Consider the following 46,752-nt stretch of genomic DNA (forward strand, 5'->3'; position numbering starts at 1 on the left):
CAATTCGGACGCCTCCAAGTGCAAGGTTTTTCACGGGTTAGCCTTCGTTTTCCTTGCACCTAAATTCGACAAAAGAGGCGCCAAACCCTTGTTACTGTTGAATTTTTGATTTGTTCAGCAAGCCCTAATTATGGTTGTCGCGATGTTCGATCAGATTGCGGGTACGTCGGGAAAATACGGCGGTTCGTTTATGGGAACGTACCGTTATGTCAAAGATTTTGAGCTTCAGAAGCAGTTCTTCGAAATGGACTTTGAAGATAAGAGTACCAACGCCGCCGGTAAGCAACCCGCCTTTCCGGTACCTGACGATGACGAAGCGGCGCCGGTTGTCTTCGAATTGCAGAACGTCAGCTTTCGGTACAACTCCGAAGCCTGCGCGCTGCAAGACGTGTCGATGAAAATTCGCCGGGGCGAGATTGTGGCGCTCGTCGGCGGCAACGGAGCCGGCAAATCTACGCTGGTCAAAGTGCTGCTCGGCTTTTATAAGCCGACGGAAGGGCATGTTTTTTTCGAGGGCAAAAGCTATGAGGATATCGATTTGTCCAAGCTGGTGGAACGAATCGGCGTTACCTTCCAGGACTATGCCAAGTTTGAGTTCACCTTAAGGGAAAATATCGCCTTCGGCGATCTGGCCAGCCTACACGATGACGTAGCCTTGTACGCCGCCGCCGAGAAGGGCGGAGCAGCCAAATTGCTGAAGCGGCAGAGCAGCGGACTCGATACGCATTTGGGCCGGTGGTATCACAAGAATGCGATCCAGCTCTCGGGCGGAGAATGGCAAAGAATCGCGGTGTCGCGGGCGCATATCAGCAACAAAGATATTCTTATTATGGACGAGCCTGCCGCTATGCTCGACCCGATTGCGGAACTGGAGCAATTTCATCATATTAGAAACAGTATCCAGAATCGGACCGGCGTGCTCGTCTCGCATCGGATCGGCTTTGCCAGATTAGCGGATCAAGTCGCCGTTATGGATGGCGGCAAGCTCGTCGAATTCGGTACGCATGAAGAACTGATGGCGGAGCGCGGGATGTATTACAAGCTGTTCACGAGCCAGGCGCAATGGTATCGGAAAGAGGAGGAGGTCGTGTAATATGGCGGATACGGCTATGGAGAAGCGAAAACGCGCGCGGATCGGCACAACGGTTTATTCGAGCTTCAGGCTGGTAGTGGAAGCGGCCAGTTTCAAGGAGTTGCTGCTTACGAAACTGGGGCTTGCCGGGGGAATTATCGGCACGGTCGTCGCTGTATTTGAGAAGCATTTTTTTAATGAAGCGGCGAATGTCGTATCGGAGGGGATGATGGGAGCTTCGTTTCGCCATGCCGTCCAATGGCTAGCTCTTTGGCTCGGGATGACCTTGCTGAGCGACGCGCTGGGGCTGATCTCCGGCAGAAGCAACCCTATTCTGTGGAGTAAGATGCAATATTACATCCAGGAAAAGCTGATGCTCAAAATTTCCCGCATCCGGATCGATTATTTCGCCAACACGGAGACGTACCGGAAGTTTGAATGGGTCAAGAACGAATTAAACCGCAAACTGCCCCTGATTCTCAATGCGACGTTCGGAATCGCTTTCTCCACGATTCAACTGATAACGGCCGTGTGCATTATTGCGACGGACAGCTGGCTAATCGCCGTTATCGTGCTCGTCGGGTGCATCCCGTCCGTCCTGCTGAGGCAGGCCCAGTCGGAGGCGGTTTATTATCAGGAGCAGAATAATTCGCATGAGCTGCGCTATCAAACGTACATATCCTGGGTGATGTTCAAACGTCCCAGCATGAAGGAGATGCGGTTCGGCAATCTGTACGACTATGTGAAGGAGCGGTACGATGAATCGGTGACGGAGTTATACCGGAAGAGAATCGCTCTCATTCGCAAGTTTACGCTGTTTAACGGCGGAGCCCGTCTGGTCGGCCTCACAACCATCGGCATCGTCCTCGCCATGGTTTCCTATGACATCTACAACGGGAGAGCCGGGATCGGATCATTTGTATTGATTTACAGCACGGCAAGGGTCATACAGACCGCCTTCCAGGGGTTGTTCGACAACTTGGTGGTGATCGGCAGCGACGGCAGATTTATTGCGGATTATGAAGACATCATGAATTTCCGCGAATATGGGGAGGAAGGAGCACGGCCGCAAGTTTTGGTTAAAGGAGGAAGCCTTCCGGAGCCGCGCATAGACATTGCCGTACCGCAGCAGGTGGATATCGAATTTTGCGATGTCGATTTTAGTTATCCGGAAACCGGGAGGCAGGTTCTGAAGGATGTCTCCGTGACCATAAGACAGGGGGAGAAGATCGCTATTGTCGGGGAAAACGGATCGGGCAAAAGCACATTTATTTCCTTGCTGTGCGGACTGTACGAACCCGACCGCGGGAGCGTGCGCTTTAACGGTCTTGACGCCCATCGGCATCCGGATTTCGTCAAGCGGGCCATATCGTGCACCTTTCAAATGTTCGGGCGATATGCCGTTTCCGTGGCGGATAACATACGTGTCGGCGACGTATCCCGCGAGTACTCGGAAGATGAAGTGCGCGCGGCGGCTAAACTATCGGGTTGTTACGATTTTATCTCTCAGCTGAAGGAAGGCTTTGAGACGCATCTGAGCTATTATAAAGCGGGCAGCGTCGATTTATCCGGCGGCGAATGGCAAAAAATTGCGATCGCCAGAGCGCTATTGAAGGAGGACGCTCGGGTATTGATCCTCGACGAACCGACCGCGGCGCTGGACCCGGTGTCGGAGGCGAAGCTGTACGAGGATTTCAACAAAATCACCGGGGACAAAACGACGATTCTTATCTCCCATCGGCTGGGCGCCACGAGGCTTGCCGACAACATCTTGGTATTCGACGACGGACGCATCGTCGAGCAGGGCACCCATCAAGAGCTTATGGCGCTTAACGGAATGTACGCCCGGATGTATAGGGCCCAATCGCAATGGTACGTTGCGTAAGAAGTGAGCGGAAAGTTGTGCCTATGGCAAGGGGAATTCGTTTGCGGGAAACTAAAGTTTCATAAAAATGATGACGCGGCTGCCGATTTGTTTCGGCAGCCGCGCTGCGTTTACTATCGTCAAATCGAATTCGGATGTATTTGTTTCCCGGCCGGAGATAGTATAATGAGGCTTAAGGGGGAACGGCATGTGAGGATACATATAGAGACGTTAATGAAGTACGTTGTTTCGCATATGCGCGAGGGAGAACGGTTGATTCTGGGCATCGACGGGCTTAGCCGTTCGGGGAAGACGACACTCGCGTGCGGACTCGAGCAGGAGCTTCGACAGAGCGGGATTGCCACTTGCGTCCTTCATATGGACGATTACATTGTGGAGCGCGCCAAACGATACAATACCGATTGCGAGCCGTGGGAGGAATATTATCGGCTGCAGTGGGATGTCATAGGGCTGGAAGAGCGTTTATTTCGCCGGCTGAAAGGGACCGGCATACTTGAACTTATGCGCTACGATGCGGAGAAGGACTCTCATGAGATACAAAGGGCGGCGGTTTCGGAAGCCTGCGTCGTAATTATTGAAGGCGTCTTTTTGCAGCGAAAGGAGTGGCGAAAATACTTGGATGTCGTCGCTTATGTGGATTCCTCCCGAACGACAAGATTTCTGAGGGAGAGCGAGATCACCCGTCGGAAGAAGGACGTATTCGTTAATCGGTATTGGAAGGCGGAGGACTATTACATAACAACGGTCGCTCCGGCCCGGCTGGCCGAGCTGGTCCTGCATAACTGACAGCGAAAAAAATAGATGAGGGAACAGTTGACATTTTGATCAGGAACAGCTAAGATGGTTTTATCAAATAAATGAATGAGTTATTCATTCTCTGGCAAAAAGGAGGCTCTTACCATGAAAACAGATTCGAAGGATCAGCTCCGCGACGAACGGAGGGATCAAATCAAGAAGGCCGCGCTTAAAGTGTTCGCTACGCACGGTCTGATCGGAACGAAAATGAGCATGATCGCCAAAGAGGCGCAAATTAGCGACGGACTTTCGTACCGTTATTTTAAATCCAAGGATGAAATTTTAAGCGAGCTGGTGAAGGAAGCGATCGAAGGCTCGAACGAAACATTCGATGTCATTCGTACGATGCCCGGCACGCCTTTGGAAAAAGTCCGGTTACTGACTAGCGAGATTTTGCATGAGGACAATTATTATTTTATTTTAATGCAGCAGGTGCTGTCGTCAGAAGATTTGCCGGGCGAAGTGGCCGAACTGTTGAAGGGCTATGACGCGGGCGAAATGATTCGAGTGTTAACGGACGTCGTGGCCGCCGGGCAGGAAGCCGGTCAATTTATCGCCGGCGATGCGAGAGTGCTCACCATGTGGTATTTGACGTCGGTAGTCGGACTGATGAATGTGCGTACGGCGCAAATCGACGATTATCGGCTGCCTGACGCCGACTTCATGCTGCGCCTGATCGTTCAGCCTTAACAAGTGGAAAGCAGGGGGAACATTGAAAACTATACAGTCCAATAAAACGCTCATTTTGATCGGTCTGCTGCTCGGGCTTGTCTTCTCCGAGCTGGATCAGACCGCCGTATCTACGGCATTGCCGACCATCATCCGCGACCTGCACGGGCTCGCTCTATTCGGCTGGGTCGCCGGCATCTATATGCTGTCGATTACGATATTTATGCCGATTTTCGGCAAGCTGGCCGATCTTTACGGCCGCAAGCGGATCTATTTGATTTGCCTGGCTCTGTTTATGGCCGGCTCCATCCTGTGCGGGCTGTCTCATTCCATGGTCGCGCTGCTAATTGGCCGGTGCGTTCAAGGGATCGGCGCGGGCGGGCTGATGCCGCTGGCCATGATCATTATCGGCGACTCGTTTCCGCTCGAACAGCGGGCGAAGGTGCAGAGCATGATCGGACCGATGCTGATTCTTCCGCAGCTGCTCGGTCCGACGGTGGGCGGCTACTTTGTCAGTCACATGAGCTGGCATTGGATCTTCCTGATCAACATCCCGGTAGGTCTGCTTGCGGGGATATTCGTTGCCAAAGGCTTGCGCGAGTCCGTCAGTCCGGAGAAGAAAACGATCGACTGGGCCGGCGCCTGCACACTCGTTCTGGCGATCCTGTCGCTGCTGTTCGCTCCCGTGCTGATCGATGTCGCCGGATACACCTGGTCGTCTCCCGCCGTAATCGGTTTGCTCGTACTGGCCGCACTTCTGATCGCCGTCTTCATCCGTATCGAAGCGAGGGCGGCGGAGCCGATCATTCCGCTCCAATTGTTCCGCAACCGTTCTGTCGTCGTCTTGTCGCTGATCGTGTTCGTCACGATGCTGGGCGTTATGGGCGGAATGTCCGGCTTCCCGTTCTTTGCGCAAAATGTCATGGGCTTGTCGCCGACCGCCTCCGGCTACTTGACGCTCGCTTTTATGGCGGGGGCGATTCCGGCGAGCATCGTATGCGGCTTCCTGATTACCCGAATCGCTTACAAGCATTTGTTTGTCGTCTCCTTTATTTTGCCGGTGGCCGGTTATTTCCTGCTGTCTCGCGTCGATGTGGATACGACCGTGCTGTATGTGATCGCAGCCTTCTTTATTTTGGGATTAGGCATCGGCGTGCTGTTCGGCAGCGATAACCTGATCGTGCAGGAAACGGTAGCCAAGGAGCACACCGGGGTTGGCGTCGCCACCGTCCAGCTGTTTCAATCCCTCGGCGCTACGCTCGGGTTCAGCATTTTCGGCAGCCTGCTGTCCCGCAACATTCATAACGGCATCGCGGGCCTGTCCGCCCAATTTCCGGCGGGAGCCGCGGAGTCGATTATGAACGGGGGCATTCCGGCGGGAACGCCGGCCAGTCTGGTGCTGCAGATCAAGACGGTGTTCGCCGTGGCGTTTCAGCAGATGTTCTGGATCGGCGCCTTATTTGCCGCCGCTGCGTTCGTTATTTGCTGGTTTATGAAGCGGGAGGTGCTGACGCCGCAGCAGCCTGCGGAGGAACCGGCGGCGATTGCAAGCTGAAGCGCGACTGCGCAGCAGGAGAATCCGAATATTTCGTTACAATACAGATGGACCGGGACGCTTTGCCTTAAAGGCGAGCTCCGGTCTTTTTTCACTTGGCTCTGTTTTCTTTTATTGTTGATTATTAAGGTAGTTCTTGATTTGTTCTACGTGATGCTTATCATGGCCAATAAACATGTTTTGTAAAAAAGTTTCCAACGTATACGAACTATTTGGGAATTGTTTGGTGAATGCTGATTTAGAAACCATATTGAGCTTTGATATTAATTGGTTGCGTTGGGAAATGGCTTCCTTAAGTAAATCATGTGGTTCCATTTTTCTGCCGAAAGAAACGGATGCTTCGTTAAATGCCTGCACATCGTGATGTTCTTCAAGTTTAACTTTTTCATTGTTTATAATCTGATTAAGTGTCTTAATAAAGTTTTTGTCCCAACCCATAATATGACTGATAATGTCTTGAATCGACCATGTACCTACTATTAGTTTGCAAAGAACGTCATCAGGATAAAGGGATAAATTGGAAATGAAAACGGTCAATCTTTCTAATTCTTTAGAGACGAATATCAATAATATGACTTAACATAATGAAAAGGAAAGAGGGCAGTCGGCGTAAATTCAAGACTGTTAATGAGAATCGTTATCATCTATAATGGCATATGTGAAGAGCCATTTCCTGTCGGCGATCCGTTCGGCTTATGAAGCCGGAGAACCGGAATTGCCCGGGAAAGGAGGAAGCGGAATTCGATGGACCTTCACGACCATATGCAGCTATGGAACCACGTTTACATAAAAATAATGGATATTCGCCATACGACCCTGCAGCGCGGAGAAGAGCTGCGTTCCTACCGGCTGCCGGCGAGCGCCTTTCTCTTTGTTTTGCGCGGGAGCGCTCAGGTGAGCCGTGACGGTGATAAGAGTACGGCGAATCGATTCCACGTGCTGCATGCGGGCAAAGGCGTTTGTCTGGACATAGCGGCCGACGAGCTGTTCGAATATTGCACGATTATGTACAAAGCGGTGCTGGCGCTGCCGAGCCGTCGGGAGCTGGTGCAGCTGATGAACAGCGGCAGCCCGTTCCAGCTGCAGTACGGCTTTGCGCCGCGGCATCCGCTTTCCCTGCTCGATAAAGTGGAACGGATGGAGCAGGCGTGGCGGCAGACGGATATGCCGGATAAGCTGTATATCAAAGGCTTGTTTTATCAGTTCGTATCCGATGTTCTCCTGCAGCTCAGCCGCCAAGGCGCCGCGGTCGAGCAGCCCGACCCGGTGTCCCAAGCGATCCGCTATTTGCGCGAGCGCTACAAGGAGCCGATCACGCTGGACACGCTGGCGGATATGCTGGAATGCAGTCCGCGGCAGCTGCTGAGGCTGTTCAAGGAGCGGATGAACGCGAGCCCGATCGACTATTTGATCCGGATTCGGATGGAACGGGCGAAGGAGCGGCTGCTCGGCGCCGGCCTGACGGTCAAGGAAATCGCCGAGAGCGTAGGCTACGCGGACAGCTACTATTTCAGCCGCCTGTTCAAAAAGTTCGAAGGGATGTCTCCGGCCGCTTACAAGGCCAATGCCGCTATGGCGCGACCATGTCCGGATAATCCATCCCGCATGTCGATATATGCTATTGCCGCAGGCAGGCCGCGACGTTATATTGATGATGAATATGAGAATCATTATCAGTATGAAGGGAAGGTCGGCTTACCGATGTACAGAAAGTCCAAGACAGCTGTGCTGGCTACATTGTTATTTTGTCTTACCCTATTGTTCAGCGCCTGCGCAGGCGGGACGAGCGGCTTGACGCAGACGGGAGGAGCGGCGGCGGAATCCGAGGGCAAACCGGCGGCGGCGCCGAAAGCGGCGTCAAGCGCAGATAATGAAACCCCGCGCGTCGTTAAACATGCGATGGGAGAGACAACGCTGGTCGGAACGCCCAAGCGCGTCGTCATTTTGACGAACGAAGGTACCGAGGCTTTGCTTGCCCTGGGCGTCAAACCGGTCGGAGCGGTCAAGTCGTGGAGCGGCGACCCGTGGTATAACCATATTAAAGACGATATGAAGGACGTCGCGGTCGTCGGAGACGAGATGCAGCCGAATATGGAAGTTATTGCGACGCTGAAGCCGGATTTGATCATCGGCAACAAGGTCAGGCAGGAGAAAGTGTACGAGCAGCTCCAAAAGATCGCCCCTACCGTGTTCTCGGAGGATTTGGGCGGAGACTGGAAGGAAAACTTCAAGCTGTACATGGAGGCGGTCGACAAGAAGGAGGAAGGGGCCAAGCTGTTGGCCGATTTCGACAAGCGCGTGATCGAGGCCAAGGCGAAGCTTGGAGGCAAGACGGCCGCGAAAATATCGGTTGTGCGCTTCTCCGCCGCGCAGGTCCGCATCTACCAGAAGCAGACCTTCTCCGGCGCCTTGTTAAGCCAGTTAGGGTTCGCCCGTCCGGCGGCGCAGGATAAAGACGGCAATATCGAAGTGATGAGCAAAGAGAGAATCCCCGACATGGACGGGGACGTCATGTTCTACTTCGTCACCGAAACGCCTGGCAAGAACGATGCCGACAAAGTCGTACAGGATTGGATGAACGACCGCCTGTTCCAAAATTTGAACGTCGCCAAAAATCATCAAATCAAGCAGGTCGACGAAGCGATATGGAATTCGGCGGGCGGCTATGAAGCGGCGAACCTGCTGCTCGATCAGATTGTGGACTATTTCAGCAAAGCCAATTAAATGCATCGAATTGCAAGCCGCCGAAGCGATGGACGCCTTCGGCGGTTTTTTGTTGTTTAGGAAAAGACGCGCAGCCATATCCTGTGGAAATCCGGGGGCTCCCCCGAAAGGAAAGTCTACCCATAGAACGATCCCAGAGGAAGGGTTAGACGCCGATCCAGCTTAGGCTGGATGCGGACGGAATAAGCCTCAGAGCATCACGTCACTACCCTGGAAATTACTCTTGGTACCCCATTTCCATTGTCTGTGGTGCCGCGTCGGCGGCATGGATGGCTTTTGGGGGATTTGTTCCGCCGCTTCGGGCTTCAAGGCGGGTGGGTTCACAAGCCGTCCGCCTTTTTCGGGCTGCGCGTTCCGGCTGTGCGCGAATAATAAGAACTTATTAAGAATTAGGTCGGCTTTTTATTAAGGTGTTTCTCTTATCATAGATTTGCAGCAAACAATGAAAGGAGAAACGACATGAAGATCATTCGCAGTTTATGGCCGCTGTGCCTGATGGCGCTGATTCCATTATCGAATATTTTTTATATGCAGGTGAATACAAGCGAGAGAGGAGCGAGCAGTCTGGCCACCGATCTGGATGCGGCGATCCCGTTCGTCAAGGCGTTTATTATTCCTTATTTGGGATGGTATGTGTTTATTTTCGCCGTGATGTTCTATTTTTTGCTTAAGGAGAGAAAGCTATACTATCGGACTTTGTGGACCTTGCTTGCGGGCTTATTCGTATGCTACTTCGTCTATTACGTCTTTCAGACGGTAGCGCCGCGGCCTATCGTAACAGGCGATGACGGACTCGCCCGGCTCGTGCGGTTCGTGTACAGCCAGGACGGGCGGTATAACTGTTTTCCGAGCATTCACTGCTTCACCAGCTTTTTAATGATGCGCGCTCTGAATAGCGCGTCGTGGAGAACTATAGTAAATCAAACGGTAATTTATACAGCCGGGACGCTGATCATCCTCTCCACCTTATTGGTGAAGCAGCATGTCGTGATCGATGCGCTGTCCGCCATCCTTCTGGCGAATGCGGTCTTTGCGGCGATTTCCAGATGGAGCATGACGTGGCGAGAAGTCGTCGTCAAGGGAGGAGGAGCGTACCGTGGACGAGAGAACCTGGAGTAAGGCGTCATACGCGCCCTCGAATCCGATTCTCATTTTATCCGGCAATTACGGAGACGGTCACAGGCAAGCCGCGCAAGCGATTCTGGAAGCGGTCAAGGACGAGCTGCCGGGCGCAGAGCCGATGCTTGTCGATTATATGGAGCTGACGCATCCGTTCATTCATCCGCTGGGGCGATACTTGTTTCTGGAGAGCATGAAGAAGATGCCCAGAGCGTACGGCTACGTATACGGCAAAACCCGCTCGGCCCAATCCTTCTCGGGTCCGCTGAAGTGGTTTCAGCGCCGCGGCTCGGGAAGGCTGGCGAAGCTGCTGCAAACGGTGCGGCCGTCGATCGTCATTTCTACCTTTCCGCTTGCTGCCGGGGCGATGTCGGCGTTGAAGGCGGGTGGACAAACGGACGCGCATACGGCGACGGTCGTTACCGATCATACGGATCACAGCTATTGGGTGTATCCGCATACCGATACGTACATCGTAGGCTCCCGATACGTGAAGCGTCGTTTGCAAACATCATACGATATACCGGCGCGAACGGTTTGCGATACCGGCATCCCGATCCGCAAGGCGTTCGGCGGTCAATACGACCGCGAACAGCTGCGGCGGCGGCACGGCCTGGACCCCGCGCTGCCCGCACTGCTGTTTATGGGCGGCGGCGGCGGCTTGCTCGGCGGCAGCTCCCATCTGAAGGCGCTGGAGGAGCTGCCTTTCCCGGTTCAATATTGGGTCGTTTGCGGACGCAACGACGCTTTGAAGCGGCAGCTGGCGCAGGAGCTGCGCCATTCCAAGCATCGCGTTCATATCGAGGGCTTCGTTGAACATATCCATGAGCTGATGGGAGCCGCCGATATGATGATAACGAAGCCGGGAGGGCTTACGATTTCGGAAGGACTGGCCATGGAGCTGCCGATGCTGCTGTATAAGCCGCTGCCCGGTCAGGAGGAAGATAACGCCCGCTTTCTGCTGGGCTTCGGCGCAGCCGACGCGGCCGGACATCCGGCGGAGCTGGCCGCGAAAATATCGGATTACTTGCAGCATCCGGAGAAGCTGCGGCGGCTGCGGGCGAATGCGGCCAAGCTGCAGCGCAAAGCGGCGGCGCGCGAAGCGGTCCGCGTCATCATGCAGGCGCGGCTGTCAAGCGACGGCCTGCGCAGCCCGGCTGCAAGCGGCTTCAAGATAGCCCCGGGCGAAGCGTAGCATATGCCGTACGGACGAGAGGGGGGAATTTGCGTGGAGAAGGAAACGATATTGGTCGCAGACGACGAAAAGGAAATTCGCGAATTGATAGCGATCTATTTGAACAACGAGGGCTACCGCGCGATCCTAGCGACCAACGGGATGGAGGCGCTGGAGCTGCTGCAGCGGGAAAGCATCGATTTGATCATCCTCGACATTATGATGCCTAAGCTCGACGGGATTCAGGCCTGCTTGAAAATACGCGAGGACCGGAACGTGCCGATTATTATGCTGTCGGCGAAATCGCAGGATTTCGACAAAATTCTCGGCCTGGACACCGGCGCCGACGATTATATGACCAAACCGTTCAATCCGCTGGAGCTGGTTGCCCGGGTACGGTCTTTGCTGCGCCGGCACCATCGTTTGCGGCACGGCGACCCGTCCCGCGCGGGGGTTATCGAGATCGACGATTTGTCGATCAATACGGCTACCCACGAGGTGTTTGCCTCGGGCAAAGAGGTGAAGCTCACTCCCAAGGAGTTTGCCATTTTAGAGCTGTTCATGTCCAACCGCGGCATGATTTTCAGCGTGGAGCGAATTTATGAAAAAGTGTGGAACGATTCTTTTTATAATGCTGAGAACACGGTGATGGTTCATATTCGTAAAATACGGGAAAAAATCGAGGTCAATCCGCGAAAACCGCAATATATCAAAACCGTATGGGGAGTAGGGTACAAAATTGAAAACGAAAAAAAGAACGGTTAGCCCGCGGAGCCGCCTCATCCCTGAAGCGATTCGTTCGAGAGCGGGCGGCAGTCTGAGAATCCAGCTCATCTTAACCTTTATCGCCTGCCTCACGCTCGCCTTGCTCGCCACGATGATCAGCCTCATGATGTTCCAGAGGTGGGGAGCGGCGGCCGAAGTCGATTATTCGGAAGGCATGGGCAGGATCGACAATGGCGCCGCCATGCTCGCGTACGATTTGTCGCTGAGCGATCAGCCCGCCGTACAAGAGCAAAAAGCGCGGGAGCGGATGAAAAACAACGAGCCGGCGCAAACGTATATTGTCGATCAGAACGGCGCCGTATTGCTGAAATCCGGCAGCGCCGCGTTAAGCCGGCTGGATGTTCACGACGCGATCGGCCAAGCGATGGCGTTCAAGCGCTACAATAACGTGTACGTCGGCGCGAAGCCGGAGCCATTCACCGCTTTTTATCCGGTCGTTTATCAAGGAGTCAAAGCTTACGTCGTGGCGAGCGGCGTTCCGGAAGGAACGGTCGTATACCGCAATCCGCACCGTTTTTTACCCGTCATGATCGGCATTATCGCGTTTATCGGCACATTCTACTATTTGACGAGAAGGAAGATTAAATATATCGAGGAGCTGGCGTACGGTTTGGTGGAAATTTCCAACGGGGACTTGGATTGCCGGGTTCGTGTACAGGGGAAAAGCGGCGACGAGCTTGCTTCCCTCGCCGATCATATAAATCTGATGGCGGACAAGCTTCAGCGGAGAATCGAAGAGGAGCGGCGGATCGAGAAGACGAAAAACGAGCTGATTACGAACGTCTCCCACGACCTGCGCACCCCTCTGACCTCGATTATGGGGTATTTGAAATTAATCATGGACAACCCGCCTGAAGATGAGGAAACGCTGAAAAGCTATCAGAAGGTCGCATATGTCAAATCGGAGAAATTGAAGGCGTTAATCGATTCCTTGTTCGAATATACGAAGCTGGCCGGAGAAGAAGAGCAGCTCGATAAGACTGAGGTCAATATGACGGAGCTGGCGGCGCAGGTGCTGGAGGAATACGCGCCTCTCGGCGAAGAAAACGAGGTGAGCCTCGTTAAGCGGCTGCCGGAGCACGCGGTGCGGCTTCTGATCGATCCCGACAAGATGGTAAGAGTGCTGGAAAATCTGTTAACAAACGCCATTACTTACAGCAGCAAGCCGGGGATTGTTTGCGTACGGCTGGAGGAGCGGCCCGGCCGGGCGCTGCTTGCCGTAGAAAATACCGGGGAACCGATACCGGAGGAGGAGCTGGAGCGTTTGTTCGAACGGATGTATCGGACGGATTCGTCGAGGTCGGAGGAGACGGGCGGTTCGGGGCTGGGACTGGCGATTGCCAAAAGCATCGTCGAATTGCACGGAGGCCGAATTTGGGCGGAATGCGAAGGCGAGATCATCCGTTTCGTTATCGAGCTTCCGCTCGAAGCTTGAAGCGCCCGCAGGAAAATGTAGGCAAACGCTTCCAAGCATGATACATTGATAAAGGAGGGTTACCGGAAAAGAGCTTAGGGGCAGGAGGTAGCGGAAATGAAAACGATTAAGTTCAGAAATTGGCAGGACAACTTATACATGTTTAGTTACCGCCGCACGTATACGGCGCCCGTCGAATATTTTCATGCCCACGAAGGCTTGGAGCTATTGTACATTCATGAAGGAACCGGCAAATACATTATCGAGGATCAAGTATATTCGCTGCAGCCGCGCACGTTGATCGTCATTAAGCCGTTTCAGGTGCACTATATCCGCATGGACGTTCCTCCCGTATATATAAGGAGCCTGCTGAAGATTAAGCCGTCGGTCATCGAGCCGTTCCTCTCGTCGCTTCCGCAGCTGAGCGATTTCCTGGTTCAGCTGATGGAACAAAAAATGCCGATCCAGGTGTTCTGCCTGTCGGAGAAGCACGCCGCATTTCTGGAGCAGCAATGGCTGCAGCTGCACGAGCTGTTCACCGCGGGTCCGACTGCTCTCCGCAAGGAGGGAGTGAGGCTGTTCTTCTTTCACTTTTTGCTGTATTTTCAATCGCAAATTTACGTGCTTGACGGCCATCAGCCTCCCGGGCATGCCGTTTCCTCCCGCACGTCGAAGCATATGAATTCCATTTTGAAATGGATCGATCATCATTATAAACGGCCGTTTACCGTTCACGAGATGTCCGACGAGCTGCATTTTTCTCCGAATTATTTGTCCAAGCTGTTTAAGGATCAGACGGGCAAAACGATCACTGAATATACGAACGAGCGGAGGCTGGAGGAAGCGCGAATGCTTCTGCAGCTGCAGCCGCTGTCCGTCGAAGAAATCAGCAAGGAAACCGGGTTCAAATACCCGTCGTATTTTATTCAAATGTTCAAAAAAAGATACGGGCTGACCCCCCACAAATACCGGGAACAGATCGCCGAGCAAGCGCGAACGACGGCCCCTCAAAATGAAAACGCATTCATCCTTTGAATGGAATAGTGATATTTTTGTATAGCAATCTGTTATCTTCTTTCCCTTATGATAGGCATATGACATCGCTTTCTAACATAAAAAGGGGGAATTTAACTTGCTTACGATCAAACGCACTTTAATGTCTTCGGTTGTTGCGGGGGCATTGCTGTCGGCGACGGCATGCGGCGGGGGAGCCTCACAAGAAGCGGCGACCGCCAAGGTTCAGGACGCGGCCAAGCGGGAACCGGTTGAAATTACGTTCTACCGTCCGAATGTCGGGATGACGGAAGAACAGTTTATGGATCTTATGGGGAATGCGATCAAAGAAAAATTTCCTTATGTGACGCCGAAGCTTATTCCATATGTGAGTAAAACGAAGACGGAGGAAGTGATTTCTTCGGGCGCCGATTTGGATATCGTTATATTATCGCTGGGCTTTTATCCGCAATTTCAGAATTTGAATCTGTCGGTCGATCTGACGGACTATATCAAGAAAACCAATTACGATACGAGTCGTCTGGAAACGACGAATTTTGATTTTATCAAGCAGTTCGGCAACGGCAAGATCGAGTCGCTGCCGATTTTCACGACAGCCGAAGTGCTGATGTACAACAAGGACATCTTCGACAAATTCGGCGTGCCTTATCCTACGGAAAACATGACATGGGATGACTTGTACGAGCTCGCCAAGCAGGTTTCCCGGTCCGACGCGGGCGTGCAGTATTACGGCTTCTTAACCTCGGTCAGCCATATGCTGAACACGAACCAGCTGTCGCTGCCTTTCGTCGATGCCAAGACGATGCAGCCGGCGATCAATACCGAGAAATTTAAGCAGCTGGCCGAAAATTTCGCCCGCTTCTACAACATTCCGGGAGCGGAGCTTCCGAAGGAGAAGTACGGCAAGGAAGGGGAGTTGTTCACCAAAGACAAAACGCTGGCGATGTACGCGTACTTTAACAGCACGATGGTTGGGGCGGCCAAAGATATGAACATCGACGCTGTGCCGCTGCCGACCTTCAAGGAAGCCCCGGGAGTAGGATCGCAGATGTATTCGACCTATGCCAGCGTCTACACTAACAGCAAGCATAAGGACGTCGCCTTCGACATTTTGGCTTTCTTAACCTCGGACGAGATGCAAGAGAAGTTTGCCAAGGACGGCTTGGGCATGTCGATTGTTAAGGGAGCCAAGCCTCTGGAATCGTTCGGGTTGAATTTGCCGCAGCTGAAGGGCAAAAATATTAAAGCGTTCTATCCGCCCAAACCGGCTCCGATTTCTCCGAGAACGATTTACGACGATTTGTCGTCCAAATATGCGGTGACGGCGCTGCGGGAAGTGGCGCAGAAGGTGAGCGACGCCAACACGGCCTTCCGCAAGGCCGAGGAACAGGCGGCCAAAGAGATTCAAGCGGCCAAACAGCAGTAACGTATGGCATCGAACCGAACCGATGTTCAAACTCCGGCGAACATGATAGGATAGAACCAAAAAGGAGTTGACGACGCATGGTCATAGCAATGGACGATCTCGAGGCGGCCTGCCCTGAATGCAACCGGGAAGGGAAGGTAGAAGGAGAGACATGCCCGAAGTGCGACGGCAAAGGGGTCATTCTGACGGCCCTGGGGCAGACGCTGCTTCATTTCATTAAAAAACATAGCTGACGGCCGGCGCATCAAGCGGCGGCATTGCAGCTAACGGAAGAGCGGCGGGCAGCCTATGCGCCTGCCGCTTTTTTTTGACAGTATAAAATCTATAAATTTCCGGGATCGTAAATAAAGACAACCCTCCGTAATTTTCACTGTAACGATGATCAGAGAAAATAGGGTAAGATAAACTAGGTTATCTTTTAGAAATAGATAAAAAGAAGTGGGAGAGAAGGCTTACAATGAAAAAAGCAGTGAGTTTGGTTATGGTTACGGCCCTGGCGGCAGGCTCCTTGGCGGGCTGTGCCACCAAAAACGAAGGAGCGAAAGAATCGGGAAGCGGTGCAGGCAGCCAAGGCCCCTTGAAATTTTCCATCGCTTATCCGATCACAACCGGTGACGGCTATGCCCAACGATCCCCGGACTTGAATAAGGACAAATGGATTCAAAGGCTCAATAAGCTGACCAACACGGAATTGGACGTCCGCTTGATCCAACGGGAGAAGATGAGCATGATGTTCGCCGGCAACGACATTCCCGATGTGCTTGGAAGTCTGGATTTGCCGACAGGCAAAGATATGGCCGGCTCTGTAGAAGCCGGACAATTCATGCCGCTGGACGATCTGCTGAAGGAATACGCGCCGAATGTCCTGAAGAAAGTGCCTAAGGAGGCATGGGATGCGGTGTCGTATAAAGGCCAAATCTATGCGATCCCGAGCTATCTGACGAATCCGTCGCGCCGTGGCACGTATATTCGTACGGATTTGCTGGAAAAAACCGGGCTGCCAGTACCCAAGACGGTTGACGAATTTTTGGACGTTCTGCGGGCCTTCAAGAAGCTCGGCGTAGAGAATCCTTATCAAATGCGGGAAAATTTCAAATATGCCGACGTGATTCTGGGCGCCTTTGACGTGCTTCCTTATAAAGATCAGTTTGAGAAGCAGGGCGATCAAATCGTACCGAAGTTTTTTGACGTGGAAAATATGCAGAAGGCGCTGCAAACGTATAAGACCATGTACGACGAGGGCTTGATTCCGAAAGATTTTGCAACGATCTCCTCGACCGAATACAGCAAAAACATCAATGCCGGCAAATCGGGAATTTGGTCCGCCAATGTCGGAACGGGGCTGAAAGATTTCAGAACGAATCTGAAAGCGGTCGATCCCGCCGCCAAAGTGGATGTGATTCCTTCGCCGAAAGGTCCTGAAGGGAAGGGCGGATACTTCCTGTACTCTCCTATCGTCAGCGCCTATTACATTAGCAAAAACGTCGATAAAGATAAAGCGGCGGGAATTATGAAGTTTATCGATTGGATGACGACCGACGAGGCGGATAAATTTTTCAGTCTTGGCGTCGAAGGAGAGAACTATACGGTCGAAAACGGCAAAATCCAGTACAAAGCGCCGACGAACAAAGAGGAAACTCAGGAGGAATCTTTCCGCACGACATTGAGATTGGCTTCGGATTCCACCTATAATAAGCTGCAACTGAGCGTAAGCCAGGACGGCCAAGACATATTGACCGCATTCGATACGGTGCTGTCGAAGGAAGGGCTGCCGGGCATCGGTTTCAACCCCGATTTGAAGGCATTCTCCAAGTATCCTGACCTGACGCCGCTCGGAGACACCGGCCCGAAATTAATTATCGATCATATGGTCAAAATGATTTACGGAAAAGAGCCGATTTCGGATTGGCCTAAAGTAATTGAAGAGTATAAGTCGAAAGGCGGCAACGAAATCATCAAAGAGGCGACCGAAAGATATAACAATAAAGACGGCATCGCCCTGTTTAACAATCAATAACCTGTTAAGGCTTGGTTCAGCTCAGTTGAATCAAGCCTTTTGTTTTTTGCTCAGAGGTTCCCGATTCACGTTCCGGTTCCATTGTTGCGCACATATTGCTCCGGGGACACGCCGACAATGCTTTTAAAATCTTTAATAAAATGGCTCTGATCGTAATAACCGAGCTCCGCCGCAAATTGCGGCCAATTCCACGGCTGTCCTTCCTCCAGTTTATCGGCTACCTCCAGCAGCCTGAAGCGCTGAATAACCCATTTGGGACTAACGCCGACGTACTTGCCGAACATGCGCTGCAGCATTCTGACGGATAAATGGAACTGCCTTGCGATGTCCCGAGCGCCGGTAATGCTGCGGTCGTTTTTGATCGCTTCGATGATGCTTCTGATTTCGGCAACCGCCGGGTCATGCGCGGGCATACGGCCGCGAAGAAACGTTTCGGCGTGCGTCACCATGCCTGCCGCATCATTGCTGTCCAGCGACTTTACGGCATGTTCGTAGGCGACGGCATCGGCTCCGAACACGTCCTCGGCACGGACAGTTTGGCCTGTCCAGCGCTGAACCGGAATTCCGGTGAACGGGTAGAACGCACCCGGATGAAACTTGATGCCCAGAACGACCCCCGAATTTTGCAGCTTCCGCGTAAACTTTCGTTCGACGACTCCCGTAACCCACGCTCCGTCAGGCTCCACCGTCATATGGACCGAAGGATGGGGCAGCACCTCGGACATATACGGCTCTTGGCCCGTTAAATCCCATTTCACGATCCAGTATTGCTCGACATACGCCTCCAAATCCGGTGAGGGTATGTACAGGTCAAGAGTAAACTTGCTGCGTTGGACCGGCTCGTTCAGCACCCCGCGCGGTTTTTTTAGATTGGCTTCCACGGTCAGAACCTCCCGTCAAGAATGATGGCTGGACAGCTTTCTTGATCCATTGTATGGAAAAAGAAGGCTAAATACAAACGGATACCGATTTGGCTGTACTAGGCGAGGTCAATGTGGATCGAGGCTCGACCTTCCGGACGTTTTCCTATATAATAATGATAATCATTATCGATATTATTAGGGAAGGGGTATGCTGTCGGTTGAATAAGCTGGACCAACTTAGATTTGAATTGCAGGAGGCGGAGCGGCGGCAGCAGGGCGAGGGAGAGCTGCTCCCGGCCGAACGGGCGGCAGCGCTTAGTCTGATCCTCCTTCAACACGGCTGCGCTATTGTGCGGACCGGAGACGAGGCGATACGTCTGAACCCAAGCGAAGCCTATATTTGCGTGCATACGCCGGGGCAAGCGATAGCGTTCGGAAGTGATTCCGCTTCGGACAAGCCGCCGGCCGTCTATCTGTTTCACTTTGATATGTTCGCCCGGCACGAGAGCGGATGGCGACGGCTTGATCCCGCGTCGGAGGATACCGCATGGCTGGCGGGGCGGTATTCGCCCGATAACGACCCTTCAGCCGCTCGGCTCGCCGCGGAGACGGAAGCGTATTGGCGCTCTGCAGACCCGCTGGAGCGGATGGCGGCGCAGTCGGCGTTTCTGATGCTGCTCTGCCGGCTGCTCCAAAGCCGCAGAGAGGAGGGGGAGCGGCCGGAGGATGCGATAGCGCGGACGAAGGCCTATATCGACTCCCGCTGCCAGGAGCCGCTGAAGGTCGGGCAGCTCGCGCGCATGAGCGGATTTAACCCGCATTATTACTTGCATTTGTTCAAAAAGCAATATGGGACAAGCCCGATCGAATACATGACCGGCAAACGAATGGAGCGGGCCAAAGCGCTGCTGCTTGAACCGGGGGAGTCGATTCGCGAGGTAGCCCGCGCGGCGGGTTATAAGGACGAGTTTTATTTCAGCCGATTGTTCAAGCGGAAGACCGGCATGGCGCCGTCCGTGTATATAAGAAGCCGCCGGCATAAGATCGTCTCCTACAGCTACGCCGTTACCGGACAACTGCTGGCGCTGCAGATCATACCGTACGGAGCGCCCCGCGATTGGCAGCGGTCCGCGCATTATATGAGCCGCTACGGCCGGGATATTCCTCTTCATCTTCAGGCGGCGGATACCCCGCGATATTGGGAGGAGAATCGGAACGCGCTGAGGAATTCGCGGCCCGAGGCTATCGTCGCGGTCAATTGGCCCGATGTTGCCGACAGGGAGGAAATGGACGGCATTGCCCCCGCCTTGTACGTTCCCTGGCGGGAAGCGAGTTGGCGCGAGCATTTGCAGCTGACGGGAGAATTTCTGAACCGAAGCAAGGAAGCCGGGCAATGGCTGCGGCAGTACGAAGAGCTGACGGAACGCGCCGGCGTCCGAATTCGCCGGCGGCTGGGCGAGGAAACCGTTATGATGCTTTATTTCAACGGGCCCAAGGCGTATATATGCGGCAGGCATCGAACCGGATCGGTCTTATACGACGATCTGCACATCAAGCCTCCGGAGCCGGTCCGGCAGATCTTTGCTTATCAAGCGGCGGAGCCCGGCGATCTGCTCCTGTACGATCCCGACCATATGATATGTATCGTCAACCGCGCTACGACGGCGCCCGCCGACATGGCTTCATGGTCTGAAGCGGCTGCGTGGCGCGCGCTGAAGGCGGTTCGCAGCGGCTGCGTCTACCAGGTCGGGATGGACCCGTGGCTGGAGTACTCGGCTTCGGGCCACCAGCGTATCGTCGAGGAGGCGTTAAAGCTGTTTGCGCAGGATCGTCCATGAAAAAAACTGAGGATTGTCTATGGCTGGCGGAGAGGCGGCAATGTATACTACAAAAGTGTTGAGAATGGTTATCAATTAAAGGAGGATCTTATGAAATCCAGAACATCGAGAATAATGCTGTGCCTCGTCATTGCCGCCATGACGTTAGGCTCGGCTTGCGGCAATACAGGGCAAAACGCCGGCGGAACGGCAGAATCCAGCCAGACCAATGCAGCTTCGGGAGATGCGCAGAGCGGCTCGGCCGCGCCCGCCGGGGAACGTACCGTCACCGACGAGCTGGGTCATCAAGTGAAGCTGCCTGCGCATATCGACCGGGTGCTCGCTCCCTATTTGGAGGACCCGATAGCGGCGCTCGGCGTAAAGCCCGTCGCGCAATGGTCGAGCGGCAGCACCGTATTCGAATACTTGCAGCCATGGCTGAAGGATGTGCCGAAAACAAGCTCGACGCCGGCGGTCGAAGAAGTGCTCGCTTATCAGCCGGACCTTATTATTTTGAATACGGCCGCCAAGGCGGCGAACGGGATTTACGAGCAGTATGCGAAAATCGCGCCGACCTATGTGTTCCAGAACGGGCTCACGAAAGATTGGAAAGAGGTGCTGCTCACCGTAGGCGAACTGCTCGGTAGCAAAGATAAAGCCGAACAGGCCATCGCCGGCTACGAGCAAAAAGCGCGCGAAGCTAAGCGGCAGATAAGCCCTATTGTCGGAGACAAGAAAAGCGTGATCTTATGGATACAGGGCAAAAGCATCTACCTCGTCGACAGCGGACGCTTCAGCGGCGCGGTGCTGGCGAAGGATCTCGGCTTCCCGTTCCCCGAACAGGCTTTGGTGGAGACGGTCGGCAAGCCGCTGGCCGAGCTGTCGCTGGAGACGCTGCCGGATTTGAAGGCGGATTATATTTTCTATGTCAATCAGAATGCGAACGGCAACGAACAAACGAATCTTATTCTCGATAACGAAGTATGGAAGCGGCTGCCCGCCGTTCAGCAGGGCCACGCCTACGAGGTCGATTATGGCAATTGGATTAACGGAGGCATTCTTGCCAACGAGAAGACGATTGACGATGTGCTGAAGCTGTTGAAACGATAGGCGTTCCGTTGCAAGGACGCACGCAGGCGCAGCCGCAAGATCAGAGCGGATCACCCTCTGGTCTTTTTGGTTGTTTAGGAAATGATGCGCAGCAAATTCCTGTGGATATCCTGGGGCTCCTCCGAAAGGAATGTCTAACCATAGAACGAACCCAGAGGAATGGTTAGACGCCGATCCAGCTTAGGCTGGATGCGGACGGAATAAGCTTCAGAGCATCACGTCACTACCCTGGAAATTACTCTTGGTACCCCATTTCCATTGTCTGTGGTGCCGCGTAGCGGCATGGATGGCTTTTGGGGGATTTGTTCCGTTTAACCGGAAGCCGGAGAGAGGAGAACGGGCACGAATGCTGAAACAATTTTTCGCTTATTACAAGCCTTACAAAAAGTTATTTATCATCGATTTTTGCTGCGCCGTATTTTCGGCTTTGCTGGAGCTTGGATTTCCGCTGGCCGTCAACCAATTCGTCGACAAGCTGCTGCCGAGCGGCAACTGGCGGCTGATTTTATGGTCGTGTCTCGGCTTGCTTGCCGTCTATGCGCTGAACAGCGCGCTGCAGTATATCGTCACTTACTGGGGACATAAGCTGGGCATCAACATTGAAACCGATATGCGGCGCAAGCTGTTCGAGCATGTGCAGAAGCTGTCGTTCCGCTTCTTCGACAACAACAAGACGGGAACGCTGTTATCGCGGATGACCAGCAATTTGATGGAAATCGGGGAGATGGCGCATCACGGACCGGAGGACGTATTTATCGCGGTCATGACGCTGCTCGGCGCATTCGCGCTGATGCTGGCGATCAATTGGAAGCTGGCCCTGCTCACGGTCATTGTCATTCCGGGCTTGATCTTCCTGGCGATGCATTTTAACCGCAAAATGATTCAGGCGTTCCGGCGCATGTTCAGGGACATCGGAGAGTTTAACGCGCGGGTGGAGGATAGCATCGGGGGCATTCGCGTTGTGCAATCTTTCACGAACGAAGAACACGAAGCGAAATTGTTCGCTCACAATAACGAGCAGTACCGGCAAACGAAGTTTTTTTCCTATAAAGTTCAGGCGCAGAACGCGTCGGCCAGTTACTTTCTGACGCGGATGATCATTTTGTTCGTTCTTGTGTGCGGCACGTGGTTCGTCATCCGGGGGGAGCTGACGAGCGGGGAATTCGTCGGATTCCTGCTGCTGTCGAACGTGCTGCTCGGACCGATCAACAAGATCGGGGCCGTTATCGAGAGTTATCCGAAGGGCATTGCCGGATTCAAGAGCTACCTGGAGCTGCTGGAGACGGAGCCGGATATTGCCGAAGCGCCGGAGGCGGTCGATCCGGGTAAGCTGCGCGGCGACATCCGTTTTCACGACGTTACCTTCGGGTACGAGCAGGGGAGAAACGTCATCAGCCAGATGAGTTTGACTATTCATGCCGGGGAGACGGTGGCTCTGGTCGGTCCTTCCGGCGCGGGGAAAACGACGATGCTCAGCCTTTTGCCGCGTTTTTACGAGGTGAACGCAGGCAGCATTACGGTCGACGGCATCGATATCCGCAAGATGAAGCTGGCTGCCCTTCGCGGCCAAATCGGCATTGTTCAGCAGGACGTATTCCTGTTCTCCGGCACGATTCGCGATAATATCGCCTACGGCAAGCTGGACGCTGCGGAAGAGCAAATATGGGAAGCCGCCCGCAGAGCGCGGCTGGAGGAGTTTATACGGTCGCAGCCCGACGGCTTGATGACGGTGATCGGCGAGCGGGGCGTGAAGCTGTCCGGAGGCCAGAAGCAGCGGCTTTCCATTGCGAGAATGTTCCTTAAGAATCCTCCGATTCTCATTTTGGATGAGGCGACCTCCGCATTGGATTCGGAGACGGAGAAAGCGATCCAGCAGTCGCTGAACGAGCTGGCCGCAGGACGCACGACCTTGATCATCGCGCACCGGTTGGCGACGATCCAGAACGCGGACCGCATCATCGTGATGACGGAGCAGGGAATTCGGGAGCAGGGACGGCACGAAGAGCTGCTCGCCGCCCAAGGCGCTTACACTCAGCTGCATCAGGCCCAATTCGGGCTTAAGTGATTTTCCATTGAATTTCCAGGTATCGTTCATGTAAAATGGATAATGCTGCTGATTACGATTACAAAGGAGTTCTTATGCCCCAGATCGACATGCCTTCTGTCATTCTATTAATTTTTGCGGCGCTTGGCATATTGAGCAACAACAATTCGATTACCGTGGCCGTCGTCTTCCTCCTGCTGCTGCGGGTGTTGAACGTGCAGCAGGCTTTTCCGTGGATTGAAAAGTACGGCTTGACGGCCGGCATTATCGTCTTGACGATAGGGATTATGGCGCCGCTGGCGAGCGGCAAAATTACGTTTCAAACGTTGTACGAATCGGTATTCCACTGGAAATCGCTGCTTGCGGTGGCGATCGGCATGCTGGTCGCTTATTTGGGCGGGCGCGGCGCGATGCTGATGACGAATCAGCCGACGGTCGTAACGGGCATTCTGCTGGGCACCGTGCTCGGAGTCGCTTTCTTGAAGGGCGTTCCCGTAGGCCCGCTTATCGCAGCGGGAATTTTATCCTTATTTTTAGGCAAATGATGGCAGTATTTGCGGCGCGTACCCACCGATATGCCGGAAGGAGAACGAATATACTGTAAATAGCTTCGCGAAGTAAACATGCCGAATCGGCACAGCATAAGTGACCGTACGGGGGATGCTTTATTGGGGTGAATGTTTGCGCGGCCTCGCGCCAAGCGAATAGGGGAAAACCTCTCCCTAACCCGTCAACTAACCTCGGAGGCTTTTGGGAGGAATTGAACGTTGAAGTTGTTTGGCAAAGCTTTAATTGTATCCTGCGCGTTTATTTCGTGCGCGCTTTTTTCGGCCGTGCATGCTCAGGCCGCCCCGGAAGACGCAGTGAAGATTCAAGTCAATGACAAGCTGGTCGATTTTCCGGAAACGAAGCCGGTTTTGGACGCGAACTCTCAGCTGCAGGTTCCGTTCCGCCCCCTGATGGAAAACCTCGGCTATAAGGTCGAATGGGTGCAGGAGGGCAGAGAAGTCAAAGTAACGATGAGCAAAGGCGATCAGAACATGACGCTGAAAACCGGCGACGATTTCGTAGTCGTCAACGGCAAGCAAGTGAAGGTGAACTCGATGATCGGGATGGCGCAAGGCAGCGTATACGTTCCTCTGCGCTTCGTATCCGAGACGCTGGGAAGCGAGGTGCAATGGGATAACGATAATCAAATCGCCATTGTCGACGCGGACGGGAAGTATCATGCTCCGGCCTGGTACAAGCCCAAGCAGGACGATAAGCTGCTGAAGTACGCCCAAGCTTATATGGGCATTCCGTACGTATGGGGAGGCAGCTCGCCGGCCGGCTTTGACTGCTCGGGCTTCGTGAAGTTTGTTTTCTCGAATGTCCGCGGAATCGAACTGCCCCGAACGTCCAACGAAATGTATGATAGCACGGGCGTTGCCGTAGCGTCTCCGAAACCGGGCGATCTCGTATTTTTCGCTAACGGACGCCTGTCCCATGTCGGCATTTATATGGGCAACGGCCAGTTCATTTCGGCAACGACGTCGTACGGGGTTCATATCGACTCGCTGTACAGTTCGTACTGGGGAAGCAGGTACATAGGAGCTAAAAGCTTGTAACGTTGTGCAGTATAAGAGTCCCCATGCTTAATGGATTATTATCGAAAAAGGATATTATGGGAATTTATTACAAACAGGCTGTCAAGTTCAGCCTGTTTGTTTGGTTCTTGGCCCCAAAAACGTCGGCGCTTGCAGCCGGCGTCTTTTATTTATACAGGATATCGTCCTTCAAGGTCGCCACATGCTCCAGCACCTGTGAAATTTCTTTTTCCTGAACGCCGAAATGGGCGAGCGCGTCGTGCAGATGCCCGGCCACCGCATCAAAGTGCACAGGCTGCAAATTCATGCCTTCATGGGCTTTGGCCATCGATTTGCCCGAATATTGATTCGGCCCGCCGAGCGCGAAGCTGATAAATTTGGCCTGATGTCTGCGTTGTTTCTCCATATCGGTATGCTCAAAAAAATGTTTGATCGTATCGTCCGCAAGAATGCGTTTGTAAAATTCATCGACAACCTTCGAAATGCTGTCTTCTCCGCCTAATTGTTCGTACAGTGTCATGATAAACTCCTTCCGATGGATAGATTGCGTACAGTAATTTGTCCGTTTTTCTCCAAAATATTCATGGAACGCTTAAAAGGCAATGATAGCTCTCCGCATCCGCATAACATGCAAAATGAAAGGAAATGTTAGCTATGTTTAAGTCAATTTGGGAGGTGACGGCTACATGCCAATATCGTCGTTAGCGCTGCATGAATCGATGGAGCTTCATGAAGCGCTCAATTTCAAAACGCTTTGCCTGGCCAAGTCCAAACTGATGCAGGGCCTTGTATTCGACCGGGATCTGAAAGCTTTATTGCAAAAGGATGTGGAGCAGTCCATTCAAGCGATCGCCGAGCTGCAGGCGCTTTATGCGAAAGCCCCGTTTCAAGCCGCGATGCCCGCTAGTCGTCCGGACCCTATCATAAACTAAGGTGTGATCAGTATGAATAGCGATCATTTAGATCCGATTAACGCATTAAATATGCCGGAATTAGCGGATATGACCTTAGCTGCGGATTTTCTTATGCGGGCGAAGGAGGGCGTTCGCAATGCGGCCATCGCTTTGACGGAAACGGTCACTCCGGAAGCAAGGACGCTGCTGAAGACGCAGCTGAGCCAAAGTCTTGCGATGCACCGGGAAATTATGGAGCTGATGATAGACAAGAAATGGTTCCATCCGTACGAGCTGAGCGAGCAATACAAGCTAGATCAATTATCTGCCAAAAATACGGTTATGATCGGGCAAATGAATTTATTTCCGGGAGACACGTCCCGTAAAGGGATGTTCGACCGGACGCCGGACGAGCCGAGCGGAGGAAAGCTGTCATGAAAGCTGTCACTTATCAAGGAATTAAGCAGGTCGCGGTCAAGGAAGTGCCGGACCCGAAGATCGAAAAGCCGGACGATATGATCGTGAAGCTGACAACAACGGCCATATGCGGCTCGGACCTGCATCTGATCCACGGGATGATTCCGAATTTGCAGGAAAATTACGTGATCGGACATGAACCGATGGGCATCGTGGAGGAAGTGGGGCCCGAAGTTAGCAAGCTGAAAAAGGGAGACCGCGTCATCATCCCGTTCACGATCGCGTGCGGCGAATGCTTTTACTGCAAACATCAACTGGAAAGCCAATGCGACAATTCCAACGAAAACGGCGATATGGGGGCCTATTTCGGCTATTCCGGATCAACGGGAGGCTACGCCGGCGGGCAGGCCGAATATTTGCGCGTGCCGTTCGCCAATTTCACTCATTTCAAAATTCCCGAGAGCTGCGAAGAGCCGGATGAGAAGCTGTGTCTGATCGCCGATGCCATGACGACCGCCTTCTGGAGCGTCGATAACGCCGGAGTGAAAGAAGGCGATACGGTGATTGTGCTCGGCTGCGGCCCGATCGGGCTGCTGGCGCAAAAGTTTTGCTGGCTGAAGAAAGCGGGGCGCGTCATCGCGGTCGATTATGTCGATTACCGGCTGCAGCATGCCAAGCAAACGAATCAAGTGGAAACGATTCATTTCGAACAATATCCGAATGTCGGGCAGCATTTGAAGGAACTGACGAAGGGCGGGGCGGACGTCGTCATCGATGCGGTCGGTATGGACGGCAAGATGAGCGACCTTGAATTTTTAGCCAGCGGGCTGAAGCTGCAGGGCGGATCGATGGGGGCGTTAATCACCGCTTCGCAGGCGGTGCGCAAAGGGGGAACGATTCAAATCACCGGCGTATACGGCGGGCGGTACAACGGATTTCCGCTCGGCGATATTATGCAGCGCAATGTGAACATCCGCTCGGGACAAGCTCCCGTCATTCATTTGATGCCATATATGTATGACCTGATCGCCTCGGGCAAAGTCGATCCGGGCGATATTATTACGCACGTGCTGCCGCTGAGCGACGCCAAGCGGGGATATGAAGCGTTCGATACGAAGACGGACAACTGCATCAAAGTCGTTCTGAAGCCCTAACAACGAATTGCAGGCAGGAGGAATATTCGGATGAATTCAACGTACGCACTGCATGAAACGCTGGAGGTTCATGAGATTGCCGCATTCAAAACGGTTTGCCTGACCAAAGCCAAAACGATGCAGCTGCTCGTATCGGATGAGCAACTGAAGTCGATTTTGCAGGAGGAGGCCCAGCTCGCTTCCCGGCAGCTGGAGGAGCTGCGCGGCGTATTGTCGAAGGCTGCGGGGAGGGAGAAGACCGTATGAATACGATTTTGGAGCATCTGACCGGCATGCATACATTGACGGATCAAGTCATTGCGACCGATTTTCTGATCGGCGCCAAGAACGCCGTTCGTAGTTATGCGATGGCCGTGACCGAGTGCCCGACGCCGGAAATTCGCGATATGCTGGCGAGACAGCTCGATGAAGCGGTCGCAACGCATGAGAAGATCGCGAACTATATGGTGGAGCGGGGCTGGTATTTGCCTCATGACACAGACGGGCAGCTCGCGCTCGATTTGAACAATATGGAGACGGCCCTCAACATTCCGGGCTGACCGCCTAAGGATCAAGGATTAAAGATTAAGGACCGGCGGAAGCTCTCACTGATCGGGAGGGCTTTCGGCTTGCCATGTATGGCATAAGCAGGATGATATTGCTAATTCGGGGGCATCTTAATGTGGAGCAAACTTACTATCGCGAGAGGAGACCTGTCCATATGGAAACCGTGCAATCGGAGCGATATGCGAACATTGTCCCGATGGACGAGCTGGGAACGGCCGACAAACGGCTGCATCCGTTTCCCGTTCTGAACGAGCTGCGGCGCAAGTCCCCGGTCCGGTACGACGAGAGCCGGGCGTGCTGGGACGTATTCCGTTACGAAGACGCGCATCATATATTGAAAAATCCGGCCGAATTTTCGTCCAAGCGAAGGCTGGCGGGCAACGAAAACGATACTCTCTTAACGATGGACCCTCCGCGGCATTCGCAGATGAGAGCGTTGGTCAACAAGGCGTTCACGCCGCGGGTCATCTCCGAATTGGAGCCGCACATCGCTTCGATCGCCAACGAATGTCTGGATACGGTCATCGGCCGGGGCTCCATGGATGTCGTGCACGATCTGGCGGTGCCGGTGCCGGTTATCGTGATAGCGGAATTGCTGGGCGTCCGTCCGCAGGACCGCATGCTGTTCAAAGAATGGTCCGATATTCTTGTCATGGGCTCGGAAGAAAACAGCGAAGCATCGTTTAAGCAGCTAATGGCGACCAAGCAGCGGGCTTTGGAGGAATTGAACGTTTATTTAGGCAGCATCGTCGAGGAACGCAAGAAACAGCCTAAGGAAGATTTGATCTCCTTGCTGATTTCCGCCGAAATTGACGGTGAAAAGCTGAAAGATCACGAGATTCTCGGATTTTCGATCCTGCTGCTCGCGGCGGGCAACGAGACGACGACCAATCTGATCACAAATGCCGTGCGTTACTTGACGGAAGCACCTAAGGCGCAAGAGCAGCTGCGGGAGCATCCCGAGCTAATACCCGGATTTATCGAAGAAGTACTGCGCTATTATCCGCCGATTCAAGCGATCGGCCGCGTCGCCGCTGCGGATTGCACGATTGGCGGCCAGCCAATCAAAGCGGGGGATCAAGTGGTGTCCTGGGTAGCGTCGGCCAACCGCGACGAGTCGAAATTCCCCGATCCCGACACGTTCCTGATCGACCGAAAGCCCAACGCCCATCTTTCCTTCGGCTTCGGTATTCATTTCTGTCTGGGCGCGCCGCTGGCGCGGCTGGAAGGGCAGATTGCGATCCGTGCGATGCTGGAGCGGATGGCGGACATACGGTTCGCAGCGGGGACGCCGCTTGTTCCTATCCAAAGCCCGTTCGTCTTCGGCGTGAAGCAGTACCCGGTTACATTCGCGGCGCGATAAACCGCTTGATGGAAAGCGACTGACTCTCCTTGGCTTGTTCTTTGGCCGAGGGGAGTTTTTTACGTTACAACGGATGGATTTCGAGGGCAAGTTATTTTCGGATTCGGGGCGGCGGAGGCATAGAGCGGCCGCGTGCCGCCGCAATACGAACGGCTTTCCGGTACATTCCCGGAAAGCCGTTTCTTGTTTCCTGCACTATGAGCGCCGCTCACTGCGCTATGCCGCCGCTCAAGCGAATTCCCGCGGATGCCGCCGCTTCAGCTCCTCGATCCCGTAGGCGCGCCCGGTTGCTTCCAGCCGCTTCACGTAGTCCTTTAAGAAGCCTTTGGCATGGTAGGGACCGCCTTCCTTGATGACCGTCCACAGCGGATCGACGTCGAACGGCATCGATTGCATCATCGCGTCATGCCAATCATTTAACAGATAGACCGCTTCGCGGCAAACGTCGCGGCGTTCGGCGGCAAGATTATGCTGCTCGTAAGGGTCCGCGCTAAGCCGGAACAGCATTTCCTTATCGAATAAATGGAAGCCGTCATGATACGTTCTGACGTAGAGCCAGTCACCGAAGCGGACGCTGCGCTGGCAGACATGAGCGCATTGCGAGACGACGAGATAATCTCTGCCGCACGCTTCGCCCGACCGCAGAGCGGCGGCATAGCTCTGTCCGTCCCAGCTCGGTGACGACGGAGAGCCGAGCAATTCGGCCATCGTCGGAGCCAGGTCCAGATGATAATGAAACCCTTCGTCGACATGGTTCGACATGAGCCCGGGCCAGCGGATGATCATCGGGATGCGGCATGTGCCTTGATCCGCGGTCGCATGCTCGCCGTAGATGCCCAGCTCGCCCATGTTTTCACCGTGATCGGCGGTAATAATGACGATCAGGTCGTCCATGACCCCTTGAGCTTCAAGCTCGCTGAACAGCCGGCCGATATGCTCATCCATGTAACGGATGCCCATGTCGTATCCGTCGACCATTCGCCTTAAGCCGCTCCGGTCCGTAATTTCGCCGGGATGGCGGGGGTACTGCGGCAGCGCCCGGTTGTCGTACATATTGATTTCGCTGGCGCTGTGCGGCCCGATCTTTTGCTTATGCGCTTCGAGCACTTCATCGGTAATCCAGGAGGGCAGAGGATCGCTTTTGAACGGATTGGCGAAATCCTCCGGCGTGCGGTACGGCGTATGAGGGTCCCAATAATTGACGTACAGAAACCAATTGTCTTCTTGGGCGTTTCGGCGAATCCAGTCCAAGGCGACCGGCGTCACTTCCTCGGCGTATTCCATGCCGCCCTTGCCGGTATTATGCATTTCGTGAAATCCGGCGTAAAACGTCCATGAGGAGTGACGCTCCGCGAACGGGCTGATCAAGGCGGTTTTCATTCCTGCTTGACGGAACACGTTAGGCAGGCATTCCTTGCCGATTCGGTCCCGGAACGCACGCTCCTCGCCTTCATGCCGCACATCTCCGGCTGTTCCGCCGTGTCCGACAACGCCGTTGTGAATGCCGAAGCGGCCGGTCATCAGCGCGGTGCGCGACGGAAAGCAGGGAGCGTCGGAGGTGTAATAATTCGTAAACCGCACCCCTTCCTTGGCAATGGCATCGATGTTCGGGGAGGTGTTCCGGTGGTAGCCATAGCATCCCAGATGGTCCGGGCGTGTGGAGTCCAGATCGAGCAGCAAAATTCTTGTTTTGTTCGTTTTCATTGAGGCATTCTCCTTTGTATGAGAGATCGTTATCCTTTAATCGCGCCGGCCATGCCGTCGACAAAGTAGCGCTGCAGCAGCAGAAATACGATGATGATCGGCACCAGCGCAATCGTGCCGCCGGCGGCGATTCCCGTCCAATCGACGATATTTTCGCCCCGCAAAGCATATAGCCCGACGGCCAGCGTTCGCAGATCCGGGTTGCTCAGCGTCAGTACGAGAGGAAGCAGAAACGAGTTCCAGGTCCAGATGAATTGCATAATGACCGCGCTGCCGACGATCGGCTTGGACAGCGGGAGCATGATGTGGACGAAGGTGCGAAAGAAGCCGCAGCCGTCCATAATCGCCGCCTCTTCCAGTTCCTTCGGCACTTGGCGGAAAAAACCGGCGAATAACAGCACGAAGACGAGATGGCCGCCACCCGATTCGGCCAAAATAATGCCGCCAAGCGAGTTCATCAGTCCCAAATGCTTGATGAGCTCAAAGACAGGAATAATGGAAAACTCCAGCGGAACGAACATGCTGGCGGCCAATACCGTGATGATCAGCCGCTTTCCCTTGAAGGCGTACCGGCCTAGCGCGTAGCCGCAGGTAGCAGTAATGCACAGGACGATAACGATAACCGCAATTGTAACGATAACGGAGTTCATAAAATAGCGGTCGAAATGCCCCGCGTCCCAAGCCCGAGCGAAGTTCGCTCCGTTCAAGGAGTCGGGAATCAGGCTGAGTCCTTTGGCAAAAAACTCGTCCTGGCTTTTGAACGAAGCCGAGATCATCCATAGAAACGGATAAATCCATACAAAAGCAACCGCAGCGAGCAAAATATGAGTGAGCAGACCCGGAAGCGACTTGACTGTACTGCGGAACGTCGTGAGCTGATGCATCGTTACGCGCCTCCTCTGCCGGAAGATTTCATTCTGCCGTTGATCCAGGCTTGAATAACGGCGATCAGTACGATCGTGAAAGCGAAGAAGATGCCGGCGGCCGACGCATATCCCATTCGGGGCAGTCCCATTTCACTGGAAAAGGCGTAACGGTAAATATACGTGGAGACGACGTCCGTAGCGTAGAAGGGGCCGCCTTCCGTCATCGTTTTGATCAGATCGAACACTTTAAGCGAGCCGGCGATATTGAGCAGCAGGATGACCAGACCGATCGGCATAATCTGCGGCAGCGTAATGTGCACGAAGGTGCGGAAATGGGTAGCGCCGTCGACTCGGGCCGCTTCGTACAGCTCCCGCGGGACCGTCTGCAGCCCGGCCAGCCAGTAAATCATGTTCATGCCGAGATTTTTCCATACATAAATCATAATGACCGTGAACATAGCCCAATTCGCGTCGCCCAGCCAGTTGACCGGAGCGTCGAGAATGCCGAGGGAGGTCAGCATAAAGTTGACGGCTCCGTCGGAGCTCCAAATGTAGACCATAATGATGCCGACGATCGATGCGGTGGTCACCACGGGAATGAAATAGAGCGTCCGGTATACCGCCGCGCCCCGCAGCTTCGGATTGTTCAGCACAAGAGCGATCAACAAAGCCAGCACGAGAAGGAGCGGAACGGAGCCCAGCATAAATTTGAAGCTGTTGGCGTAGGCTTTCCAAAAGTAAAGATCATGAATAATATCCTTGAAATTTTGCAGGCCGACATATTGAATATCGGAGCTGATCCCCGACCAGTCATGCAGAGCGTAATACCAATTGATGACGATCGGCCATCCTTGAAACATCGCGTAAAAAAGCAAATTCGGCGCGATAAACAGCCAGCACCATCTCTGAATAACGCGCTGCCGGCTGCTGCGGGCGCGGGGATCGGTCCCCGTATGCTGCGGCGTTGAAACGACTTTCTCCATATCAGCCCTCCTGACTTGGCGCCGTTACTTTAACGCCTTGTAATCCTCCGAGGTATAGTTTTTCATCGGGTCCCAATTAGGAAATTCGAAATCCGAGGCGGATACTTTGGCGCCCTTGCCTTTGGCCGCCTCGATCGCGCTGTTCCATGCTGTCCCGAGCTGCTTGGAGTATTGCGCGAGCGCATCCTTCTCGTCCTTGATCGCCCCCGAGACGACGGCCGATAAAATTTCTCCCGCATCCGGGTGAACATCCTTAAATTCCGCGAACACCGAGGCGGTCTCCGGATTGCGGACGCTCGGATCGGGGATGGTCCGGCCATACGATTGCACGATGTCGTAATAGGCCTTGAGCTGGGCCGCTTTGGCGTACTTCTCGTTGATGCCCTTCACGACGGAGAAGGAATCGCCGGATTCGACCCGTTTCGGCTGGAAGAAGTCGCCTCCGTAAAATTCCTTCAAATACAGGATCGCTTCCTTCGGATGCTTGGATTGGGCCGACAGTCCGATCCACGCCCCGTTATTCGTCAGCGGCAGCGAGCCTTTGCGTCCGGATTCGGGCAGCGGAGGAGCCATGACGCCGTACTCGAGCTTCGGATTGTCCTTATTCCATACGCCTACGTTCCAGGCGCCTTGAATGATGAAGCCCGCCTGATCTTGGGCGAATAGGGCGCGCGCTTCGGGAGCGGAGATGCTCATCGTCTTGGGATGGAAGCTTCCGTCCTTGGCCAGTCCCTTGAACAGGTTAAATAAATCGAGCACGGGTTGGGAGTCGTATGTCGCTTGCTTGGTGGCCAAGCTGACCGGGGCGTTGCCGTTCAGTCCGCTGCCGCCGAGAGACGACCATTCTCTAAGCGTCGACAGCCAGCGGTTGCTCTGCTTGCCGCCTTCGATAATACCGTAATATTTACCTTTGCCCGCCGCCGTAATCTTCTGTGCGTATTCGCGGAATTCGGCGTAGGTTGCCGGCGGTTTCTCCGGGTCGAGGCCCGCTTCCTTGAACAGTTTTTTATTGTAAAAAACAAGCGTGCTCGGGAGCGAAAGCGCCTCGGGAATCGAATAGATTTTGCCGTCGACCATGGTGGTTCCGTTCTGAAAGGTGCCGTCGATAAACATGTTTTTGAAGGAGTCGTCGATGTACGGATCAAGCGGCTGGTACCATTGATCTTTGACTAGAGTGGATAGCTTCATCCCGGTCGGGACGGGGAATAAGTCGGGAGCGTCGTTCGTTTTCACGGCGGTGAGCACCGTATTTTTGAATTGATCGACCGTCAGCTGGGTATATTCGATCTTGATGTTCGGATATTTTTCCATAAACTGTTTGTGGAACTCGTCCCGCAGCGGCTTGACGCTGTCGCTCCAGTCCATCACGCGCAGGACGACGGGAGCGCCATCGCCGCCTTGAGTATCCGCGGACGATTTGCTTTGGGCGCTATCGCCCGGAGGGGAAGCGGCGGGGGAGCAGGCGTTCAACGGAATTAAGCTGACGACGGCAAGCAATGAAGTGATGATGCGCAAGTAAGGCTTCATACATAGACCTCCTCTTAATTTGCACTTTTTTGCAATCGCTTTCAAATTGGTCTGACAAGGTAAATTATAGATAGTTGCTCCAGCAACGTCTATGTATAATATACAGATCAGATGTATAAAACTATCGTTCAATTTGAAAAGATGTAGGCGAATTACAGCAGTTATGAGATAATCGTCTGTATAATATTACGCAACATAGGAGGGAGCCTTCGCGCTATGCTGACCATTCATTCCGCATTTTTCGATAATATGATACCGAACTGGCGCAACCAATTGGAGGCGGTCAAGTTCCACATTTTGGTTTTGATTACTCACGGAAAAGTGTTATATACGCTGAACGGAGAATCCCGGATCGTGCAGGCGGGGGAATTGCTGCTCATTCCGAAGGGAACGAGCCGGGTGGCGGAAAATGCAAGCGAAGAACCGCATCAGAAATATACGGTGCTGTTTCATTATTTTTATCACAATGTGCTGGAAGAGAGTGAAATTCCGTATTTGACGAACGGTCAAATTCTCCATTTGAAAATCCGCAATTTCGAATACGTCAAGCAGCGTTTCATGCTATTGTACCGGGAAGACATGGAAAAAAAGCCTTTCTCCGAGCTGATCCGCCTGGGCACTCTGCAGGAGCTGCTGGCTTTGGCGGGAAGAGAGGCCGAGGTGCTCGACATTTCGCCGATCAAGCTGAAGCTGGCCAAAACGATCCAGCAATACATTCTCGAAAATTACCGCACGCCGCTCCACATCGAGCAGCTGGCGGAGCTGATCCATCGTTCGCCGAACTACACGATTTCCCTGTTCAAGGAAGTGAACGGACAATCCCCGATTCAATATATGCATCAGCTGAGAATGATGGAGGCGCGCAATTTGCTGGCCAATTCGGGCATGAGCGTAACGGAAATTTCGCAATATTTGGGGTACTACGATACGTCCTATTTTTTCAAAATGTTCAAAAAGTTTACGTCGATGTCGCCGACGGCGTTTATTACGCGCGAAGAGATGGGGTAAGCGAAGAGCGGGGGACGAGACGCAGACGCTCAAACCCTCGACCCGCTTGCTTCGTTTGCGTTTTCACCGGACTTTTTAGTGAGATGATGAAAAACGCCGACTGCGCATGCGAAAGCATCTTCCGATCGCTCTTGTTCCCGGATTTCTTGAATAGGTAAGCCCGTGAAACGGGTGAAATCCGAGAACAAAGGCGAACGCTAACGGCTTCTCCAGATTGCTCCCGCTTGCTTCGCTGACGTTTTCACCGGTTTCACCACCCTTTAAGGCATCACTGGGTTGTCTCCGGAGCGGGGCAGCCGCACCTGTACCAGCGTTCCCCGCCCTTCCGGCCGGTTGCGCCCGATTCGCATCGAGAAGCGCTCGCCGTAAGCGAGCTCGTACCGGCGGTATACGCTCAAGATGCCGGTATGCCGGGAGAAGTAGGGATCGGAGGGTTCGCCCCCTGCGGCGGCGAGGTTCTCCATCCGCTGCAGCACGTCCTCCGGCATGCCGCTGCCGTTATCGGCTACGGTAAACACCCAGTGATCCCCATCCGGCTGCACCGAGATGCGGAGGCGGAAATCGTCATCGTCGGCAAGCGGACTCCAGCCGTACTTCAGCGAATTTTCCACAAACGGCTGAATGCTCAGCTTCATCACCGGGGCGTCGAGCAGCTCGGGAGCGATGGCGAAATCAGCCTGGACCCGCCTTCCGTAGCGGTACGAATGGATGTGCAAGAAATCGCTGGTGTACTCAAGCTCCTCTTCAAGACGGGCAAGCCCCCGGTCTTTGCGCACATTGTAGCGCATCATCCGCGAAACGCATTGCAGCATGTCGCTGACCGCTTCTCCGTCATTATGGAGCGAATACGATTCGATCGTCTCCAGCGTGTTGAACAAAAAATGCGGGTTGATCTGCGCCTGGAGCTGCAGCAGCTCCTTCTCCTTCTCGCTCAGCTTCGAGCGAAGCACTTCCTTCCTCAATATCTCCAGATCGTCCAGCATCCGATTGTAGGTGTTAATGAGAAAGCCGATTTCATCCTGCGCGGAATGCTCAATCGGCACGGAAGTGCCGCGACCCAGCATTTGCATTCCCGATTTTAAGCGGTACAGCGGCTTCAGCACGGCTCCCATCACGGGAAAGGCGATCAGCAGCGCCAGCATCAGGCTGATGGCTGCGACGATGTAAGTGATCGTCTGGGCTTGCTCGATCCCTTTGCTAACCTCGTCCAGCTGCGAAATTCCAACCAGCGTCCAGCCTCCGAGCGGTATCGGATGGGACATTACTTGATAGCGGTTCCCTTCGAGCGTCGCTAGGAACGGCTCGGGCGAACGCGAATGGTCCTTCAGCTGTCCGGAAAGCCCCTCCGGCAGAGTGCCCGCCTCTCCGAAGTTGACGAGCTCGCCGGTTTCTCTATTGTACATGACCATCCGTCCGTCCTGTCCGAGCTTCGTATGATCCATCATCTTCTGCAGCCAGGCGGCGTCGATCTCAATGAGCAGCCAGGAGCCGACGGACTTTTGCTGAAGATCGATGACCGGTTTGACGAAAGTGACGACCTGCTGTCCGGCCGACGGGGTAACGGCGTAGTTCATCGGGTGAGGCGCAAGCAGCCCCTCCTTGGTCATGCCGAAAACTTGGCTGAACACCGGATCTTTCTGAAACGGATATTCGTATTGAATATGAACCTTTTGCGATTCGGAGTAGACTTTGCCCAAGGAATCCAAGTACAGCACGCTGAGAATTTCTTTTTTTGATTGAATGAGGAGCTGCAGCAGGGGACGGAAGCTGATCGAATAGCCGGACTGGTCGGGAACGCTGTCTTTGGGCACCGACAGAAATTTCTGAAACTCGGAATTAATGACGACCGTGTTCAGCGTTTCGTTCATTCCGATGAAATAATTGTTAATTTCGTTAGCCATATACTCGATCAGCTGGGACGAGATAGCGGCCGTATAATTGGTGCTGGAGCGTACGATGAGATACTGGGAGATGAAGCTGACCGTCAGCGTAGGGACGAGAGATAAGAGGATTAACAGCACGAAAAGCTTGCCTCTGAGCGATAAAGCGCGAAATTTGCGGACCATTGTCTTGAAGCGTTGTAGCATTGCCGCACCACCCTTGTAGGTTGTAAAAGTTTAAGCTCGCCATCCGGCGCGTAAGTATGGTTAACTTAAAATAGAACCGTAAACCTTTATTTCGCTGCGATGCAACCGATTTCCTAGCAGGAGGCTGAGAAGTTTGAAAATTTGTGTCATCGATGATGAAATCGCTGTCAGGTCGGGGGTTATTGTTAAATTAAACCGTTTGAACAAGCCTATCGAGGTGTTTGACGCCGGATTCGGCGAGGCGGCGCTGGAGAACGTGCGCAGAATCCGGCCCGATATCGTGATTACGGACATTATGATGCCGGGGCTGACCGGTTTGGAGCTGCTTCAGCAGCTGAAAGAGGAGCTGCCTGCCGTCCGCGTGTTTCTGCTGACCGGCTACAGCGAGTTCGAATACGCCCGCAGAGCGATTCAGCTCGGGGCGATGGGATATTTGCTCAAGCCGGCGAACCGGAAGGAGCTGCTGAAGCTGGTCTCGGACGCAGAACGGGAGGAAAGCGGCAGGCTGGCGGCCGACTTGCGCCGTTATGCTGCCCAGCTCAGGGAGCGGGAGATGCATCTGGAGCCGGCGGAGCTGCTAATGCCGTTCAGCTGGTATGACGAGACGGTGCCGAAACGAATCCGCCTTGCGGCCGATCCGGCCGGTATGGCGCTTGAGGCGGAGCGGGAAGCGGTGATCTTCTCCTTCAAATACAAGCTTCATGTGGATGGAGCGGTCGTGCGCGCCGATTGGAAGGAGCACGGCTGCTTTGCCCGGGGGGATGAGTTCATACCGGCGTTTATCCGCGAGGCGGAACGCTGGGAGGCGAAGCAATTTTTCGCGCCGGACGGTGCTTCGAGGCAGCGGGGCGGCGAAGCCCGGCTGAAGCAATCGTCGGCTATGCGGCAGTCGATCGTCCAGGCGGTGAAGGAGATGGACGTTTCGGAGCTGGAGCAGAGGGTGGATGCGTTTTTGCGCCACGCGGAGCAGCTGGAGCTGAAGCAGCTGCGCAAGGAATGCGCATATTTGATGGCTATGCTCGACGAGGCGATGACGGCGGGGCATAATATTACGATCGTCGAGGAGGACAAGCTCGATTACTGGTTTTCTTGGGTCGTCCGCCATCCGAGCTGGCGGGAGTTGAAGCGCAGCGTGGAGCGATTCGTCGTCGGAGGCGTCAAAGCGTTGGCGGAGCTCGATTCGAATCAGCAGCCGACCGACCTTGTGGACAAAGCGATGCAGCTTGTTCACCGGCATAAGGGCGCCGATATCAATCTGGAGTCGGTGGCGGCAGCGCTGTCGGTTCATTCCGTGACCTTAAGCCGCATCTTCAAGCAGCATACGGGCGAGAACTTCGTCCGTTATGTCGTCCGGCATAAAATGAAACAGGCCGAGCGGCAGCTCGTCGAAAGCGATAAGAAGGTGGGAGAAATCGCCGAGGAGGCGGGCTATGCGGACTATCGTTACTTCAGCCAGCTGTTCAAGCAGGCTTACGGCCTCAGCCCGTCGGAATACCGCAAACGGCATATTCGCCCGGATCGTTAAAAAGTTCATACGTGACGTTAATTTATTCGGCTATGTTCCCCGCGAGGCTTTCACTATACTTGATTTGTAACACATTCAATCGCTTAACAAGGGGGAGTCTACAATGAAGAAAGCGTTTTCGATCGGTCTGCTGTCGATGCTGGCCATGAGCGCCGTCTTATCCGGCTGCAGCGATTCGAGCGGCAGCTCGCAGGGGGAGAGCGGGAGCGGCGGCGCGAACGGAGACAAAAAGCCGGTGACGATTACGTTCTGGCACCGCTGGCCGGAATCGCAGCCGGTGTTCGAGAAAGCGATTCAAGAGTTCCAGGAAAAGTATCCGTACATTAAAGTAGAGATGCCGTCGATCGCTTCCGCACAGTATGCGGCGCAGCTGCAGGCGGCGGTAGCGAGCAACGATCTGCCGGATATTTTCGCCAATCAGAACGCGGTGCCGACGGATCAGCTGTATCAGCTCGATCTCATCCACGATCTGGACGATTTGTTCCCGCAGAAGAAGAAGGACGAATTTTACGAAGGCACCTGGACGGAAGGCTTCACGACGATGAACGGCAAGGTGTACGCGATGCCTCACTTCACGCCCCGGAGGTTCGCTCATGTCATGTACTACAATCTCGATGTGCTGAAAAACGCCGGGCTGTCGGAGAAGGATGTGCCGAAGTCTTGGGACGAGCTGATTGCCGTCGGGAAGAAGATTAGAGAGAAAAACAGCGATGTGTACCCGCTCATTCTCGGCGTCAAAACCGATTGGCTGATGGGCGGCTTTATCGGGCAGATGGCATCGGCGATCAATCCCGACGTATTGCCCAACGACGGCGCCTATGCCGGCTTTAATTACAAGAAAGGGGAGTACGAGCACAACTCGGCCGGCATCGTGCAGACGATGAAGTTCATCAAGCAATTGCAGGACGACAAGCTGCTGCATCCGAACAGCCTCGTCATCGATTACCGCGAGGCGTCCGCCTTGTTTGCCGGGGGCAAGGCGGCGTTCGTCATCGACGGCACGTTCCTGACGTCCGAGCTGCAGCAGAACAATAATTTCAACAACTTCGGCGTAGCCCCGCTGCCGACCAAAGACGGCAAGCCGCAGTACTACGCGTTCCAGGGCGAGACGAAGGCCTCGGTGCATGTCAGCAAAAATACGAAGCATTACGACGAGGTGAAGCTGTTCCTGCAGTTTTATATGGACCGCATTTATCCGCTGGAGCTGGAGATGGGCGTCGAAGGCTCGCCGATCATCGCGCAAAATCAGAATACGAAGATGACGAATCCGCAGTTCCAGCAGGCGCAAAAAATTCAGGACCAGATGTTTATATTGTCGCCTCATCAATATATCCGCAATTTGGCTGCGATCAAGGTCAACACCGAGCTGAATGGCAAGAAGCCGAAGGAAAATCTCGGGAAAATTCTTGAAGGCTATATGGCCGGTCAAATTAAAGATTTGGAAGGGACGTTGGGCAAGCTCAGCTCCGACTATAACAAGGCGCTTCAAGATTCGATCAACAAAGTGGCCGGCGGCGGCGCCAAAATCGGCTTAAACGATTATAAATTCCCGAACTGGACGCCTTTTGAGCCGTATACCAAAAGCAAGTACGAAGAGCTGGGGAAATGACGGGCTTCTACCATCTAATGCGCAAAGGAGTTGGACGCGTTGAGCGCACAAACGACCGTACTGGCTAGGCAAGCCGCCCGCTCCGCAGCGGTCAGAAGAGAGCGGGCCCGCTATAAATGGGCATACTTGTTTATTTTGCCGCAGCTGCTGTTTTTCATGATTTTTACGATTTATCCGATCATTATGAGCTACGTGTACGCTTTCTACGACTGGAGCGGGTTCGGCCCGCTCTCCAATTTCGTCGGCTGGGATAATCTGACCAAGCTGCTGCACGACGATCAATTTTGGAACGCCTTCGGCAACAGCCTGATCTATATGGGAGCCAAAACCGTGATCTTAATGCCGACGACGCTGATCATGGCGCTGATTTTGAATCAGGCGTTTTTCAAGGGCAAAGTGTTTTACCGGACGATCTACTTCCTGCCCGTCGTGACGACGACGTCGATCGTCGGCATTATTATGAAATTCATCTTCGGCAACGACAAGGCGTTGATCAACGAGCTGCTGATTGCGCTCGGCATATTGTCCGAGCCTGTTCCGTGGTTAGGCCAGTCGCATACGGCGATGGCGGTGCTGATTCTGGTAGGCTCCTGGAAGTTTTTCGGGATGATGATGGTGTACTGGCTTGCCGGCTTGCAGTCGCTTCCGGGCGACGTCTATGAAGCGGCCAAGGTGGACGGGGCCGATTACTGGCAGACGCTGCGCAGCATTACGATCCCGCTGCTGATGCCGGTAGCGACCGTCATTCTGCTTCTGACCGTCGTCAACAGCATGCATGTGTTCGACCTGGTCAAAACGCTGACGAACGGCGGACCGTTCTTTGCCACGGAAACGGTCGATTTGTTCATCTACAACTATGCCTTCAGCACGAGCGGATTTCCGCAAATCGGCTACGCTTCCGCAGCCGGGATCGTCTTCGGCTTGGCCATCTTCATCATTACGCTGGCGCTCGGATGGCTTGCCAAGCTGTCGAAGGACGGGCAGGACGCCCGCAGCACCAAGCATGCGAAAGGAGGGACGCCCGTATGAGCGGACGCCGTTCGTTAACCGGCCTTCTTCACCTGCTGCTGCTCGTGCTTGGGGCCGTATGGATTTACCCGTTCATCTGGATGCTGTTCTCGTCGCTCAAAACGAACACGGAGTATATTAACGCGGGCTTCAAGCTGCTTCCGGAGGCGGCGCAATGGGACAATTATGCAAGAGCTTGGAAAGTCGGCCATTTCTCCACCTATTTTGCCAACTCGGTCATTATTACCTGCACGACGGTCGTCATCGTAATCGTCATGTGCGCGCTGACCGGCTATGCGCTCGGGCGGGTCGCTTTTCCCGGACGTAAGCTGTTCGTTCTGGCGATTACCGCCACGATGTTTATCCCCAAAGGATATACCATCATCCCGATTTATCAGATCATCAAGAGTCTGGGGCTGCTCAATACGCTGCCCGGCATCATATTGGCCGAATCGTCGGGGGCGCATGTGCTGTTCATTCTGCTTTATATGACGTATTTCCATAACCTGCCCAAGGAGCTGGAGGAGGCGGCGGAAATGGACGGCTGCGGATTTATCCGCACCTTCGTTCGGGTCATGCTGCCGCTCGCGAAGCCGATTATCGCCACTACGGCGATTATGCAGTTCATCTGGACGTGGAATTCGTTCTTCGTGCCGCTGATCTTCAGCATCAACAAGCCGGATTTGCGTACGCTTGCGGTCGGCATGTATTCCTTCGTCGGCGAGCATACCGTCGATTGGTCGGGCATGGCGGCCGGCGCTTCGATTTCGCTGATCCCGGTCATCGTCGTGTTTATCGTGTTCCAGCGGTTTTTTATCGAAGGCATCTCGGGCTCGGTCAAAGGCTGAAGCTTCAGGAGCGCAGCGGCATAGGAGTCCAGGCCAGTTATATCGCATTAGGATAAGGAGGAGAAAGCAATGGCAAAACAACCGCATCTGATTATATTCAATCCGGATCAATGGCGCAGCGACGTGATGGGGCATATGGGCAACCCGGCGGCCGTGACGCCTCATCTGGACCGGATGGCGCAGACCGACGGGGTGTCGTTCCGCAACGCCTTTTGCCAAAATACGGTGTGCACGCCGAGCCGATGCTCGTTTATGAGCGGCTGGTACCCGCATGTCAGAGGACACCGCACGATGTACCACATGATGCAGCCCGACGAACCGGTGCTGCTTCGGACGCTCAAGAATGCCGGGTATTACGTATGGTGGGGCGGCAAAAACGATCTGGTCCCCGCCGAGAACGGATACGACGACTACTGCGACGTGAAATACAAGCCGCCCGTTCAGCCGCGCAGAGAGACGAACCTGCATGCCCATGACGTATGGCGCGGAGCGCCGGAGGGGGACAATTACTTCTCCTTTTATGCGGGACGGCTGGAGAAGGCCGAGGACGAGGAGAACTATTATGACGGGGATTGGGCGAATGTGCTCGGAGCGATTGAGCTGATTCGCAACGCGCCGGACGACCGGCCGCTGTGCATTTACTTGCCGCTGTTGTATCCGCATCCACCGTACGGTGTCGAGGAGCCGTACTTCAGCATGATCGACCGTGCCAAGCTGCCTCCGCGAATTCCGGCCCCGGCCGATTGGGACGGCAAGCCGAGCCTGCTGCGGGGCATCTGGGAAAAGCAGAAGCTGCAAGGATGGACCGAGGAGCGCTGGGATGAGCTGCGCGCCACCTATTACGGCATGTGCGCCCGGGTCGACCGGCAGTTCGGCATGGTGATGGACGCGCTTCGCGATGCGGGAATGTATGACGATACGGCGGTGTTCTTTTTCTCCGATCACGGCGATTTTACCGGAGATTACGGCCTGGTGGAAAAAACGCAAAATACGTTCGAGGACTGCTTGTCGCGGGTGCCGTTCATCGTCAAGCCGCCGAAGGATGTACCGGTCCTGCCTCGGGTCAGCGACGCGATGGTGGAACTGATCGACTTCCCGGCGACGGTGGAAGCGCTGCTCGATATAAAGCCCGGCCATAGTCATTTCGGGCGATCGCTGCTGCCGGTCATAGTCGGCGAGACGGACGAGCACCGGGACGCCGTCTTCTGCGAAGGGGGGAGATTGCACGGCGAGGAGCAATGCATGGAACGCGAGAGCACCTCGGTCGGCAGCGCCTCGGGGCTGTATTGGCCCCGCATTCAGTGGCAGCTGCAGGAAGGGCCCGAGCATACGAAGGCGGTAATGTGCCGGACGAAGGAATACAAGTATGTGCGGCGGTTTTACGAGCAGGATGAGCTGTACGATTTGACGCTCGACCCCGGGGAAACGAACAACCGGATCGGCGATCCGGAGCTGGCGGGCGTATTGGCGCAATTGAGGGACCGGCTGCTGACGTTCTATCAGGAAACGTGCGATACCGTGCCTCTGAAAGCGAATAAGCGTATGTAGACGATGAGGCATGACGAAGGAAGACGATGTGAGGGGAATGTGAAACTGAATATGGTAATATTATCCAATTAAAAGGGTTGAAAACGGGCTGCCGATGTCATATCGGCAGCCCGCCCTCTCATGCGGCTAATCTTGATCCGAGGGGATGATTTCGTCCAGCTCGGTTTGTTGGCGGTTGGCCTGCTCCAGCACATGCTGATCCGTCTCGCTCTGACCTTGAATCTCCGCTGCGGCCTGCGCTTGACGGTTCAACTGCTCCTCGGCTTGCCCGATCCCTGTGGCTCCTTGATGTCCTCTGCTGCTTGGCATGTGCGTACCTCCTGACTTAGAATGGAAATGACCCGGTTAGTATGGATGATAAATTGCCAAATCATGCATACCGGCGGAAATACGCTCCATTCGAAAAGCGCGATACAAATCGGCAAGCGGCGCGTACCGTCCCCGTCTGCCAATTCGGAGCTTGCCATGGGAGGGACCGATTCATTTGCGCATCCGAATCCAATACTTTGTTGCAGTCGTAATAACGATCATTCTAGGGCTAAGTTCTCGAAGGTTCGCGGACCGAATTCCCGAGCTGATTGCCGAGCATGCCGGAGATATGCTGTGGGCAGCCATGGTTTACTTCGGCTTCCGGTTTGTCTTCGTCAGAAGAGGCTTCATCCTGGCGGCCGTCCTAAGCATCGTATTCAGCTATGCGGTGGAATTCAGCCAGCTGTACCAAGCGGCTTGGATCAATCGGCTGAGAGATACCGTATTGGGCGCTCTCGTGTTGGGCAAAGGATTTTTGCCGGCCGATTTGCTCCGGTATTTGCTCGGCATCGCGATAGCCTGCGGCATGGACGCCTGCTGGCCGAGACGCAAGCGGTAAAGCGGACCGGACCGGTTATAGGGACATTCCCGTTCGTCATACACATTAGTAAGCTAGGCGTATCGCTATTTGTAAAGGAGTGGTCCATTGCTGTCCTTAACGGGACAGCTTTCTTTTTTCAATTAAAACAGGACAAAGGGCCTACATCGCCGTTTTTATCCAAAAAAAGGATAATGGACCGGCCGCATCGAATAGGTATAGCGCATATCGAATCTGCACCATCGCAAGCGGACTGCCGTAATCATTCGCCATCGCCGATGAAAAAGAAGGAGGCCGACTTATGAAAGTAAAACGAATCGTTACCAATGTAAACGCGCGCGACGTCGCCGCCGCCAAAATTTTTTACCAGGATGTGCTGGGGCTGGATGTATTAATGGATCACGGCTGGATCGCCACCTACGGTTCTTCCGCAGAGATGGGCATTCAAATCAGCTTCGCCTCGGAGGGAGGCTCGGGCACGCCGGTTCCGGATATATCGATTGAAGTCGACGATGTCGACGCTGCGCTGGAACGGATGCGGGAAGCGGGGTTCCCCGCCGAATACGGTCCTGCCGACGAGCCTTGGGGCGTAAGACGATTCTACGTCCGCGATCCGTTCGGACAATTGGTCAATATTCTTGCTCACGTGTAGTAGAATCAGCCCATAGACCGGGTGATCCGATAGGTCAAAATATGTCTCTGGTCCCTTGGATTGATGTCGTATGCAAGTATAATTACACTAAAATGCAAAAAAAAGGTGGATACAACGTAATGAATAAAAAAGCGGTGGCAATGATTTTGGGCGCTTCTCTGATGCTTAACGCGGGCGCAGCGGCTTTCGCAGCGGCGAATCTTGAAGAAATTAAAGCTTATTTGAATCACGATTTGAAGGTGAAAGTGGACGGAAAGCCGATACAGCTGCTCGATGAGCAGGGCCGGGTCGTGGAGCCGATTACATACGAAGGCAATACGTATTTGCCGGTGCGCGCGATTGCAAGCACGCTCGGGGTAGGCGTCGATTACGATGCGGAAACAAGCACGGTGCTGCTTGGGGTGAAGGCGGACGGCGTTGCCGTCGCATCGGAGGATTTCGATAGTACTTACTATTCCAAAGATAAGAACGATACGACCTATAAAGGCAAAGATTATAAAGAAGTTTTGACAAGGAAAGATCACGGCGGAAGCTTCATATTGACTCCTGATAAAAAGTACACGAAGCTGTATTTGCAGGTGGCGGCGCTCGGTAAAGACATTACGAGCATCGAAATCAAGGACAGCGACTCGTTCGCGCTCTTGAAGAAGGAAACGGTCTCGATCGACGAGGGGCTGAAAACGATTGAAGCGGATATTTCCGGGGTCAAAACGCTTTATATCGAAATTACGACGAAGGACGACGGCGGGTTCCTCGTTCCGCTAACTTCCTCTTCTTATAAGTAGAACATAAGCCGGAAATCATATATTATGGACAGCAAGCTGATGCCTTCAAACGGGCATCGGCTTGTTTTATTTTTGTTTAGGAAATGATGCGCAGCCATATCCTGTGGAAATCCGGGGGCTCCCCCGAAAGGAAAGTCTACCCATAGAACGATCCCAGCGGAATGGTTAGACGCCGATCCAGCTTAGGCTGGATGCGGACGGAATAAGCTTCAGAGCATCACGTCACTACCCTGAAAATTTTTTAGCGTAGTACCTAAAAATGACAACACTAAGCTAAGCGCGGCTCTTCATGTTTAAAAAAATCGCGCTCGG

The 46,752-nt window shown here is 54.0% G+C and carries 43 protein-coding genes and 1 riboswitch; of the genes, 34 read left to right on the forward strand and 9 right to left on the reverse strand.

Annotated elements, in window-relative coordinates; all coding sequences use genetic code 11:
- The first annotated feature begins 130 nt into the window (after nucleotides 1-130).
- The 5 genes from N0M98_RS28630 (at nucleotide 131) to N0M98_RS28650 (ending at nucleotide 5,976) form a co-directional block, all read left to right on the forward strand.
- Entirely contained in the window at nucleotides 131-1,093 is a 963-nt protein-coding gene (locus N0M98_RS28630; RefSeq protein ID WP_259619888.1) for an ATP-binding cassette domain-containing protein, read from the forward strand.
- A 1-nt stretch (nucleotide 1,094) separates the two neighbouring features.
- Nucleotides 1,095-2,957, forward strand: coding sequence for an ABC transporter ATP-binding protein (locus N0M98_RS28635; RefSeq protein WP_259619889.1), 1,863 nt, complete (start codon nucleotides 1,095-1,097; stop codon nucleotides 2,955-2,957).
- Between the two features lie 189 nt (nucleotides 2,958-3,146).
- The gene (locus N0M98_RS28640) at nucleotides 3,147-3,743 is read left to right on the forward strand and encodes a kinase (protein WP_259619890.1); all 597 of its coding nucleotides are present in this window, start codon (nucleotides 3,147-3,149) and stop codon (nucleotides 3,741-3,743) included.
- A gap of 114 nt (nucleotides 3,744-3,857) precedes the next feature.
- Nucleotides 3,858-4,442 (forward strand): TetR/AcrR family transcriptional regulator, encoded by a 585-nt coding sequence (locus tag N0M98_RS28645; protein ID WP_249863577.1) that lies wholly within the window; start codon nucleotides 3,858-3,860, stop codon nucleotides 4,440-4,442.
- Nucleotides 4,443-4,464: 22 nt separating this feature from the next.
- Entirely contained in the window at nucleotides 4,465-5,976 is a 1,512-nt protein-coding gene (locus N0M98_RS28650; protein ID WP_249863576.1) for an MDR family MFS transporter, read from the forward strand.
- 111 nt (nucleotides 5,977-6,087) lie between these two features.
- On the opposite strand, the gene N0M98_RS28655 is transcribed toward N0M98_RS28650, so the two are convergent.
- A complete protein-coding gene (locus N0M98_RS28655; RefSeq protein ID WP_259619891.1) occupies nucleotides 6,088-6,513 on the reverse strand; it encodes a DinB family protein in 426 nt (141 codons plus the stop codon).
- Between the two features lie 207 nt (nucleotides 6,514-6,720).
- Here N0M98_RS28655 and N0M98_RS28660 point away from each other — a divergent pair, with 207 nt between their 5' ends.
- The 9 genes from N0M98_RS28660 to N0M98_RS28700 all read left to right on the forward strand — a co-directional run bounded on the left by N0M98_RS28660 (nucleotide 6,721) and on the right by N0M98_RS28700 (nucleotide 17,650).
- The gene (locus tag N0M98_RS28660; RefSeq protein ID WP_259619892.1) at nucleotides 6,721-8,700 is read left to right on the forward strand and encodes an AraC family transcriptional regulator; all 1,980 of its coding nucleotides are present in this window, start codon (nucleotides 6,721-6,723) and stop codon (nucleotides 8,698-8,700) included.
- 459 nt (nucleotides 8,701-9,159) lie between these two features.
- Complete coding sequence (locus N0M98_RS28665; RefSeq protein ID WP_259619893.1) at nucleotides 9,160-9,819, forward strand: phosphatase PAP2 family protein; 660 nt, start codon at nucleotides 9,160-9,162, stop codon at nucleotides 9,817-9,819.
- Complete coding sequence (locus tag N0M98_RS28670) at nucleotides 9,797-11,014, forward strand: MGDG synthase family glycosyltransferase (RefSeq protein WP_259619894.1); 1,218 nt, start codon at nucleotides 9,797-9,799, stop codon at nucleotides 11,012-11,014. The genes N0M98_RS28665 and N0M98_RS28670 overlap by 23 nt, the downstream gene beginning before the upstream one ends.
- A gap of 33 nt (nucleotides 11,015-11,047) precedes the next feature.
- Nucleotides 11,048-11,758 carry a response regulator transcription factor gene (locus N0M98_RS28675; RefSeq protein WP_259619895.1) on the forward strand — a complete coding sequence of 237 codons (711 nt, stop codon included), beginning with the start codon at nucleotides 11,048-11,050 and terminating at the stop codon, nucleotides 11,756-11,758.
- Nucleotides 11,733-13,214 (forward strand): sensor histidine kinase, encoded by a 1,482-nt coding sequence (locus tag N0M98_RS28680; RefSeq protein ID WP_259619896.1) that lies wholly within the window; start codon nucleotides 11,733-11,735, stop codon nucleotides 13,212-13,214. The genes N0M98_RS28675 and N0M98_RS28680 overlap by 26 nt, the downstream gene beginning before the upstream one ends.
- Before the next feature lie 96 nt (nucleotides 13,215-13,310).
- A complete protein-coding gene (locus N0M98_RS28685; RefSeq protein ID WP_259619897.1) occupies nucleotides 13,311-14,228 on the forward strand; it encodes an AraC family transcriptional regulator in 918 nt (305 codons plus the stop codon).
- A gap of 97 nt (nucleotides 14,229-14,325) precedes the next feature.
- Nucleotides 14,326-15,633, forward strand: coding sequence for an ABC transporter substrate-binding protein (locus N0M98_RS28690; RefSeq protein ID WP_259619898.1), 1,308 nt, complete (start codon nucleotides 14,326-14,328; stop codon nucleotides 15,631-15,633).
- A gap of 77 nt (nucleotides 15,634-15,710) precedes the next feature.
- Nucleotides 15,711-15,866 (forward strand): anti-TRAP protein, encoded by a 156-nt coding sequence (gene rtpA, locus N0M98_RS28695; RefSeq protein WP_249863571.1) that lies wholly within the window; start codon nucleotides 15,711-15,713, stop codon nucleotides 15,864-15,866.
- A gap of 224 nt (nucleotides 15,867-16,090) precedes the next feature.
- Complete coding sequence (locus N0M98_RS28700) at nucleotides 16,091-17,650, forward strand: extracellular solute-binding protein (RefSeq protein WP_259619899.1); 1,560 nt, start codon at nucleotides 16,091-16,093, stop codon at nucleotides 17,648-17,650.
- Nucleotides 17,651-17,715: 65 nt separating this feature from the next.
- Here N0M98_RS28700 and N0M98_RS28705 read toward each other — a convergent pair whose 3' ends face one another.
- The gene (locus N0M98_RS28705) at nucleotides 17,716-18,531 is read right to left on the reverse strand and encodes a helix-turn-helix domain-containing protein (RefSeq protein ID WP_259619900.1); all 816 of its coding nucleotides are present in this window, start codon (nucleotides 18,529-18,531) and stop codon (nucleotides 17,716-17,718) included.
- 200 nt (nucleotides 18,532-18,731) lie between these two features.
- Here N0M98_RS28705 and N0M98_RS28710 point away from each other — a divergent pair, with 200 nt between their 5' ends.
- From N0M98_RS28710 to N0M98_RS28730, 5 genes are all read left to right on the forward strand, one after another.
- The gene (locus tag N0M98_RS28710; RefSeq protein WP_259619901.1) at nucleotides 18,732-20,351 is read left to right on the forward strand and encodes a helix-turn-helix domain-containing protein; all 1,620 of its coding nucleotides are present in this window, start codon (nucleotides 18,732-18,734) and stop codon (nucleotides 20,349-20,351) included.
- Between the two features lie 90 nt (nucleotides 20,352-20,441).
- A complete protein-coding gene (locus N0M98_RS28715; RefSeq protein WP_249863567.1) occupies nucleotides 20,442-21,440 on the forward strand; it encodes an ABC transporter substrate-binding protein in 999 nt (332 codons plus the stop codon).
- A 346-nt stretch (nucleotides 21,441-21,786) separates the two neighbouring features.
- Nucleotides 21,787-23,505 carry an ABC transporter ATP-binding protein gene (locus N0M98_RS28720; protein WP_259619902.1) on the forward strand — a complete coding sequence of 573 codons (1,719 nt, stop codon included), beginning with the start codon at nucleotides 21,787-21,789 and terminating at the stop codon, nucleotides 23,503-23,505.
- A 74-nt stretch (nucleotides 23,506-23,579) separates the two neighbouring features.
- Nucleotides 23,580-24,029: a DUF441 domain-containing protein gene (locus N0M98_RS28725; RefSeq protein ID WP_249863565.1), complete on the forward strand. Its 450-nt coding sequence runs from the start codon at nucleotides 23,580-23,582 to the stop codon at nucleotides 24,027-24,029.
- Between the two features lie 69 nt (nucleotides 24,030-24,098).
- A riboswitch (cyclic di-AMP (ydaO/yuaA leader) is annotated at nucleotides 24,099-24,248 on the forward strand.
- Between the two features lie 3 nt (nucleotides 24,249-24,251).
- Nucleotides 24,252-25,091, forward strand: coding sequence for a C40 family peptidase (locus tag N0M98_RS28730; RefSeq protein WP_249863564.1), 840 nt, complete (start codon nucleotides 24,252-24,254; stop codon nucleotides 25,089-25,091).
- 145 nt (nucleotides 25,092-25,236) lie between these two features.
- Here the strand turns inward: N0M98_RS28730 and N0M98_RS28735 are convergent, their stop codons facing one another.
- Nucleotides 25,237-25,590 carry a group I truncated hemoglobin gene (locus N0M98_RS28735; RefSeq protein WP_259619903.1) on the reverse strand — a complete coding sequence of 118 codons (354 nt, stop codon included), beginning with the start codon at nucleotides 25,588-25,590 and terminating at the stop codon, nucleotides 25,237-25,239.
- A 166-nt stretch (nucleotides 25,591-25,756) separates the two neighbouring features.
- Between N0M98_RS28735 and N0M98_RS28740 the strand changes: the two genes are divergently transcribed.
- From N0M98_RS28740 to N0M98_RS28765, 6 genes are all read left to right on the forward strand, one after another.
- Entirely contained in the window at nucleotides 25,757-26,002 is a 246-nt protein-coding gene (locus N0M98_RS28740) for a spore gernimation protein GerQ (protein WP_259619904.1), read from the forward strand.
- 12 nt (nucleotides 26,003-26,014) lie between these two features.
- On the forward strand, nucleotides 26,015-26,401 hold the full coding sequence (locus tag N0M98_RS28745; protein WP_249863561.1) for a spore coat protein: 387 nt from the start codon (nucleotides 26,015-26,017) through the stop codon (nucleotides 26,399-26,401).
- Nucleotides 26,398-27,534: a zinc-dependent alcohol dehydrogenase gene (locus N0M98_RS28750; RefSeq protein ID WP_259619905.1), complete on the forward strand. Its 1,137-nt coding sequence runs from the start codon at nucleotides 26,398-26,400 to the stop codon at nucleotides 27,532-27,534. Before N0M98_RS28745 ends, N0M98_RS28750 begins: the two co-directional genes overlap by 4 nt.
- A gap of 30 nt (nucleotides 27,535-27,564) precedes the next feature.
- Nucleotides 27,565-27,780 (forward strand): hypothetical protein, encoded by a 216-nt coding sequence (locus N0M98_RS28755; protein ID WP_249863559.1) that lies wholly within the window; start codon nucleotides 27,565-27,567, stop codon nucleotides 27,778-27,780.
- Nucleotides 27,777-28,073, forward strand: a complete 297-nt coding sequence (locus N0M98_RS28760; RefSeq protein WP_259619906.1) for a spore coat protein — start codon at nucleotides 27,777-27,779, stop codon at nucleotides 28,071-28,073. The genes N0M98_RS28755 and N0M98_RS28760 overlap by 4 nt, the downstream gene beginning before the upstream one ends.
- A gap of 161 nt (nucleotides 28,074-28,234) precedes the next feature.
- Nucleotides 28,235-29,443: a cytochrome P450 gene (locus N0M98_RS28765; protein WP_259619907.1), complete on the forward strand. Its 1,209-nt coding sequence runs from the start codon at nucleotides 28,235-28,237 to the stop codon at nucleotides 29,441-29,443.
- A gap of 228 nt (nucleotides 29,444-29,671) precedes the next feature.
- On the opposite strand, the gene N0M98_RS28770 is transcribed toward N0M98_RS28765, so the two are convergent.
- From N0M98_RS28770 to N0M98_RS28785, 4 genes are read right to left on the reverse strand one after another with little or no spacing between them, the layout of a single operon-like run.
- Nucleotides 29,672-31,147: a sulfatase family protein gene (locus N0M98_RS28770; RefSeq protein ID WP_259619908.1), complete on the reverse strand. Its 1,476-nt coding sequence runs from the start codon at nucleotides 31,145-31,147 to the stop codon at nucleotides 29,672-29,674.
- Between the two features lie 29 nt (nucleotides 31,148-31,176).
- Nucleotides 31,177-32,031, reverse strand: coding sequence for a carbohydrate ABC transporter permease (locus tag N0M98_RS28775; RefSeq protein WP_249863555.1), 855 nt, complete (start codon nucleotides 32,029-32,031; stop codon nucleotides 31,177-31,179).
- A 2-nt stretch (nucleotides 32,032-32,033) separates the two neighbouring features.
- On the reverse strand, nucleotides 32,034-32,996 hold the full coding sequence (locus tag N0M98_RS28780; protein WP_259619909.1) for a carbohydrate ABC transporter permease: 963 nt from the start codon (nucleotides 32,994-32,996) through the stop codon (nucleotides 32,034-32,036).
- A 24-nt stretch (nucleotides 32,997-33,020) separates the two neighbouring features.
- Nucleotides 33,021-34,523 (reverse strand): ABC transporter substrate-binding protein, encoded by a 1,503-nt coding sequence (locus N0M98_RS28785; RefSeq protein ID WP_259619910.1) that lies wholly within the window; start codon nucleotides 34,521-34,523, stop codon nucleotides 33,021-33,023.
- A 216-nt stretch (nucleotides 34,524-34,739) separates the two neighbouring features.
- Between N0M98_RS28785 and N0M98_RS28790 the strand changes: the two genes are divergently transcribed.
- Nucleotides 34,740-35,531, forward strand: coding sequence for an AraC family transcriptional regulator (locus tag N0M98_RS28790; protein ID WP_249863552.1), 792 nt, complete (start codon nucleotides 34,740-34,742; stop codon nucleotides 35,529-35,531).
- A 260-nt stretch (nucleotides 35,532-35,791) separates the two neighbouring features.
- Here N0M98_RS28790 and N0M98_RS28795 read toward each other — a convergent pair whose 3' ends face one another.
- The gene (locus N0M98_RS28795) at nucleotides 35,792-37,618 is read right to left on the reverse strand and encodes a cache domain-containing sensor histidine kinase (protein WP_259619911.1); all 1,827 of its coding nucleotides are present in this window, start codon (nucleotides 37,616-37,618) and stop codon (nucleotides 35,792-35,794) included.
- A gap of 133 nt (nucleotides 37,619-37,751) precedes the next feature.
- On the opposite strand from N0M98_RS28795, the gene N0M98_RS28800 reads away from it, so the two are divergent.
- From N0M98_RS28800 to N0M98_RS28820, 5 genes are all read left to right on the forward strand, one after another.
- Nucleotides 37,752-39,143 (forward strand): response regulator transcription factor, encoded by a 1,392-nt coding sequence (locus N0M98_RS28800; protein WP_259619912.1) that lies wholly within the window; start codon nucleotides 37,752-37,754, stop codon nucleotides 39,141-39,143.
- A 103-nt stretch (nucleotides 39,144-39,246) separates the two neighbouring features.
- Nucleotides 39,247-40,752, forward strand: a complete 1,506-nt coding sequence (locus N0M98_RS28805; protein WP_259619913.1) for an ABC transporter substrate-binding protein — start codon at nucleotides 39,247-39,249, stop codon at nucleotides 40,750-40,752.
- A gap of 39 nt (nucleotides 40,753-40,791) precedes the next feature.
- The gene (locus tag N0M98_RS28810; RefSeq protein WP_259619914.1) at nucleotides 40,792-41,781 is read left to right on the forward strand and encodes a carbohydrate ABC transporter permease; all 990 of its coding nucleotides are present in this window, start codon (nucleotides 40,792-40,794) and stop codon (nucleotides 41,779-41,781) included.
- Nucleotides 41,778-42,608, forward strand: a complete 831-nt coding sequence (locus N0M98_RS28815) for a carbohydrate ABC transporter permease (protein ID WP_249863547.1) — start codon at nucleotides 41,778-41,780, stop codon at nucleotides 42,606-42,608. Before N0M98_RS28810 ends, N0M98_RS28815 begins: the two co-directional genes overlap by 4 nt.
- A gap of 69 nt (nucleotides 42,609-42,677) precedes the next feature.
- On the forward strand, nucleotides 42,678-44,156 hold the full coding sequence (locus tag N0M98_RS28820) for a sulfatase family protein (RefSeq protein WP_259619915.1): 1,479 nt from the start codon (nucleotides 42,678-42,680) through the stop codon (nucleotides 44,154-44,156).
- 126 nt (nucleotides 44,157-44,282) lie between these two features.
- Here N0M98_RS28820 and N0M98_RS28825 read toward each other — a convergent pair whose 3' ends face one another.
- Nucleotides 44,283-44,465: a hypothetical protein gene (locus N0M98_RS28825; RefSeq protein ID WP_249863545.1), complete on the reverse strand. Its 183-nt coding sequence runs from the start codon at nucleotides 44,463-44,465 to the stop codon at nucleotides 44,283-44,285.
- A gap of 175 nt (nucleotides 44,466-44,640) precedes the next feature.
- On the opposite strand from N0M98_RS28825, the gene N0M98_RS28830 reads away from it, so the two are divergent.
- From N0M98_RS28830 to N0M98_RS28840, 3 genes are all read left to right on the forward strand, one after another.
- On the forward strand, nucleotides 44,641-45,024 hold the full coding sequence (locus N0M98_RS28830) for a ribosomal maturation YjgA family protein (RefSeq protein ID WP_259619916.1): 384 nt from the start codon (nucleotides 44,641-44,643) through the stop codon (nucleotides 45,022-45,024).
- Between the two features lie 280 nt (nucleotides 45,025-45,304).
- Entirely contained in the window at nucleotides 45,305-45,655 is a 351-nt protein-coding gene (locus tag N0M98_RS28835; protein WP_249863543.1) for a VOC family protein, read from the forward strand.
- A 119-nt stretch (nucleotides 45,656-45,774) separates the two neighbouring features.
- The gene (locus N0M98_RS28840; protein WP_249863542.1) at nucleotides 45,775-46,440 is read left to right on the forward strand and encodes a stalk domain-containing protein; all 666 of its coding nucleotides are present in this window, start codon (nucleotides 45,775-45,777) and stop codon (nucleotides 46,438-46,440) included.
- The last annotated feature ends 312 nt before the right edge of the window (nucleotides 46,441-46,752 follow it).

Source organism: Paenibacillus doosanensis (assembly GCF_025060755.1).
GTDB classification, from domain to species: Bacteria; Bacillota; Bacilli; order Paenibacillales; family NBRC-103111; genus Paenibacillus_S; species Paenibacillus_S doosanensis.

Coding starts and splice junctions, on each gene's coding strand:
- N0M98_RS28815 (WP_249863547.1), top strand. CDS start 41,778: ATGAGCGGACGCCGTTCGTTAACCGGCCTTCTTCACCTGCTGCTGCTC.
- N0M98_RS28785 (WP_259619910.1), bottom strand. CDS start 34,523: ATGAAGCCTTACTTGCGCATCATCACTTCATTGCTTGCCGTCGTCAGC.
- N0M98_RS28835 (WP_249863543.1), top strand. CDS start 45,305: ATGAAAGTAAAACGAATCGTTACCAATGTAAACGCGCGCGACGTCGCC.
- N0M98_RS28805 (WP_259619913.1), top strand. CDS start 39,247: ATGAAGAAAGCGTTTTCGATCGGTCTGCTGTCGATGCTGGCCATGAGC.
- N0M98_RS28825 (WP_249863545.1), bottom strand. CDS start 44,465: ATGCCAAGCAGCAGAGGACATCAAGGAGCCACAGGGATCGGGCAAGCC.
- rtpA (WP_249863571.1), top strand. CDS start 15,711: ATGGTCATAGCAATGGACGATCTCGAGGCGGCCTGCCCTGAATGCAAC.
- N0M98_RS28795 (WP_259619911.1), bottom strand. CDS start 37,618: ATGCTACAACGCTTCAAGACAATGGTCCGCAAATTTCGCGCTTTATCG.
- N0M98_RS28630 (WP_259619888.1), top strand. CDS start 131: ATGGTTGTCGCGATGTTCGATCAGATTGCGGGTACGTCGGGAAAATAC.
- N0M98_RS28735 (WP_259619903.1), bottom strand. CDS start 25,590: ATGACACTGTACGAACAATTAGGCGGAGAAGACAGCATTTCGAAGGTT.
- N0M98_RS28750 (WP_259619905.1), top strand. CDS start 26,398: ATGAAAGCTGTCACTTATCAAGGAATTAAGCAGGTCGCGGTCAAGGAA.
- N0M98_RS28665 (WP_259619893.1), top strand. CDS start 9,160: ATGAAGATCATTCGCAGTTTATGGCCGCTGTGCCTGATGGCGCTGATT.
- N0M98_RS28745 (WP_249863561.1), top strand. CDS start 26,015: ATGAATAGCGATCATTTAGATCCGATTAACGCATTAAATATGCCGGAA.
- N0M98_RS28635 (WP_259619889.1), top strand. CDS start 1,095: ATGGCGGATACGGCTATGGAGAAGCGAAAACGCGCGCGGATCGGCACA.
- N0M98_RS28765 (WP_259619907.1), top strand. CDS start 28,235: ATGGAAACCGTGCAATCGGAGCGATATGCGAACATTGTCCCGATGGAC.
- N0M98_RS28770 (WP_259619908.1), bottom strand. CDS start 31,147: ATGAAAACGAACAAAACAAGAATTTTGCTGCTCGATCTGGACTCCACA.
- N0M98_RS28720 (WP_259619902.1), top strand. CDS start 21,787: ATGCTGAAACAATTTTTCGCTTATTACAAGCCTTACAAAAAGTTATTT.
- N0M98_RS28660 (WP_259619892.1), top strand. CDS start 6,721: ATGGACCTTCACGACCATATGCAGCTATGGAACCACGTTTACATAAAA.
- N0M98_RS28840 (WP_249863542.1), top strand. CDS start 45,775: ATGAATAAAAAAGCGGTGGCAATGATTTTGGGCGCTTCTCTGATGCTT.
- N0M98_RS28755 (WP_249863559.1), top strand. CDS start 27,565: ATGAATTCAACGTACGCACTGCATGAAACGCTGGAGGTTCATGAGATT.
- N0M98_RS28740 (WP_259619904.1), top strand. CDS start 25,757: ATGCCAATATCGTCGTTAGCGCTGCATGAATCGATGGAGCTTCATGAA.
- N0M98_RS28725 (WP_249863565.1), top strand. CDS start 23,580: ATGCCCCAGATCGACATGCCTTCTGTCATTCTATTAATTTTTGCGGCG.
- N0M98_RS28685 (WP_259619897.1), top strand. CDS start 13,311: ATGAAAACGATTAAGTTCAGAAATTGGCAGGACAACTTATACATGTTT.
- N0M98_RS28715 (WP_249863567.1), top strand. CDS start 20,442: ATGAAATCCAGAACATCGAGAATAATGCTGTGCCTCGTCATTGCCGCC.
- N0M98_RS28760 (WP_259619906.1), top strand. CDS start 27,777: ATGAATACGATTTTGGAGCATCTGACCGGCATGCATACATTGACGGAT.
- N0M98_RS28820 (WP_259619915.1), top strand. CDS start 42,678: ATGGCAAAACAACCGCATCTGATTATATTCAATCCGGATCAATGGCGC.
- N0M98_RS28780 (WP_259619909.1), bottom strand. CDS start 32,996: ATGGAGAAAGTCGTTTCAACGCCGCAGCATACGGGGACCGATCCCCGC.
- N0M98_RS28645 (WP_249863577.1), top strand. CDS start 3,858: ATGAAAACAGATTCGAAGGATCAGCTCCGCGACGAACGGAGGGATCAA.
- N0M98_RS28775 (WP_249863555.1), bottom strand. CDS start 32,031: ATGCATCAGCTCACGACGTTCCGCAGTACAGTCAAGTCGCTTCCGGGT.
- N0M98_RS28790 (WP_249863552.1), top strand. CDS start 34,740: ATGCTGACCATTCATTCCGCATTTTTCGATAATATGATACCGAACTGG.
- N0M98_RS28700 (WP_259619899.1), top strand. CDS start 16,091: ATGAAAAAAGCAGTGAGTTTGGTTATGGTTACGGCCCTGGCGGCAGGC.